The following is a 55,192-nucleotide window of genomic DNA, read 5'->3' on the forward strand; positions in this document are numbered from 1 at the left end:
CAAGTATAATACTTGGTCTTATTTTTTATCTTTATTTATTTTAAGCAAATCAAAATATTCACAAACGAATTATATGAAATATCTGATAAGCCACAATCTTAAGTAAGAAATAAATTAGGAACTTTTTTGATTTTAGATAAGGAAAGCTTTCTAATGAAGAAAGGATATTACTTTAAACTCTCTATTGCTTTTGTTGTGCTTTCAGTTGTGAATTTTTTATTGACTCCCAAGCACGAAGGCATTCCTTTTATCAGCATTTTCTTCATTATTGCTGCAATAATTGCTGCAATAGTGGCTTATGTGATTCACCGAAAGCAAATTTCAAAATAACTTCAAGCTATATGGCTTTGGTTTTGGCGATTGAATTAAGGCTGCTCGGATTTATAGTTAATAAATGGAAAATGACGTTTTAGAAGATTGCTGGAAAGTCTGTTTTTAAAAATAAAAAACAGATTAATGATTGGTGGAGGCGGGGGGAATTGAACCCCCGTCCGAAAGTCCTCTACAAAGCGTTCTACATACTTAGTCTTGCCTACTTGGAATCTTGCTCCCATTCCGCCGACAGACAGGCTGTTTGGGAGCCAGTTACCTTAAATCTTATTTTCTGCCAAGTAACCCGACAGAAAACCAGTCAATGTAAAATGACGTTGCGGTAGCTTGCGCTACACAGCCCATTGACCAACTGTTGCAACGGCAGGCCTATTAAGCGGCCAATGCGTAAGTTTCGTCGTTTGCGACTATTTTCGTTCAGTGTTTTACGGGAATCTGAGACCCCGGTATGCCCGCATCTGCTTCGCAACCCCCGTCGAAACCAAGATCGCCCCCAGATAGGAACGGATTATTATACGCGAAGAGCTTATGAATTACCAGCTTGGCGTTTGAAGGTATAATGCCTGTCTGAAAACTCGGTAAGGGCGATGATATGTATGATGTGAATACGCATGATGTGCGCCGTTTCTTTGCGCATGTTTGGCAGAATAGGTTGGTGCCGCTGCAATTGGATGCTTTGCAGCAAAAAGCTTTGCGCATTATTGAGGCGCACCCCGAATACGGCCGGTATTTGGAAAATATTGAAAACTATTTGGACAAAAGTTGGACTCCGGAAGAAGGGGAAACCAATCCTTTTCTGCATATGTCGCTACACTTGTCGATACAGGAGCAGGCGGCGATTGATCAGCCGCCGGGCATATGCGCGATTCACGAACAATTGTGTGCCAAATACAGCGGTGATTGGGTTAAGGCTGAGCACGATATGATGGATGCGCTGGCGGAAACCATTTGGGAAGCACAACGCTTCGGACGGGGTTTGGATGTGAATGCTTATATGACCCGTTTGCGCAAGCTGGTCGGATTGGGGCAGGAAGATAATGCCCGCATCAATCCGCATGAAGTAGGTTTGTCGAATAAAATCAGTGGCAGATAAACGGGTTGAATCTGTATTGATCATGCCTGTCTGAAAGCAAAACTTTTGGTAAAGTTAAAACTTTCAGACAGGCATTAATTTATTCGGCCTCATCAATCCATGCCTGTTGCACAGCTTCAAGAATGCGCTCGCCGCAGTGGGCGGGATCGTCATCGAAATCAGGCAGTGCAAGGATTAGTTCGCGCAGATGGGTAAAGCGGATGGTTTTCGGATCTATATCGCTATGGGCGTCGTACAACTCTTCGGCGATGCGTTGGGTGTCGGTCCATTTCATAAGTGTGTTCCTTTGTGATGTTCAGACAGCCTTGTCCAATATAATTAATGATGTTCGCGCGCGTGGTTGATGGTGTATTTCGGAATTTCCACCACTAAATCTTCATCAGCCACTTTGGCTTGGCAGCTCAGGCGTGAATCGGCTTCCAAACCCCATGCCTGATCGAGCAGGTCTTCTTCGATTTCAGACGGCTCTTCCAAGCTGTCGAAACCCTGACGCACGATCACGTGGCAGGTTGTACAGGCGCAGGATTTTTCGCAGGCGTGGTCGATTTCGATGTCGTTGTCGAGCAGCAAATCGCAGATGGTTTGACCTTCGGGCGCATTTTCAATGACTTTGCCTTCGGGGCAAAGTTCGGCGTGTGGGAGTATGGTTACTTTTGGCATGTTGTGTCTATGTTTAAAAGCAAATTAAAAATTATTAGAAAAATTTAAATAAAGAAAATTAAAAGATTATTTAACTTTGATCACGAAATCTCTTCCACCTTCTGCCCCGTCAAAGCACGCTTGATATTCCTATCCATACGTTTGGCGGCAAAGTCGTCGGTGGCGTGTCCTAACGCAGATACGGCATTGCGGATTTCGTCGGCATTGCCTGTTTGAACGAGATTCTGCAAAACGGCGATGTTGCTGCGGATGGCGGCAAGTTCGGTTTCGTTGAGCAGATCGCCGTCCATTTCCAAGGCGGTTTCTACTGCGGCGGTTAGACCTTCGGCTTCTACAACGGCTTCGGCACGGGCACGGGCGGCCATGTCGTCGGAGGCGTTCGACATGCTCTCTTTCAGCATGTTGGTGATGGTTTCGTCGTCGAGGCCGTAGGAAGGTTTCACTTCGATTTGCGCCTGCACGCCGGTGGATTGTTCGCGGGCGGACACGGAAAGCAGGCCGTCTGCATCCACTTGGAAGGTAACGCGGATGCGGGCGGCGCCGGCCACCATCGGCGGAATACCGCGCAAGGTAAATTTGGCTAGGCTGCGGCAGTCGGACACAAGTTCGCGCTCGCCTTGCACCACATGAATAGTCATCGCGGTTTGGCCGTCTTTAAAGGTGGTGAACTCTTGGGCGCGGGCGGTGGGCAAAGTGCTGTTGCGCGGAATGATTTTTTCCGCCAGCCCGCCGTAGGTTTCGAGACCGAGCGATAGGGGTGTTACGTCGAGCAGCAGCCATTCGTCGTCGTTTTTATTGCCCGCCAGCACATTGGCCTGCATTGCCGCGCCGAGTGCAACCACTTGGTCGGGGTTGAGGTTGTTGAGCGGCGTTTGGCCGAAAAAGGTAGCTACGGCTTGCTGAACGTGCAGCATGCGGGTGGAACCGCCCACCATAATCACGCCTTTCACGTCAGCCTTGCCCACGCCTGCGTCTTTCAAGGCCTGCTTTACCGGTTCGATGGTTTTGGCCACCAGATGTTGGGTGAGGTTGTGGAATTCTTGGCGGGTGATGGTGGTATCGACCGTGCGGCCGTCTGAGAGCACGGTTTGCACGGTGGCGCTGATGTCGGTGGTGAGTGTTTCTTTGGCGGCGCGGGCAAGGCTGAGCAGCAGTTGGCTGTCTTGCTCGTTGAGTTGCGAGAGTTTGTTTTGCTCCAACAGCCAGCAGAACAGGCGGTGGTCGAAGTCGTCGCCGCCGAGCGCGCTGTTGCCGTTGGTGGCTTTCACTTCAAACAGCCCTTTGGTGAGCTGCAACACGGATACGTCGAGCGTGCCGCCGCCGAGGTCGTACACCACAAACGTGCCTTCCGAGCGGTTGTCCAAACCGTAGGCAATCGCGGCGGCGGTCGGTTCGTTGAGCAGGCGCAAAACGTTTAATCCGGCCAAACGCGCGGCATCTTTGGTGGCTTGGCGTTGGGCATCGTCGAAATAGGCGGGCACGGTTATCACGGCGCCGACAAGCTCTCTGCCGAGGTTTTCTTCGGCGCGCTGTTTCAAAGTGCGGAGGATTTCGGCGGACACGTCAATCGGCGTTTTGTCGCCCGCGCGGGTGTGCAGTTCGATAATGCGGTCGTTGTTGCCGAAGCGGTAAGGCAGATAGCGGGCTTCTTGCTGAACATCTTCCAAAGTGCGCCCGATCAAACGTTTGGCGGAGCTGATGGTGTTCACGGGGTCGATTTTCTGAGCCTTGAGCGCGTCGTAGCCGACTTCGATATCGTCTCGGCCACAATAACGCACAACCGAAGGCAGGGTAACGCGGCCTTTTTCGTCGGGCAGGCAAACGGCGCTGCCGCTTTTAACGGAAGCGACGAGGCTGTTGGTGGTGCCCAAGTCGATACCGACGGCCAAGCGGTGTTGGTGTGGTGCGGCAGACATGCCGGGTTCGGCGATTTGCAGAAGTACCATGTTGTGTGTGCCTTTGAGGGTTATTTTTAGCTGGCGCGTATTCTAACAGATTTGGGATAGTTGAGTAAATCAGTCGGAAATAAAATATGCCTGTCTGAAAGCGGGTTTGCGGCTTTCAGACAGGCATGCTTCGGGCGGTTTATTTGGCGCCGTATTGATTGAGCTGGGCAAGCTCGGCAAGGGCTTTTTGGTAGTCTTCTTCGCCAAGTTTGGTCAGGCGGATTTGGTAAACGGTTTTGCCTTCCTGCTCAACCGGGAAAATCTGCCACAGGCCTTCTTGGTGGTAGCGGTCGAGAATGGCGCGGACGAGTGTTTTCATTTCGGCGCCTTTATGCGCTTCGCCTATGCTGCGGCCGATGGCGTTGTTGCGCAAATCAACGCTTTCGTCGGCATCGTAAAGTTTGTTGAACTCGGTTTTGTTCGGGTCGGGCGGCGTGTTGTCTTTTTCGTAAGCATCGCCGGCTTCTTTTGCCAATTCTGCGCTGAATTGTGATGCAATGGTGGCTTGCCATAAAGTGTGACGCACGGCGTTGACTTGTGTACCACGCCCGTTGGGGTTAAACGTGTCGTCCAGACCGAGGCGGATGGAGAAACGTACCGAATTGGTGGTGATATTGCGCGCACGGTCTGCTTTCATACCAATTTTATAGGCGGCAATCGGATGGTTAACGATAAAACGCAAAGCTTTTTCTTTGCGTCCTGCGTCGGGCGCGGGAGGTTTGCAGGCGCTGAGTGCGAGTGCGGAAATTAGGGTGAGGAACAGAATTTTTTTCATTTTGAATCTGTTGAATGTGTGTTGGATTGGCTATAGTTAAACCACTTACATAGTAACATTTCCGTCATACTCGGGCTTGACCCGAGTATCCCAAAATTTACTGAAACTCAGGATACTCGGGTCAAGCCCGAGTATGACGTATGTAGTTTTTCTTAAGTTGATTGACTATGGTGATCGTTGGATTGATTGCTCAACATTTGCGCATTGTGAACCTGCTAATGCCTGCCTGAAAGCGGTTTTACGGTTTTCAGACAGGCATTTACATTTATGGTAAAGCGCTTTGGATTTCTTTGCGCAGCTTATCGAGAAAGCGGCACTGGCGCACAAGCATGGCGGCGGTTTCGGTTTGGCTTTCGGCAAAGGCGGCGCTCAATCGCCGGAGCAATTCATCTTGCTCATTGGTGATTTCTTGATCAAGTGCGTTGAGCGCGGATTCATTGCGTTCTGCGCGCGCGTCTTCCAAAGTTTCGCGCCATTCCATTTGCTGCATCAAAAATTCGGGTGGGAAAGCGGTGTGTTCGGGTGCGTCGGCGTTAATGCCTTGTGCTTGCAGCAGGTAGGCGGCGCGGTCGGTGGGGGATTTGAGCATGCGGTAGGCTTCGTTAACGGTGGATGCCATCATCATGGCTTGTCGCTGCTCAAACGAGGATGCAGCGGCGTATTTGTCGGGATGGAACTGGGCGGCGAGGCGGCGGTAGATTTGTTCGATTGCCGTTTTGTCGATATCGAATGTGGGCGGTAGGTTGAAAAGTTCGAAATATTGCATATCGGGTAAGAGCGGTTTTCAGACAGGCATTAGTGTAGGACGGTTGTTTTTCGGAAGCAAGAGGCTTGTGCCATAGTGGTTATGCCTGTCTGAAAACGTTTTGCAGCGGGCGGATTTGCTCCAGGCGGGCGCGGTCGATGGCTTCGGCGGTTTTGTGCGGTTCGCCGGCGTGTTCGGCGGCGATGGCGGCGGTGTTGACGCTTTGTGCGGCGGCCAACAGCGCAAGCCAGCGTTCGCGCTGGAGGTAGGGCGTGTTTTCCTGCCCCAGCCTGCCCTGATGGTCGGCTTGGCAAACGTTCAGCGCCTGCTTGAAGCGTTCGCTGCGGCGGAAGGCATCGGTTTGCTTGAGGGTTTTCAACACGGTTTGCGGTTTGAGCTGGGCGACGCTGTGGAGCTGGATATGCCAGCGGCAAACCAGTTCGGCCAGTTCGCTGCATGCTTTGGGTACGCGCCAGCGGGTGTTGACGGCGCGCACGGGCGCCACACCGGCCAAATCGTGGCCGTGGTGCTTGGGCAATATGTCGGCAGGCGTGAGCGCTTTGCCCAAGTCGTGCAGCAGAGCGGCATAGCGCTCGGGCAGGCTTAGGTTGAGGTCTGCTGCGCATTGCAACACCATCAGGGTGTGGATGCCGCTGTCGATTTCGGGATGATAGTCGGCGCGTTGGGGCACGCCGAACAGTGCGTCCACTTCGGGCAAGATCACTTTTAATGCGCCGCATTCGCGCAAGATTTCAATCATGCGGGCTGGGTGTTGCCCCATCAGGCCGCGGGCAAGCTCCTGCCAAACGCGTTCGGCCACCAAAGCGTCGGCTTCGCCGTTTTCAACCATTTGCCGCATCAACTGCATGGTTTCGGGCGCAACGCTGAAGCCGTAGCGCGCGGCAAAACGGGCGGTGCGCAGGATGCGGACGGGGTCTTCGGCAAATGCGGGGGAAACGTGGCGCAAGATTCGGTTTTGCAGGTCGGCTTGGCCGCCGTAAGGGTCGATGATGTTGCCTTCGCAATCTTGCGCGATGGCGTTGATGGTGAGGTCGCGCCGCATCAGGTCTTGCTCTAGGGTAACGCTTTTGTCGGTGTGAAAGGCAAAGCCGGTGTAGCCTTTGGCGGTTTTGCGTTCTGTGCGCGCCAGCGCGTATTCTTCATGGCTTTCGGGGTGGAGGAACACGGGAAAATCTTTGCCGACTGCGCGGTAGCCCAAGTCGAGCATGGTTTGCGCGTCGGCGCCGACCACGACCCAGTCGCGGTCTTGGGTGTCGATTCCGAGCAGGGCGTCGCGCACGGCGCCGCCGACAAGATAGGTTTGCATATTGAGTGATGCCTGTCTGAAAGGTGCGGGTTATTTGAATAATTCGTCGTGGCGGCTGAAAAAGTCGATGGCTTGGGCGAGTTTTTCTTCGTCGAGGCTGGCTTTCAGGTCGCGCGCGATTTCTCGCAGGGCTTCTTCGCGCAATGCTTGCTGCATACGCATTTCCGCGTTTTCCGGGCTGAGCTTCATCTGCACGTTGAGCTTGATATTGTGGCTGTCGAGCATGTAGAGGACTTCGTGGCTGAAGATAAACGGCTCACTTTGTGGCGGTGCGTCCCAGCGGTCTTCGTTTATCGGATACCATTGGCTGCGCCCCTGAGGCTTGATGAATTGATTGCCGATACCGTAAATGTGGCGGTATTTTTGTGGAATGTATTTTTTCATATGCAGATGCCTGTCTGAAAAAGCCGGGCGTTCAGACAGGCATTATATAGGGTTAAATCGTTTTGCAAAGGCTTCACTTTGTTTGATACCAGTTTAACCAGCCGATGCTTTGCATAAATTCGATGTTGTCCGGCCCGTAGGGTTGGCTGTAAAAACGAGCGAATTTTTCGCGGTAGGGAAATTTTTCGCGCGCTTCGCCGAATTCAGTCATGGTTTGCTCGTAGGCGGCAAGGTTTTCAGACAGGCATTGGTCCGACGGATATTGGTTTTCCGCATAAGCGGCAGCTTGAGGCAAACGCGGTTTAACGCGCATTTCTACATTAGGCGTGCCGATGCAGAGACCGACCACGGGGAAAGTATGCGGGGGCAGCTTGAGCATTTCGGCTAATTGCGGCGCAATCAGGCGGATGCCGCCGGTGTAGCAAATGGCATAACCCAAGCTTTCGGCTGCGGTTGCCGCGTTTTGTGCGGCAAGCACGGCATCGGTCACGGCAGTCATAAAGGCATCGGGGGTGCCTGCGGCGGCAAACGTGCCTTCATAAGCTTGGCGGCACAGATCGGCTTTGTGCAGGTCGGCCAGGAAAATAAAATAAGTGGCGCATTGTCCGATTTGCGGATTGGCCGGGAGCTGCTCGGTGATGCGTTGGCGCAACTCGGGCGAGGTGATGTTGATGATGGTGTAGTGCTGGCCGTTCATCCACGATGGTGCTTGGCGGGCACAGTCGATAATGGCTTGCAAATGCTCTTGCGGCAGGGTTTCGCTGGTTTTGAAGCTGCGGTAGGTGCGGTGGTTTTTTAGCAATGAGATGGTGGGATTCATATTTTCTTCCTCTACTGTTCAATATGTTCGATTTTATGCTGCTTTGGCTGTTTGCGGTAGGTCAACCATGATGAAAAATCTCGTGCGGTTAAAGGTTGCGTTTGTTATAATTAAGCCGAAACAGGTAGAAAGCCAAATAAGGTTTTCTGCTTTAATTGTTCAACCAAGAGGATAAATAATCATGTTTCCTGAATATCGCGATTTGATTTCAAAATTAAAACAAGAAGATGCACACTTTTCACGTTTGTTTGACGAGCACAATGAGTTGGACGATAAAATTACCGGCCTGGAAAACAATGAAGTAACCGCGGTTTCTGCCGCCGAAGAAATCGAAGGCCTGAAATTGAAAAAGCTGGCTTTGAAAGATGAATTGTACGAAATTCTGAAAAAAGCTTCTGCTTAATATTTTAGATAATAAAATGCCTGTCTGAAAATATTCAGATAGGCATTTTGTTTGGCCGTTATTTTTGAGCTCGGGATTGTACATCAATAATCCACACTTCAGATTGCGAACCCAAGCGGAAAGGTACGCCCCAAAAGCCGTAGCCTGAGGTAACGAAATAATGCCCCATTCCTAATGGTTCATAGCCGTATGACACGCGATTGAGAAATTTCACCACGAAATTGGCCGGAAACACCTGACCGTTATGTACATGGCCGGAAACCTGCACATCAATCGGCAGTTTTTCGTGCTTATGGATTTCGGTAGGGCGGTGATCGAGTAGGAAAACGGGCTGTTTCGGGTCGGTTTTCAGCAACAAATCTTCGGTTTGCATGCGGTTTTTGGCGTTGTCGTCAGGGCGGCCGATCAGCCAGAAGCGGTTGTCGATATGCACCACATCGTCGTGCAACACTATTACGCCGGCTTCCGTGAGCGCTTTGTGGATTTCACGTTCGTGCCCGAACAAATCGTGATTACCCATGGTGGCATACACGCCAAGCGGTGCACGCAGTTTCATCAGACTGGGCTTCATGTTCAATTCCCGGTAGGCTTCGGTGTCGTCATCCATAATATCGCCGGGCAGCAAAACAATGTCTACTTTTTCCTTATCCATTATCGCTGCCAGATCATCCAGCTGTTTGCCGCGGAATAGGTGGCCCAAATGCAGGTCGCTCGCCATGCCGATGCGGACGGGTTTGTCGAGCGGTTTATCTATGGTGACGGTCATACGCTTTACCACCGGCACATAAGCGCTGTACACCGCATAAGCCGTGATGCCGCAGAAAAACAGCACGCTAAACGTGCGCAAACCCATAGCCAAAGTGTGTTGCACCACACGTTTTCTCAAAGCAAGCCACACCAAAAACACCGCTGCCGAAGTAAACACGGTAAACAGCATCAGCACCATCCAGCCGGCACTCACACGGAACATAAAGCGCCAATAGCGCAAGAAGGTCAACACGAGTAGGCTGTTGCTGAATACAAATGCGCCAATCAGAATCATGCGGTGGCGGAGCGTGCCTTTTTCCGTTTTCAGAAACCATTGCCAGAATTTGGCGAAGCAAAATGTGAAAACCTGCAACACGCAAAAGATAAATGCAAAAAACATAAATCCATTCCGAAAATATAAAGAGGCAAATTTTAGCATGGAGTGTCATGTATAATGCCTGTCTGAAAAAGTAAATACAAGCGAGCAGAAAGGGCGGTTGCATACTGCACAGAAAACAAATTCAGCTATAATACGGAGTAAATTCCGCTATAATGCCAAGCTGAATCTGAATTAAGGGAAGAAACATGACCACTCCACAAACTGCAATTATTCCGGATCATTGCAAAGCCGGTGTCTTTATTCAGGCAGACGTTATTCCTGGGCAAACCGGTGCTGTAAAACAGGCATGTAAAGCCGCTTTGGAAACCGTAAAGTTGTTGCAAAGCCAATACCCCGATGCAAATTTGGGTTTGACTATTGCATTTGGCGCCGATTTCTGGAAAAGCCTCGAGCATCAACAGGAAGGGCAGGAAATCAAACCGTTCCGCGCTTTGGGCAACGGGCTGGCGCCGGTTACGCAACACGATGTTTTGTTTCATATCCAATCCATGCGGCAAGATATCAATTTCCTGCTTATGCAGAAAATTGTTGCTCTATTCAATAAAATGATTGATATTAAGGATGAAACTCACGGTTTCCGTTTAATAGAAGAACGTGGGGTGGATGGCTTTGTAGACGGAACAGAAAATCCACAAGGTGATGAAGAAGTGGCCGAAGTAGCCATCATCGGTAAAGATAGGCCGGATGCCGGCGGCAGCTATGTTATGTATCAAAAATACCGCCATGATTTAAACAAATGGGATAAATTCAGCATTGCCGAGCAAGAAGAAACGATTGGGCGCAGTAAAGAAGACAACGAGGAATTCGAAGGCGAACGCCTGCACCCCCGTGCCCATATCGCCCGCACCAATTTAAAAGAAAACGGTGTGGGGCTGAAAATCGTGCGCCGCAGTCTGCCCTATGGCACGGTTACGGGCGAACACGGCTTGGCGTTTATCTGTTATTGCAACAGGCTGCATAATATTGAAGTCCAGCTGCTGAGCATGTTTGGCGAAGCTGCAGACGGTCAAACCGATTTGATGCTGGATCGTCTCACGCAGGCGATTTCGGGCGGATATTATTTCGCACCAAGCGCCGAGCGATTGGCCAATCTTTGATTTGCTTGTGAGATTAAGAATGCCTGTCTGAAAATTTTTTCAGACAGGCATCGTATTGTTTGGTCAAAGACAAGCTTTATTTTCCAAACACCAATTTATCGGTTTTAAACGTGTAGTAATCCACCCAATCCTGTAAATATTCATACGGATACGACAAATCGTATTGCTTCATAAAATCGAAGATATCCTGATATTCGTTGCTTGGCAGCGGATCGTATACGATCAAATCACGCGGGGCGATTTCGTGGTCGATGCCCAAGTCGAAACCGTGCATGGAAGCGATTTTGGCATACATCACGATTTGCGGCTGCAGAAAAAAGTCGAAATAAGTTAAGGTTTCTTTGGCCGCAGCACACGCATTCTTTTTGATAAACAATGGCTCCAAGGCTTTTTTCATGGCTTCGGCATCCTGCTCGGCGAAAGCGAGAAAGAAACGGTAGTCGTCGAGCCGCTTTTGCAGCCATTTGCCGGGCGTGGGGTAGGCCAGCACCTGCAAACTGCGTTCCTTCAGTCTGTCCAGCTGCTTACCTTCCACCATCAACAAGGTGTTGTACATCATATGGCGGTTGAGGTCGTAGCGGTCGACAAATTCCTCGGTATCGTTGGCGATGTTGTCGATATTGCGCACTAAAAATTCACGCAATTGGGGACTGTCGCTCATGATCATGAGAAATGATAATCTGCTGATATTTAACATATCGCATGGAAAGAAAAAAGGAACAGGCTCAAGATTATCCATGCTTCTAAGCACAATAAGTTTGCCGTGTACATGGGCATATTGTTTGAATTTTTTTAAATCGTGTTCAAATAAATAGGCATGAGCAGCAATGGCATCAACATCACTGGTTATATATCCCATTGCCGCAAACGGCACACCTTTCCTTTCATCAATATAAGACAGTCCGTCTCTACACTCTTCGGAAAAAGTTTCTACATAGCTTTTAATAACATGAGTGATATGCTCGTACCATTTTGGAGTTGTCATCATATTGGCTGACATATTTATCTCCTGATATTGTATTTAGACGGAATGTTAACGGGTAGAATCACTTCTTTACCGGTTTGGCGGCCAACACCTGCCACTGTCTTTACTTTATTCGTTTTTTTACTTCTCGGATTTATAGTCAATCAAGTTAAACATAGCACACTTGTTATACTTTAAACTCAATCTAATTATCACGGTAAGTAACTGAAATAATTAAGGATGCCTGTCTGAAAACTTTTTCAGACAGGCATTTTTAGTTTCCAAACAAAAGTTTAACCTCTACGCTCGATATCCGGTGTGTCCACTTTTACATCGGCGTTTTGCGCGCGGTGGCGCAAAGCGTGGTCAATCAGTACAAGTGCGGTCATGGCTTCGGCGATTGGAGCGGCGCGCAGGCCGACGCAAGGGTCGTGGCGGCCGTGGGTGGCGATTTCCACCGGATTGCCGTAGATATCAATAGATTCGCGCGGCGTGGCGATGCTGCTGGTGGGTTTGATAGCGATGTTGGCGGTGATGGTTTGGCCGGTGCTGATGCCGCCGAGAATGCCGCCGGCATGATTGGATTTAAAGCCTTGCGGGGTAAGCTCGTCGCCGTGGAAGCTGCCGCGTTGCGCTACCACTTCAAAGCCGTCGCCGATTTCCACACCTTTCACGGCATTGATGCCCATTAAAGCATGAGCGAGGTCGGCGTCCAAACGGTCGAACACGGGTTCGCCCAAACCTACCGGCACGTTTTTCGCCTCGATGCGCAGTTTGGCGCCTACTGAATCAAGCGATTTGCGGATGCTGTCCATATACGCTTCCAATTCGGCGATTTGAGATCGGTTGGCGGCAAAAAACGGATTGGCGGCAATATGTTCGTAGCCTTCAAACGCAATGGCATGTTCGCCGACTTGGGTAACGTAAGACACGATTTCTAAGCTGAATTTTTCTTTCAGCCATTTTTTCGCTACTGCGCCGGCAGCTACGCGGGCGGCGGTTTCGCGGGCGGAGCTTCTGCCGCCGCCGCGGTAATCGCGGATGCCGTATTTGTGGCGGTAGGTGTAATCCGCGTGGCCGGGGCGGAATTGTTCGGCGATTTTGCCGTAGTCTTTGCTGCGTTGGTCGGTGTTGCGGATAAGCAGAGCGATGGGGGTGCCGGTGGTTTTGCCTTCAAACACGCCGGAAAGGATTTCCACTTCGTCCGCTTCGCGGCGTTGGGTTACATGGCGGCTGGTGCCGGGTTTGCGGCGGTCGAGGTCGGTTTGGATGTCGGTCTCGGTTAATTCCAAGCCGGGTGGGCAGCCGTCGATAATGCAGCCGAGGCCCGCGCCGTGGCTTTCTCCGAATGTGGTAACGGTGAAGATTTGTCCGAAAGTGTTGCCTGCCATGTTGGTCTCTGCGAAATGTGAAATGGAAAGGATTTTAGCATAGGCGTGGGGATTGGTTGCGAAACGGCGGTATTCTTCATATAACTTTTGGTTCTATCATTCATAAAAACTGATTCTTTCCTTTTTCAGACAGGCATCTATATGATTTGCCCAATTTTGCAAACCATTCTGTTGATGAGGATATGAATTATGGCACGCTTAACCGTACATACTGTTGAAACCGCTCCTGAAGCCGCCAAACCACGCGTGGAAGCCGCTTTGAAAAACAACGGCTTTTTGCCGAACTTAATCGGTGTTTTGGCCAATTCGCCCGAAGCCTTGGCGTTTTATCAGGAAGTGGGCAAGCTCAACGGCAACACCACGCTCACTCCGGGCGAGCGTGAGGTGGTGCAGATTTTGGCTGCGCGGATTAATGAATGTGGGTTTTGCGTGGCCGGCCACACCAAGCTGGCAACCTTGAAAAAGCTGCTGAAAGAAGACGAAATTCAAGCCGTGCGCGCCGTAGCGCCGATTGCCGATGCCAAGCTCAACGCTTTATCCGATTTCACCCAAGCAGTGATTGCCCACAAAGGCAATGTGTCCGACGAAGCTTTGAAAGCGTTTTTTGACGCGGGCTATAACGAGCAGCAGGCGGTGGAAGTTGTGCTCGGCGTGGCTTTGGCAACTTTGTGCAACTACACCAACAATCTTGCCCGCACGGAAATTAACCCTGAGCTGCAACAGTTTGCTTAATCAATACAAACACTTGATGCCTGTCTGAAAACCACATTTCCAAGCCAATAATATTTCATGCCGCACCAACGGCCAAACTTTCGGAGAAACCATGTCACGCGAAACTTTGCTCAATCAGGTTACAGAACTTGTACGACACACATTAAAACCTTTGGCGGAAGACATTGACCGCAAAGGCCTGTATCCCGAAGCGTTTATGCGCAAGCTCGGTGAAATCGGCGGGTTTGCCTGCGTGGGCAGCGCGGAAGAGGGTGGCAGCGGTTTGGGCTTGTCGGATCAGATTTCCGTGTTGCGCGAAATCGGCAAAGAATGCGGCGCCACGGCGTTTTCCGCATGGTGTCAGGCGGCATGTGCGTGGTACCTGCACCAAACGCCCAATCAGGCGGTAAAGCGCTATCTGCCTGATGTGTTAAGCGCGAAAGTGCTGGCGGGTACGGGCATGTCGAACACAGTGAAACATCTGGCAGGTATTGAAGACCATTTGTTGCAAGCGGTGGCAACGGAAGGCGGCTACACGGTAAACGGCATTTTGCCGTGGGTATCCAATCTGGGCGAAAACCATATCTGGGCGAACACGGCCCAAATCGGCGGCAGTTATGTGATGTTTATCACCGGTGCGCAACGCGAAGGCGTATCGCTGATTGCCTGCCCGGAGTTTTGCGCATTGGAAGGCACGCGCACGTTTGCGGTGAAGTTTGACAATGTATTCGTGCCGCATGAAGACGTTTTGGCCGAGCCGGATCAGTTTGCCGATTTCATCAAAAGCATCAAAACCGGCTTTATTCTGCTGCAAATCGGCATCGGCGCGGGCATTATTGATGCCTGTCTGAAAGAAATCGAGCTGGCGAATGTGGGCAGTGAAACCAATTATTTTCTCGACCACGGTTTCGACGAACTAACCAAACGCCACAACATGCTTTTGGTAAAAACCGAAAAACTGGCGCACGAATCCTATCAAAATCAGGCCAACCTGCTGGAAACCCTGCAAACGCGCGCCGACGCTTCCCAGCTCTGCCTTGATGCCGCGCAATCCGCCGCGCTGCACGCCGGTGCCAAAGGGTATCTGATGAGCAGCCCCGTTCAACGCCGCTCGCGCGAAGCCCTGTTTGTAGCCATCGTTACCCCTGCGCTGAAGCATTTGCGTAAAGAAATCAGCGACTTGGAATTTATGGGCGGAGAAGAATTTTCAATTTGACGCGCTTCACAACAAGCGGGCGCAAGCCTGCTTTTTTTCAGACAGGCATTGTTTACCGGACACACCATCATGACCGCACTTTCCGTTCAAAACCTTTCCCTCGGCTATCAGGAACAAGGCCGCTTGAAAACCATTTTGCAGGATTTTTCTTTAACGGCCGGGCAGGGCGAGCTGGTAAGCCTGCTGGGGCCGAGCGGCGTAGGCAAATCTTCGCTCTTGCGCATTCTGGCCGGGCTGAACCGCCCGCTTAAAGGCGAAGTATCGCTGTTGGGAGAAACGGTGGAAAAGCCGCACCCGCGTGTGGGCTTTGTGTTCCAAACCGCCTCTTTGCTGCCCTGGCTGAACGTGCGCGACAACGTGGCGTTTGGCTTGGACTTTAAAAAACAGCCGCATATCGACAAAGCCGAGTTGAATAACCGCGTCGAAGCCGCGTTGGCAGAAGTGGGCTTAAGCCATGCGGCCGACAAATTCCCGTCGGAGCTTTCCGGCGGCATGGCGCAGCGTGTGGCGCTTGCGCGCGCATTGGCGCGCAAGCCGCAAGTGCTGCTGCTTGACGAACCTTTTTCCGCGCTGGACGAAGTGATACGCGCGCAAATGCAGGATTTGTTGCGCGAAATCGTGCAAAAACACCAAACCGCCGCCGTGATGGTTACCCACGATATCGACGAAGCTCTGCTGATTTCCGACCGCATCGTGCTAATCGGCCAAATGCCCGGCCGAATCATCGGCACCTGGCAACCGCAGCAGCATTTTCCGCGCCACGATAAGCTTTTGGAGATGAACGACTTAAGAGTGGAAATCCTGAAAAACTTGCATCAGGCGCAACAGCATACGGCGCAAACCAAAACCGTGGATTTTGTGATTTGAATCATTCAGACAGGCATGATGCCTGTCTGAAAACCATCTGAAAACAATAGATATAAAGACCGACACCATGCATTCACGCCGCGACTTTCTCAAACTTTCCGCTTTGTTTGCCGCCGCTACGGCCTTGCCGCTGCTGCAAGCCTGTTCCAACCGCGCCGCCGCCAACCCCGATGCGCCTTTAACCATAGGCTATCTGCCGATTCTTGATGCCACGCCGCTGTTGGTGGCGCACGGCAAAGGCATGTTTGAGCAAAACGGCGTGGCGGCGGTTAAGCCGGTGTTGTTCCGCTCGTGGGCCAGCTTGGTAGAAGCGTTTTTAAGCGGGCAGGTCAACCTGATTCATGTGCTCTCGCCCATGAGCGTGTGGATGCGCTACGGCAGCAAAGCACCCGTGCGCGCGCTGATGTGGAACCACACCTGCGGCTCTGCGCTGACTGTGCGGCCCGATATCCAGAGCGTGCAGGATTTGCAGGGGCAAACGGTGGCGATTCCGTTTTGGTATTCGATACACAATGTGATCGTGCAGCAGATGATACGCAAAGCGGGTTTGCAGGTGGTGGAGAAAAATCCGCGGGCAGGGCAGGTGAGGCTGACTGTGATGCCGCCTTCCGATATGGTACCCGGCTTGGCTTCCAAACAGATTGCGGGCTTTATCGTGGCCGAACCGTTTAACGCTTTGGCCGAAGCCAAAGGCGTGGGCAAAGTTTTGCGCTTTTCCGGCGACATTTGGAAAGACCACGCCTGCTGCCTGAGCATGATACACGACCACGATATCGAAAACCGCCCCGAATGGGTGCAAAAAGTGGTGAACGCGCTGGTGCAGGCAGCTGCGTGGGCGAAAACGCACCGTACCGAAACTGCTGAATTGTTGGCCAAGCAAGGCATTCAAAAATACACGCCGCATGATGTGAAAGTGTTGCACAATGTGTTGCAGCCCGAGCCGGTGGTTTGGGGCAAATACGAGCGCGAAGGCGCCATACGCCATGCAGGCTGGCAGCAGCAACGCATCGATTTCCAGCCGTATCCGTTCCAATCATATAGTGAAATGCTGGTGAAGCTTTTGCAGGAAACCCATTTGGCGGGCGTAAACCGGTTTCTGCAAGAATTGAATCCGGCCGAAGCGGCGAAAGAATTGTTTGACACACGTTTCGTGGAGCAGGCTTTAAAGCAGTCTCAAATGATGCAGGCTTTCGGTTTGCAGGATTTAAACAGGAAAGAAATATTTGAGATTTGAATGCCTGTCTGAAAAATACGGATATGCAGGGTAACGCACATTAAAGGAAGATCATGAAACTAAACAACTATCTGCTCGGCGGGCTGGGTTTGCTGATTCTGGTTGCGGTATGGCAGGCCGGAGCAATGCTGCTGGCTCAGAATATGTCACTCGCCAATCTGCTCGCCCCCGCGCCTGCTTTGGGCAATTTGGGCACATTGCTGTCGGAAGACCAGCTGTGGCCGCATATCTGGGCGAGTTTGCAGCGGGTGTTTGTGGGTTTGTTTTTTGCTTTGCTGATTGGTGTGCCGGTTGGGTTTATGCTCGGTTTGTCGCCTAAAGCGGAGCAGACCAGCAGCCCGGCTTTCCAGTTTCTGCGTATGATTTCACCGCTTTCGTGGATGCCCGTGGTGGTGATGCTGTTCGGCATCGGCGATGCGCCGATTTATTTTCTGCTTGCGTTTGCCGCAGTGTGGCCGATTATTCTGAACACGGCTGCCGGTGTGAAAAATATCAACAAGCAATGGCTGGAGCTGGGGCGTTCGCTCTCGGCCACCAAAGGCGAAATGCTGTTTAAAATCATGCTGCCCGCGGTAACGGGCGATATCCTCAACGGCTTGCGCTTGGCAATCGGCATCGTGTGGGTGGTGCTGGTGCCTTGCGAAATGTTGGGTGTTAACGAAGGTTTGGGCTATTTTATTTTGGACACCCGCGATAGATTGGCTTATTCGGAACTGATGGCAGCCATTGTATTGATCGGCCTAATCGGCTGGGCGCTCGACGGCGGCGCACGCAAACTCGGGAGCTGGTGGAAACGCGGCTGATCGGAAGTTTGACTAATGCCTGTCTGAAAAGCTTGAGCTTTAAAGAAGCTTTTCAGACAGGCATTTTATTTTGCAGGATTCTTTATGCTAAGGTTTACTGCATTCTTCATCATCCGCCGGATCATGGTGCACAACCACATCCGCCGCACCATCAAATAAAGCTTTCACTTTGTCCGCTGCCTGCAGGCCGATATCGTGCGCTTCTTTTAGCGTAATGTTGCCGTCCAAATCCAAATGCATATCCACAAATTTCCTGCCGCCTGCTTCTCGGGTACGCAAATCGTGCACGCCTTCCACGCCTTCCACAGATAACGCTGCAGCGCGGATTTGTTCAACGGTTTCGGTCGGCAAAGCTTTATCCATCAATACATTAAAAGCATCTGCCGCAATGCTCCACGCACTTTTCATCACCCAGGCGGCAATGATTAAACCCACCGCCACGTCCACCCAAAACCAGCCGAATGTTGCCAAAATCAAAGCCAGAATTGCCGCGCCGTTGGTCAGCAAATCGGTAACATAGTGCAGATGGTCTGCCTCAACCGCACCGGATTGCACCTGCTTCAACACTTTCTTCTGAAAATTCACCAAAGTCAAGGTACAAATAATGGAAACAACCATCACGGCAATGCCCCAGCCGGTATGCTCCAAAGGCTGGGGCGTAACCATACGGTCGATTGCATTCAAAATTAAAAACACGGAAGAACCGCCGATAAAAGCTGCCTGCACCATAGCAGACAAGCCTTCCGCTTTGCCATGGCCGAATTGATGGTCTTCATCGGCAGGCTTGAGCGAAAAACGCACGGCAATCAGATTGATAATGCTGGCTGCCGAATCGGTTAACGAATCGACCATGCTGGCCAACACGCTTACCGAACCATCGGCAATCCACGCAGCCGCCTTGATTATCACCAGGAAAAGGGCGGTGCATACAGAGGCTGTGGTAGCGCGTTTGAGCAATAATTCGCGCTTGGCAGAAGTTGTGTTCATGATGCCTGTCTGAAAATTATGATTATGCCGCTAGTATAGCAGCCAATTAAATAAGTGGCTTAAAAAGAACAAAGCCCTTGAACAATCAAGGGCTTTGTTTGAATAACTGGCGGAGGCGGTGAGATTCGAACTCACGGAGGGCTATCAACCCTCGACGGTTTTCAAGACCGTTGCATTAAACCGCTCTGCCACACCTCCGGTTTGTAAAACTTTAATCAAGATTGGCGGAAGCGGTGAGATTCGAACTCACGGAGGGCTATCAACCCTCGACGGTTTTCAAGACCGTTGCATTAAACCGCTCTGCCACGCTTCCGTTTCTTGAAAGCGTGGATATTAGCGGAAAACCGACGCTTTGCCAAGCTTTTTTAATGGATGTAAAGTAGCTTTTTGTTTTTATTTGGATTGTTCGTTGCGCAAAAATACCCATTCGTTTTCGTTTGAAGCGGCCGGGTTGAATACATAGCCTTCGTAATCGAAATTTTTCAAACCCTCCGGTTCGGTAATGCCGTGTTCTGCGGCATAACGCACCATCAGCCCGCGCGCGCGTTTTGCATAAAAACTGATAACTTTGTACTGCCCGTTTTTTTCATCTTTAAACACAGGTGTAATCACGCGTGCATTGAGTTTGCGGGTATTTACGGCTTTGAAATATTCTTGCGAAGCCAGATTGATCAAAATATCGGTATCGGCTTGTTGCAGGGTTTGATTCAGTAAATCGGTAATGCGCTCGCCCCAGAATTCATAAAGGTTTTTACCGCGCGAATTGGCAAACGGCGTGCCCATTTCCAAGCGGTAAGGCTGCATCAAATCAAGCGGGCGGAGCAGGCCGTAGAGGCCGGAAAGCAGGCGTACATGGTTTTGCAGGTAGTCTATTTCTTTGGGCGCAAGACTTGGCGCGTCAATGCCTTCATACACGTCACCGTTAAACATAAAAACCACCTGTTTTGCATTTTCCGGAGTGAAAGGCGTGTGCCATGCGGCATTGCGTTCGGCATTGAGCAGGGCGATTTTATCGGAAACATGCATCAGTGCGGCAATCTCCTGCGGCGCAAGTGTTTTCACTTCTTTCATTAACTCCTCGGCTTGATTCAGCAATTCGGGTTGTGTGAAATGCTTTATGGGCGAAGGGTCTTTTTCATTCAGGTTTTTAGCGGGAGACAATACGAAAAACATAATGTTACTTTCTTTCAAAGGTAAGATGATTGAACTTTAGAGGGTGTTGTGTGGTTTGACAAGGTTGGGAAATATTGTTTTATTTTATCGGGCGGATAAACGGAGCAGATTTAAGGTAAAATATTGCCGTTTATCTGCCTGTGGCTGTGAAACTTAAATATTGAGTATCAAGTTTCCGGCGATATTTATTTTATTGTTTATGCTGTAACCCGCAATGGCACATCTGATTATCTTTAATAAACCCTTTGGCGTTATCTGCCAATTCAGCCCTCATGAAGAACATCAATCGCTGAAAGATTATATTGATGCAAAAGGATTTTATCCGGCGGGAAGGCTGGATACCGATAGCGAAGGCTTACTTTTGCTGACCGACGACGGGCGTTTGCAGGCCCGGATTGCCGAGCCTAAATTCAAGTTGGAAAAAACATATTGGGCGCAAGTGGAAGGCGAGCCGAATCAAGCAAAGCTTGATGTTTTACGTAAAGGCATGGATTTGGGGGATTTTACGGCCAAACCCGCCAAAGTGCGCGTGATGGAAGCGGAAGAAACGGCACTGCTTTGGCCGCGCAATCCCCCGATAAGGGTGCGTAAAACAGTGCCTGATTTTTGGCTGGAAGTGAAAATTAGCGAAGGAAAAAACAGGCAAGTGCGCAGGATGACGGCGAAAGCTGGTTATCCTTGCCTGCGCTTGGTGCGCGTGGCGGTGGGCAGGATCAACTTGTTTGATGAAAATCTTGATTTAGGTGCTTGGAAGTTTTCAGACAGGCTGCCATAATTCGGGCGGCTTTGTTTCATTTTTAATCATTTAAGGAATATTCAAATGCGGCCATTGCGGGCAGAAATTTATTTAAACCGTTTGCGTGACAATTACCGCACTTTAAAGCAAATCCACGGCGGTAAGCTTTTGGCGGTTTTGAAAGCGGATGCCTATGGGCATGGCGCGGTGCGGTGCGCTCTGGCGTTGGAAGACTTGGCCGACGGTTTTGCCGTCGCATGTATCGAAGAAGCTTTGGAATTGCGTGAAGCCGGTGTGGGTAAGCCGATTGTGCTTTTAGAAGGCGTATTTGATACGGCTGAGTATGATTTGGTTGACAAACACGGTTTATGGCCGGTTGTGGGCAGCCAATGGCAGCTCGAAGCTTTGTTGAATCATGATTGGAAAGAGCCGGTTAAAGTTTGGCTGAAAATGGATTCGGGCATGCACCGTGCAGGATTTTTCCCGCATAATTATGCATCTGCTTATCATACTTTGAAGCAAAGCCCGAAAGTGTCGGATATTGTGAAATTCAGCCATTTTGCCTGCGCCGACGATGCAGACAGCGGTATGACGGATATACAAATCGAAACGTTTGACACTGCCTGCCATGGTTTGGAAGGCGAAGAAAGTTTGACCAATTCCGCCGCGATGCTGGCTTATCCGGCGGCGCGGCGGGATTGGGGGCGTGCGGGGCTTGCTTTATATGGCGTGGATCCGTTTTTGGAACATGATACGCGCATCAAGCCGGTAATGCGTTTATCGACCAAAGTATTTGACGAACGGGTTTTACAGCCGCATGAGCCGGTGGGTTATGGTGCCGTTTTCTACACCAAACGCTCAACCCGCGTTGGCCTGATTGCCTGCGGCTACGCCGACGGCTATCCGAGACGTGCATCAACCGGCAGTCCTGTTGCGATAAACGGCGTGCGCAGCCGGATTATCGGCTGCGTGTCTATGGACATGATTACCGTTGACTTGAACGGCACGGATGGCACCATCGGCAGCGAAGTGGAGCTGTGGGGCGATAAGATAGATGTCAACGAAGTGGCGCAGAGCGCGGGCACGATTGCTTACGAGCTTTTGTGTAACGTGAAGCGCGCTAAGTTTGTTTATATTGATTGATTATTTTATGGAGAATGCCTGTCTGAAAGCTTTTCAGACAGGCATTGTTTATTGTTCGATACCGTTTTGTTTGTTTTCCAAAATTTCCCAGCGCTCCAGCTTTTCCAGCAGCAGCATTTCGATTTCTTCCGAACGCGTTTGCAGCTTGGCGGCTTGTTCGTAATCTTTGAAGATTTCGGGATCGGAAAGCTGCGCGGTTAATTCAGCCTGCTCGGCTTCGAGCGCGGTGATTTCGTCGGGCAGGGCGTCGAGTTCGCGTTGCTCTTTATAAGAAAGTTTGACCGTGCGGTTTTGTTTGGAGCGGGTATTTTTTTCGGGCTCGGCAGCGGCCGCCGTTTTGGCCGGCGCGGCTTGAATAACTTCTTCGCGCGCTTTGGCATCGAGATAATCCTGATAGCCTCCAATGTATTCTTTCAGGCGGCCTTCTCCTTCGAAAACAATGCTTTGTGTAATCACATTATCAAGAAACATCCGGTCGTGGCTCACCAGAAACACCGTGCCTTGATAGTCGCGCAGTAATTCTTCCAACAACTCCTGCGTGTCGATGTCTAAATCGTTAGTCGGCTCGTCAAGCACCAGAATATTGGCGGGTTTAGTAAACAGCTTGGCGAGCAGCAGGCGGTTGCGCTCGCCGCCGGAAAGCGAAGAAACCGGGCTTTGGGCGCGTGCAGGGTGGAAAAGAAAATCTTCAAGATAGCTCATCACATGCCGTTTTTTACCGCCGATTTCCACATAATCATTGCCTTGTCCGAGCGTGTAAAACACGGTGTCGTTTTCGTTGAGCGCGCTTCTGAATTGGTCGAAATAAGCCACTTCCTGTTTGCTGCCCAAGCGGATTTTGCCGTAGGTCGGCTGCAATTCGCCTAAAATCAGCTTGAGGAAGGTGGTTTTGCCGATGCCGTTCGGGCCGATTAAGCCGATTTTGTCGCCGCGCTGAATCACGGTGGAAAACGGGTTCATAATTACTTTATCGCCGTAACTGAAGCCTGCGTGTTCCAATTCGGCAATGATTTTGCCGCTTTTCTCGCCGCTGCTGAGTTTGAAATTGACTTGGCCTTGCCGCTCGCGGCGCTCGGCACGCTGGCGGCGCAGTTCTTCCAAACGGCGCACGCGGCCTTCGTTGCGGGTGCGGCGCGCTTCGATGCCTTTGCGTATCCACGCTTCTTCTTGGGCATGAAACTTATCAAACAAGCGGTTGTGCTCGGCTTCTACCGCCAATTCTTGCGCTTTTTTCTCGCTGTATTTGGAGAAAGAGCCGGGATATGAGCGCAATATGCCGCGATCCAGCTCGACGATGCGGTTGGCGATATTGTCGAGAAAGCGTCGGTCGTGTGTAATCACGATGATGCTGCCGCTAAATTGCCGGAGCAGGTTTTCCAGCCAGATAATCGCATCTATATCAAGGTGGTTGGTGGGTTCGTCTAAAAGCAGTATGTCCGGTTTTTGCACCCATGCCTGCGCCAACGCGACGCGTTTTTTCTGGCCGCCGGAAAGGTTGGCTATGGTTTCGTTTTCAGGCAGGCCTAATTCGCTGACGGTTTGCTTGATGGCGGCGTCAAACTGCCAGCCGTCAAGCGTTTCCAATTCGGTTTGCAGGGTATTCAGCTCTTTGAGCAAGGCTTCCGATTGTTCGTTTTCCAAGCGCAGGCTGACTTGGTGGTAGCGGCGCAATAAGTCGCGCAGATCGCCCAAACCTTCGGCAACCACATCAAACACCGTGGCCGACGCATCGAAAAAACTTTCCTGCGGCACATACACGGTTTTCAGGCCGTTTTGCACGATCAGCTGCCCGTCATCGGGTTTTTGCACGCCTGCCAAAATTTTCAGCAAAGAAGACTTGCCCGCGCCGTTGCGCCCGATAAGGCCGACTTTTTCTCCGGCATCGAGCTGGAACGAAGTGTTGGCCAGCAGCGCAACATGGCCGACGGCGAAAAAGCAGTTTTCTAATTGCAGAATATTCATGATGTTGGGCAGCGAAATAAAACAAAGCGGCTATTTTAAGTGAAAGTATCCGCTTGGAACAGTATGACGGATAAACGATTTTTCAGACAGGCATAAAAAATCAGGTTTTTTGCTTATCAAAAAACCTGATTGCTTATTGCCTTTTCGGCTGTAAGACCCTTTGCCTTTTTTCGGCTTGTGGATTTTGGGCTGGAATAAATTGGATTTAACCAGCGCTTTTAAGGCATTGTCTTTGATTTTGCCTTTGTTGATTTCTGTTTTTCTAGGCATGGATATTCCTTCTTGAAGTTTTACGGTAGATGCCTGTCTGAATCCTCTTTTTCAGACAGGCATTTGAGTATTATAGCCTAAGTTTTTCAGACAGGCATTGCGAGGTTATCCGCGTTCCACCGCTAAAGCCAGCCCCATGCCGCCGCCCACGCATAAAGTGGCAATGCCTTTGCGTTTACCGCTGCGCTGCATTTCGTGCAGCAGGGTTACGAGAATGCGGCAGCCGGATGCGCCGATGGGATGGCCCAGCGCAATGGCACCGCCGTTAATATTGGTTTTTTCCGGCGGCAGACCCAATTGCTGCATTACCCCCAAAGACTGCACGGCAAAGGCTTCGTTGGCTTCAAATAAATCCACGTCTTCGATACGCCAGCCGGCTTTGTTCAGCGTGTGCTTAACCGCATCAACCGGGCCTAATCCCATTATTTCCGGCTCGATACCGGTGGCGGCGTAACCACGGATGGTTGCAAGCGGCTTCAGGCCGAGTTCGGCGGCTTTTTCGGCACTCATCACCATCACGGCGGCGGCACCGTCGTTGATGCCGGAAGCATTGCCTGCGGTTACTGTGCCGTCTTTTTTGAACGCGGGGCGCAAAGCGGCGAGTTTTTCGGCACTGCTGCCGGCTTTGATGTATTCGTCGCGCTCAAAGCTGATCGGGTCGCCTTTGCGCTGGGCAATGGACACGGGCACGACTTCTTCATCGAATTTGCCGGCTGCTTGTGCGGCTGCGGCCTTTTGCTGAGATTGCAGGGCAAATGTGTCTTGCTCTTGGCGGCCGATATTGAGACGTTCGGCGATGTTTTCCGCGGTAATGCCCATGTGGTAGCGGTTGTAAATATCGGTGAGGCCGTCGAACACCATGCTGTCGGTCAATTCACCGTTACCCATTTTTATGCCGCCGCGCATGTGAATGAAATGTGGGCTTTGCGACATAGATTCCTGCCCGCCGGCAATCACGATTTCGGCGTCGCCGCAGGCAACCGCTTGCGCAGCCATTTGCACGGCTTTCAGCCCCGAACCGCACACCACGTTTACCGTGGTAGCAGGTGTTTTTGCAGGCACCCCGGCCGATATAGCGGCTTGGCGGGCGGGATTTTGACCGATGCCGGTAGTCAGCACATTGCCCATAATCACTTCGCTCACGGTTTCCGGGGCAACAGCGGTTTGATCCAGCAAGGCTTTGATGACCGCCGCGCCCAAATCGGGGGCTCGTACACCGGCAAGGCTGCCCGAAAAGCTGCCGATAGGAGTGCGCTTGGCGGCAACGATGACGATTTCTTTGTTCATAAGATACAACCTTTCAAACTATGCCTATCTGAAAAAGTTAAGCGGTTTTCAGACAGGCATATCGTTATTGCACAATGGTTACGCCGGTGGCAGCCTGCAACTCTTCAAAGCTCACGCCAACAGCCAGCTCGACCAGTTTTAATTTGCCTTCAACCACATCCAATACGCCCAAGTCTGTGATGATGCGGTGCACCACTTGTTTGCCGGTTAGCGGCAGATCGCACTGCGGTTTGATTTTAAATGCGCCGCCTTTGGCGGTGTGCTCCATCAATACAATCACGCGCTGCACGCCGGCCACCAAATCCATTGCGCCGCCCATGCCTTTAACCATTTTGCCGGGAATCATCCAATTGGCCAGGTCGCCTTGCTCGGATACTTCCATCGCGCCGAGAATCGCCAGATTGATTTTTCCGCCGCGTATCATGGCGAAAGATTGGGAGCTGGGGAAAAAGCTGGCGCCGGGTTGGGCGGTAACGGTTTGCTTGCCTGCGTTGATCAGGTCGGGGTCGATTTCTTCTTCGGTGGGGAAAGCGCCTATGCCCAAGAGGCCGTTTTCAGATTGCAGCATCACGTCCATGCCTTTGGGGATGTAGTTGGCAACCAATGTGGGCAGGCCGATGCCGAGGTTGACGTAGAATCCGTCTTGCAGCTCTTTGGCGGCGCGTTGCGCCATTTGTTCTCGTGTCCAAGCCATGCTTATGCCTCCCTTGTGGTGCGTTGTTCGATGCGTTTTTCTGGATTTTTGTTAATGATAATTCTATGTACATAAATGCCGGGTAAGTGGATGCAGTCGGGATCCAGCTCGCCGACTTCCACGATTTCTTCTACTTCCGCTATGGTGATTTTTCCGGCAGAGGCAACATCAGGGTTGAAATTGCGCGCAGTTTTGCGGAAAACAAGATTGCCGGTTTTATCGGCTTTCCAGGCTTTAACCAGGGAAACATCGGCTGTGAGCGAACGCTCCATCACATATTCCAGCCCGTCGAATTCGCGTGTTTCTTTACCTTCCGCTACTTGTGTGCCTACACCGGTGCGAGTGTAAAAAGCAGGAATGCCCGCACCGCCTGCACGCAGTTTTTCTGCCAAGGTGCCTTGCGGGGTGAGCTCTACTTCTAGTTCACCCGATAAAAATTGCCGCTCGAATTCTTTGTTTTCGCCAACATAAGAAGCAATCATTTTTTTGATTTGGTGGCTTTCCAATAAAAGGCCTAGGCCGAAGCCGTCGACGCCTGCGTTGTTGCTGATGCAGGTGAGACCGCTCACGCCGCTGTCGCGCAGGGCGGTAATCAGCGCTTCCGGGATGCCGCACAAGCCGAAACCGCCCACGGCGATGGTTTGGCCGTTTGCTACGATATCGTTTAGCGCTGTGGCCGCATCAGGGTAAAGTTTGTTCATTTTTTCTCCTTATGGTTATTTCATAGACCAGCCGTGGCTGGCAATAAAAGACTGCCCGGTAAATACATTGCTGGGAAAGGCCGCCAAAAATAAGGCAAGCTGAGTGATATCTTCCGTGGTTGTAAACTCACTATCAACCGTATTGCCCAGCATAATGTTTTTAACCACTTCTTCTTCACTGATGTTTTTTTCCCGTGCTTGCAGAGGAATTTGCTGCTCGACCAGCGGTGTTTTGACAAATCCCGGGCAGATAACGTGCGAGCGCACATTATGCGCCGCGCCTTCTTTCGCCAATACACGGTTCAATCCCAGCAGGCCGTGTTTGGCGGTGACATAGGGCGCTTTCAGCGGCGAAGCTTCGTGGGAGTGAACGGAGCCCATATAAATGACTGTTCCGCCTTGCTTATCTGCATACATATATTTCAGAGCCGCCCGCGTGGTGAGGAATGCGCCGTCGAGATGGATGGCCAGCATTTTTTTCCATTCGGCAAAAGATAATTTATCAATCGGGTTGATAATCTGTATGCCGGCGTTTGACACCAATATGTCTATTCTGCCGAATGCTTGCACCACTTTGGCCGTGCCGGCGTTAACTTGGTTTTCATCGCACACATCCATACCCACGGCGATTGCCCGCCCTCCTTTGATGGAAATGTGTTCCGCCACCGCTTCGGCTTGCTCAAGGTTTAAATCAGCCACGCCGACATTGGCTCCTGCACGGCCGAACTCTATGGCCATATCGCGTCCGATACCGCTGGCCGCGCCGGTAATCAGCACGGTTTTGCCTTTTAAATCATATTGGGGAAGGGTAGACATCTATTACTCCGATTGTTGTTGTGTAATGAGGCTTAATCTTACCACCCGGAATCATTTGTCATGCTCAACTTATGAGGTTTATCGAAACACATTCTTGTTCGCAGATTCAGACAGGCATACGCTTATTCTGCGTCCGGCTGGTTTTCCGGCGCTGCGGCTTGGAATTCGGGTAACTTCAGGCATTCGGCATTAATGCGTTGGATAGTAGGGAAAGCATTCAAATCGCATCTAAAACGGTAGGCATTGTAAACTTGCGGAATCAGGCAACAGTCGGCCAACGTGGGCGCATCGCCATGGCAGAAGCGGCCGGTTTGCACCGATTGCAGCATGGTTTCCAAAGCGGTAAAGCTTTCGTGAATCCAATGGCGGTACCATTCTGTTTTAGCGGCTTCGCTTGCACCCAATTGGTTTTGCAAGTATTGCAGCACTCTCAAATTGTTTAAAGGATGGGTGTCGCAGGCAATCAACTGGGCTAGAGCGCGCACGCGGGCGCGTTCGGCGGGTGCGGCGGGGAGCAGGGGATGCTCGGGATGGGTTTCGTCCAAATACTCGATGATAGCCAGTGATTGGGTAAATATTTGCCCTTTATCTTCCAAAGAAGGAACGAGTTTTTGCGGATTTAGCGCTGCATATTCAGGCAATCTTTGCTCGCCGCCTTGCTTGACCAAGTGAATGAATGCAGTATCGTAAGCCAGTTTTTTCAGGTTCAGGGCGATGCGCACGCGATAGGCGGCAGAGCTTCGATAATAAGAATAGAGTTTCATAAACGGATCCTTCGGCACGGTTTTCAGACAGGCCTGTCTGAAAACCGTGTGTACAAATTATGTGGGTTCTTCTTCTGCTTTGCTCAACGTTAATCCCGTGAATCCGAACACAAGCGTCAACGTCAAACTCAGATAGCAAAAGAAAGCATAAGGTAAATAATCAATTACTTGCACGCCCAATACGTTGCTGATAAACACGCCGCACACGCTCCAGGGTACCAGAGGGTTGATAACGGTGCCGGCGTCTTCTACGGTGCGCGAGATATTGCGCGGATGCAGCCCCAGCCTTTCATAAACCGGCTTGAAAGTGTTACCGGCCAAGAGCAGGCTCAAGTATTGTTCGCCGATTAACACGTTGATGCCTAACGATGTAGCGGCTACGGTAAAGGTGGCGCGCCCGGCGTTCGTCAGTACATGGCCCACTCCGGCCAAAAGTGCCGGTAAAACGCCTAAAGTGTTTAATAGCCCACCCAAGCTTAAAGCCAGAATCACGATGGTTTGGGTAAAAAACATACTATTGATGCCGCCGCGCGAAATCAGCTTGCCCACTTCGCCTAAATCTACACCTTCATTAGGCTTGTAGCCTGTGAAAAAGTAGCTGCCCAGCTGAGAAATTGAGGGGCTGCTGTGGATAAACGTGATGAGTAGGGCGGTTAGAATCGTGGCGATAATGGTGTAAATAGCGTTTACTTTTTTAATAGCCAAAACCAGTAACACAAAGAAAGGAAGCAGAGTATAGCCGTGCACCAAACCGCTGGCCTCCAATTGCGTTTTGAAAGCCTGCACACCGGCCAAATCAGCGGAGTTGAGGTTACCGGACAAAATCCAAAATATAATCGCGGTAATCACAAAGGCGGGCAGGGTGGTATACATCATGTTTCGGATATGCTCAAACAAATCAATGCCCACTATTGATGCAGCAATACTGGTGGTGTCGGAAAGCGGCGACATTTTGTCTCCGAAAAAAGCACCGGATACCACCGCTCCGGCCACAATTGCCGGATTTGCAGCAAACGCGCTGCCCATGCCGATAAAGGCCACGCCCAAAGTGGCGCAAGTGGTAAGGCTGCTGCCTATAGCCATACCGATAATACCGGTAAGCAAAAAAGCGGAAAGATAAAATATTTTTGGCGAAATCAGCTCGAAGCCGTAATAAATCAAGGTGGGAATCGAGCCGGCCATCATCAGTGCGGAAACCAACAGGCCGATGAAGAAAAAGAGATAGATCGCGCCGATTCCCGATACCACACCCGAAGCCATGCCGCTTTGCATGTTTTTAAACGATATCTTTTTGTATTTGCCGAATACCAGTAAACCGCACAATACGAAAATCACCGATAAATGCGGCACCCATTCAAAACCGATCATGGTTATGCCCATCACGACAACCACCATCACGGCAATCAATAAAGCCTCCCGCGGCCTCATTCTCAATAATGCTTTATCCATGTGCTCCTCCTCTTTTTTCATTTTGTGGTTTTAATGCGCAAAGTATTAATTCGGTACGCATCGTTTTTTATTGCAGCACTTGTTAATAAATCTATATTGGATGCAATGCCTGTCTGAAAATGATGCCGTGTACTTTCAGACAGGCATGGGTTTAAGGTTAGTATTTCGTGTTTACCTTATTAATGATGGTGCCGAAAATATTGTTGCCATTCTTATCCAGCATTTCGATTTCCACCACATCGCCATGCTGCATAAACGGTGTTTTCGGCTCGCCGGTTTCAATGGTTTCATACATGCGCAGCTCCGCCAAGCAGCAATAACCTACGCCGCCGTTTTCTACTGAAGAGCCGTAAAGATCGTTTTGCTTATTGGAAACCGTGCCCGAACCGATAATCGAACCGGCGGCTGCATTGCGTGTTTTGGTCACATGTGACAAAAGGCGTCCGAAGTCGAAAGTCATATCATCGCCGGCATTCGGAAAGCCGAACGGCTTGCCGTTGAGGGTTACGCGCAAAGGCAGGTGAACTTTATTGTCTTTCCATGCATCGCCCAATTCATCGGGCGTAACGGCCACGGGGCTGAACGCGCTGGCGGGTTTGCTTTGGAAGAAACCGAAACCTTTGGCTAGCTCTGCAGGAATCAAATTGCGCAGCGACACATCGTTTACCAGCATAACCAAACGGATGGCTTTTGCAGCTTCCTCAGGCCTAGCGCCTTGTTTCACATCGCCGCTGATAACCACCACTTCCGCTTCAAAATCAATGCCCCATTCCGGCTGGGCGAGAATCTCATCGCGGGGGCCGATAAAGCTGTCCGAACCGCCTTGATACATCAAAGGATCATCGTAAAATGATTCGGGCACTTCCGAATTGCGGGCTTTGCGCACCAATTCCACATGGTTGAGATAAGCCGAGCCGTCTGCCCATTGGTAAGCGCGCGGCAAGGGCGAATGGCATTTTTCAGGGTCGAATGCTTCGCCTTTTTCGGGGTTGGCATTCAAGTCGTCATAAACGGCTTTCAAACTTTCTTCCGCTTGCTCCCAATCATCCAAAGCAGCCTGCAGGGTTTGGATTTCCGGCAATACATAACGGCTCAAATCACGGCTAACGACCACCAAACGGCCATCACGACCGCCTTGTTTCAATGTTGCTAATTTCATGTTTTTTCCTTCTTAGTCTTTTCAGGCTCTATCTCGAAATACGGTTTTCATTTTCATCATTAAGCACGGCTGAATAACGTGAACATTGATTAGACTTCCGGCGGTTCCGTACCGTCGTGGATCCAGCGGGCGTGCTGCGGAGCGCGTTTGGTTTCCGCCCATTCGTTAAGCATATCCCATTTCACTTTATCCAAAGCCCGGTTCATTTTTTCGGTGGCAATGTCGCAAGCCAGTTCAATGCGGTGGCCGCTCGGGTCAAAGAAATAAATAGATTTAAACAAAGTATGGTTTACAGGCCCGAGCACATCGACGCCTTCGGCAATCAGCTTATCTTTGGTTGCCAACAGTTTTTCCATGCTTTCCACTTTGAAAGCAATATGCTGAGTCCACACCGGAGTGTTCGGATCACGCCCCATTTCGGGTTTGGTAGGCAATTCGAAAAATGCCAGAATATTGCCGCCGCCTGCATCCAAAAAAATATGCATATACGGATCAGGTTCGCCGGTAGAAGGCACTTTGTCTTCCGCAATCGCCAATACAAAGTCCATATCCAAATGTTTTTGATACCATTCAACGGTTTCTTTCGCGTCTTTGCAGCGGTAAGCAGCGTGGTGTACGCCTTGAGTAATAGCCATGATATTTCTCCTTCATGGTGTAATGGAAAATTATGCTTTGGCAATGCCGAGCATTTTCTGTAAAAAGAGGAAAGCAATAATCACAACAGACGGTACGGCAACGAAATAAAACAGTTGCTGCGGGCTCAAATTACCTGCCTGTACCAGCCAGCCTCCCAAAACCGGCCCGATAACCGAACCGATACGGCCGACACCTAAACTCCAACCCACCCCAGTAGTACGGTACTCGGTAGGATAGTAATTGGCTGCCATTGCATTGATTGCGGGCTGGCCGCCGATTACGGTGAATCCGATTACAAACACGACTGCAAAAAACACTCCGATAGATCCAACTGTGCTGCCCAGAACCGCTATCGATAAGGCCGATACAGCAAAACACGGTATCAGCACTTTGTAGAAACCCTGTCTGTCGATAATGCGCCCCATCAGCACCGTACCAATCGTGCCTCCCAATTGAAGCGTTGCACCAACCAACACCGCAGTTTCCAGCGACATACCGGTTTGCTTGGCTAAGGTGGGCATCCAGCTTGATAAAAAGTAGAGTGCAATCATGTTCATCAGACTGATAACCCAAATTGTCAGTGTGAAGGTATGGCGGCCGTGTTCAAATAAAGCCTTAACCGGCATGCTGCCTTGAGCTTTGGCAGTCTGAACGCTATCAGGCAGCGGCTGGCCCGGATAAAATTCTCCCAATACACGACGTACCCTCGGATCTTGAGGATTGCGAAGCGCCAAATATTGCAGCGATTCAGGCATGTATTTGATCATCACGCCGAGTAATAAAAAAGGCAACACACCACCAACTAAAAATACCGATTCCCAGCCAAAGCGCGGAATCAGAAACGCCGCCAAAAAACCGCCCAGCATCGCGCCTATGGTAAATCCGCAAGAAATCATCATCATGACTGAGATTCGCTGGTGTTTGGGTGTAATCTCTCCGCACAAAGCCATTGCATTCGGCATAATCGCACCCAAGCCCAAGCCTGTAATAAACCGCAGCACCACAAGTTGGGTAACGTTCTCAACAAAAGCTGTGGCGGTCATACATAAAGCAAAAAACAATGTGCTCCACAGTAAAATCGGACGACGGCCGAATTTGTCGGAAAAATAGCTGAATACCAAAGAACCGATTAACAAACCGAATAATCCTGAACCGAATACTGCTCCCAATTCAGATTTCTCAATCTGCCAATCCTGTAAAATAGCCGGTGCGGCATAGCTTACCGATTGAACGTCAAATCCGTCTAATACCATCAAAATTCCGCAAATTACCAAAATCCAATATTGGCGTTTGCCTAAAGGGCGATTATCAATAATCTCTGAAAGGTAAGGCTGTTGACTCAATGTATTTCTCCAATTTTTATTTTAAAAAGCAAAGGCCGTTTGATAATTAAAATTATCTATAATGGTTTTATTCAAACGACACTAAAGCCATAATCTGGCGCTAATTATTCCTCTAACATTAACGCACCACGGCGGATCTGATCCCGCTCCAGCGACTCAAACAAAGCTTTGAAATTACCTTCGCCGAAACCTTCCCGATAATCACCTTTGCGTTGGATGAATTCGAAGAACACAGGGCCCAGTAAGGTTTCGGAAAAGATTTGCAGTAATAAACGCGGATGGCCGCCTTCGGTTGTGCCGTCCAGCAGAATGCCGCGCGCGCGCAATTCATCTGCCGGCTCGCCGTGTCCCGGCAGCCTTTCATCCAGCATTTCGTAATAAGTGGCCGGAGGCGCAGTCATTAAGGGAATGCCGGCAGCGCACAATTGATCTATGGTTTCCAGAAGGTTGTCGCTCAACAGGGCAATGTGCTGGATGCCTTCGCCGCCGAACTGCATCAGATACTCCTCAATCTGGCCGCCGCCCTGTTTGGCTTCTTCGTTTAAAGGGATGCGGATCAAACCGTCCGGTGCAGTCATCGCACGGCTGGTGAGGCCTGTGTATTCGCCTTTGATATCGAAATAACGGATTTCTTTGAAGTTAAAAAGCTTTTCATAAAAGCCTGCCCAATAATCCATGCGGCCGCGGTAAACATTGTGGGTGAGATGATCGACGATTTTCAGGCCGTAGCCGAACGGGTTGCGGTCGACATCAGGTAAAAATTCAAAGTCGATATCGTAAATGGATTTGCCTTCTTCAAAGCGATCGATCAGATAAAGAGGCGCACCGCCTATACCTTTGATGGCAGGCAGGCGCAGCTCCATCACGGAAGTGGGAATCTCAATCGGCTGCGCGCCCAATTCCAAAGCGCGGTTGTATGCCTGATGCGCATCACGCACCCTGAATGCCATACCGCAGGCGCTCGGCCCGTGTTCGGCGGCAAAATAAGCGGCCTCGCTTCTAGGCTCCCGGTTGACAATGAAATTAATGCCGCCCTGACGGTAGAGCAAAACATCTTTGGATCGGTGCTTTGCAACCAATATAAAGCCCATTTTTTCAAATAAAGGCTCCAAAATATTAGATTCGGGTGAGGCAAATTCAACAAACTCAAAACCACACAAACCCATGGGGTTGTCAAACAAATCAGCCATAATGTTTCTCCTCTTGAATACAGGTTTAAATATTTAAATAAAATTTTATTGGTTAAACGGTTTGTATATCTAGCTGATTAAAATTTAGAAAAGTGAGCAATTTGTATGCAATAAATCATAAAACGGCTATTATTTATCAGACAATTAGTTTTTTATTATTTAATTATAAGGTTTTCTTATGAATATTACCCTGCGTCAACTCAAAGCCTTTATTACCGTAGCCGATTGCGGCAGTTTTACCCGTGCAGCCGAGGCGCTGCATCTTACCCAGTCTGCATTAAGCGGCTTGATTAAAGAGTTGGAAAATAATTTGGATGTTAAGCTGTTTGACCGAACCACGCGGCAGTTGCATTTATCAGACTATGGCAGCTATTTGCTGCCTCAGGTAAGAAGAATTATCAATGAAGTATCGGTTTTAGATATTGAATTAAAAAATCTGAAGAATTTTCATCAGGGGCAAGTGCATATCGCTGTTTCCCAGCAACTCGCCGCTTCTGCTCTACCGGCTGTAATGGCAGCGTTTCAACGCCAATATCCTGATATTCAAACCAATTTGATTGATTGCAGCGTAGAGCAGGTGTTACAGCGTGTGGAAGACAGCGAGGCAGATTTTGGCTTGGGGCCGGAGCGCACATACGGCAGCGATATTGAATCGGAGCTGCTGTTTAAATTGCCGTTTTATTTGGTAGTGAGGCCCGAACACCGTTTGGCGGAGCAAAAAACTGTGAATTGGACTGATTTGGCATCGGAGCAGCTCATTACGCTCAGCAGCCCCTTTACAGACAGGCTTGCGGCAACTTTGCCGCCCGAAACCGCCGAATACATCAAGCATCCGCGATATCGTGTGAATTTCCTCTCGACTGCGCTGGGCATGACCAAGGCAGGGTTGGGCATAACGATATGCCTGCCATACGCTGCCGACTGGGTAAAGCAGCATGGCCTAGTGATGCGTTTACTCTCTGAGCCGCAAGTAGAACGCAGTTTTTTTCTATACCGCCGCCGCAGCCGTGCGCTTTCCCCGGCCGCAGAAGCGTTAAGGGATTTTTTGCATACTTATTCAGAGCAAGCATTTGCGGGTTTGTAACAATGCCTGTCTGAAAAATAATTCAGACAGGCATTGTAGGTTGTGTCAACTTATTGGGAATTTTGCCGTACCTTTTCCGCTTGATATAGCAGTTGCGCCAGCGCGGATAATCTGCGGGTGTCGCTTCCCATCCAACCGGCGGTCAGCTTTCTCAGCCACAACACGCGCAGATAGTTTTTGCGCAGAGCAGTTTGCAAATTTTCAGGCAGGCTTTGAAAGTGTCGGCACCAAATGGCAACAGCTTCGGATAGATTGCCGGTTCGTTCAAGCCAGGTGGCGGAAGATTGCAGATAGCATAAATAGTCGCGGCATTGGCATTGTAGCAACTGCATATGCAGTAGCGGGTCGTCTTCAAAATCAATAAAGCCGATGCCTCCATCGCTTTGCCGGATAATGTTGCGGATAAATACCTGGCTAAGGTATTGGCCGGCTTTATGCACACGGGCAATTGCAGCCAAACATTCAGCAAATGAAGCGAGCTGGGTGGCAGGATTTTCTATTTCGTGCATAAACCCATTTGCCCCCAAGCAGCTGAACATAATTGCTTTCCGGCTTTGCGCAAGCAGTTTGGGCGCGGGCACACCGGCTTGCTCCAACTCTTGCAGGCGGCGTGCTTCTATGGCGAGCGCCGCTTCGCCACCCAAATTGGGCACCGGCTGCAAAGCACCGAGTTTGAATACCTTACTGAGCAAACCCAATGCAGCATATCGCCATTGCGGCACATGTTTGCCTACTTTCCGCACCCAAACGGTTTCCCCGCTTGCTAACGTGTGGCTGGCAATGGTAGCAGTTTGTTCAGACAGGCATTGCGATAGGGCGGTTTGATAGTCGGTCATGTGAAAAGCGTTTGTTAATGTGTTGCCGGAAAATGGGGCATTTTATCATGAGGCTTTAAATGCCGAAGAAAAGATGCAGCAGAAAAACCAATGCGGTTACAATCAATACCATCCAAGCAGCCAAGCGGACAATATCATTTAGCGCCCGTTTTTGTTTTCTGCTAAACAAACGGTTTATGATAATCGCCGCAATCGAAATCAATAAAATAATGCGTAAGATCCGCCCGATCATGCTCGATGCCTGTCTGAAAAACGCCGGTTTGAAAATGCCTGTCTGAATGCACAAAGCAGGCGAAGCCGCTATAATAAATGCTTTTCCGAAAACATGTCTGCCTTATGAACCGTGCCAACAGTGTCGGGCTGGTCAGCCCGCAGAAAATTCCGTTTAAATCACCTTTGCTCCTGCAAAGCGGCCAAACGCTGCCCCGTTTCGATTTGATGATTGAAACTTACGGAACGCTCAACGAGGCCAAAAGCAATGCCGTTTTGATTTGCCATGCTTTGTCGGGCAACCACCATGTGGCCGGATATCATAGCGAACAGGATAAAGCGCCCGGCTGGTGGGACAATATGGTCGGCCCCGGCAAGCCGATTGATACCAACCGTTTTTTCGTGGTCGGCTTGAACAATCTCGGCGGCTGCCACGGCAGCACCGGGCCTTTGAGCGAAAACCCTGAAACCGGCGAGGAATACGGCGCCGACTTTCCTGTGGTAACGGTAAAAGACTGGGTTAAAAGCCAAGCGATGCTGGCCGATTATTTGGGTATCGTGCAATGGGCAGCGATTGTCGGCGGCAGCTTGGGCGGTATGCAGGCTTTGCAATGGACGATTGATTTCCCCGACCGCGTGCGCCACGCTTTGGTGATTGCTTCGGCCACGCGTTTGTCTGCACAAAATATTGCGTTTAACGATGTGGCGCGCCAAGCCATTATCACCGATTCCAATTTCCACAACGGCCATTACCGCCGCCACAACACCATTCCCCGCCGAGGTTTACGCATCGCACGTATGATGGGGCATATCACTTACTTAGCCGAAAAAGGCATGGGTAAAAAATTCGGCCGCAGTATGCGTAGTGACGGTTACCAATACGGCTACGGCGTTGAATTTGAAATCGAATCCTATCTGCGTTATCAAGGGGATAAATTTGCCGAGTGTTTTGACGGCAACTCTTACCTGCGCATGACCAAAGCCTTGGATTATTTCGCCCCGGCCGACGAATACGGCAACGATTTATCAGCCGCGCTCAGCCATGTAAAAGCCAAATTTTTTGTTGCCAGCTTCAGCACAGACTGGCGCTTTGCACCGGAACGCTCACGTTCATTAGTCAAACATTTGGTCAGAGCAGGAAAAAGCGTGCAATATATAGAAGTGGAATCGTATCACGGCCACGATGCTTTTTTGATGACCGACGAGCCGTATGTCCGCGCCATGCGCGCTTATATGAATAATGTTTACAAGGAGTTGCAAGCATGAATCTGCGCGATGACTTGCAACTGATTTACGATTGGATTCCTGAAAACAGCCGGGTTTTGGATTTGGGCTGCGGCAAAGGCGAACTGCTTTCAGCATTAGTGCGAAACAAACATTGCAGCGGCTACGGCGTGGAAATCGACACCGAAGGCGTGCTTGCTTCCATGGAGCGCGGCATCAACGTGATACAGGCCGATTTGGAGCAGGGCCTGCAGGATTTCGATTCCAACAGCTTCGATATTCTGGTGTTGAGCCAAACCATCCAAGCCATGCAGAATACGGAAAACATTTTGCGCGACCTCACGCGCGTGGCCAAACAGGCGATTGTTTCTTTTCCGAATTTCGGCTATTGGCGCAACCGTGTGCAGCTCGGCTTAACCGGCCATATGCCCGTATCCGAACGCATGCCGTACCAATGGTATAACACGCCGAATATCCATTTTTGTACCATTGTCGATTTCGAACTGCTGTGCGTCAAAAACGGCATCCATATTCTGGAGCGCGCCGTGATGACCAAAGGCAAACGGGTCAACACATTGCCTAATCTCCTTGGCAGTTTGGCTTTTTACCGGGTGGGTTAAATATGGAAAAAGTCATTATCACCGGCCACAGCAGGGGATTGGGAAAAGCCTTAACTAAATACTATCTGGACAAAAATTGCCCCGCTTTCGGCTTGTCACGCAATCTTTTAAAAGAATGCCTGTCTGAAAACTTGCAGCAGCAAGCAATTGATTTATCAGATAGTCAGGCATTGAATATATGGCTGGCACAGGGCGTTTTGGCCCGTTTTATAAGCGCCACCAAACATATCGTGTTAATTAACAATGCCGGTACAACCTGGCCGAACGCTATATTAGGTAAACAAAACGCAGCAGACATGATGCAGGCTGTTACGCTCAATATCACCGCTCCCTTATTGCTCGCGAACCACCTTGCTGCATGCAAACCAACCGATGCCTGTCTGAAAATTATCCATATCTCAAGCGGAGCGGGCAGAAATGCCTATCCGGGCTGGAGCGTGTACGGCGCCACCAAAGCCGCGCTTGATCATCATGCACAATGTGTCAATATTGAAGCCAATCCGAATATACGCGCCTTATCCATTGCCCCTGGCGTGGTCGATACCGATATGCAGGCAGCCATCCGCGCTTCCGATGCCGATCATTTTCCGATGCTGCAACGATTTCTGGATTTAAAAAAACAGGGAAGCTTGAGTTCTCCGGCAGAAACCGCCGCTAAAATAGCCGGCATCATTGATGATCAACGCTTTGAATTGGAAGCGATATGTGATGTAAGGCAATATTCTTAAAAAACATTTTCAGACAGGCATATGCCTGTCTGAAAACTTTTATGCTATATAGTTCTGAAATACAGAAGCATTTTAAGGCGTTGCGAAGCATAGTGATAAAACACATATTTCATGCCGCAAACAATGCAAGCAATACCGTATAGCTATAACGGAACCAATAAATAACGCAGAGTAAATTATGAAACAAGATTTCCAAGCCACCTTGAAAGCGCTGGGCAAACAAGCCAAGCAAGAAGCCGAAGCCAAAGCCGAGCAAGAAAAAGCCGCCCGCAAACAAGCAGCCGAAGAAGTGGATTTCGCCAAAATGATGAGCGACGTTAAACCTTTAAAAGGTCAAAACCGCTATATCCCTCCGCGGGATAATTCACCTATTAAACCGCGCAAACACAATGAAACCGAGCTTGAAGAAGAAAACTATTTTTATGTAGGTGAGGGGCAATGGTTGGAAGTGCCCGATAAATTCAGTAAAAACGGGCAGGGCAGCAACGACATCAAACGCCTACAAAACGGCCATTATCCGGTTGTTGCCGACGTGGATTTACACGGTTACACACAGGAAGAAGCGCAGCAAGTGCTGAATGAATTTATCGAATTCACCAAAAAGCGCGGGGTGTGCGGCGAAATCGTTCATGGCAGCGGCTTAGGTTCTTCAGGTTATCAGCCTGTTCTAAAAAACTTAGTGCGGCGTTGGCTGATGCAACACCCCGACGTGCTGGCTTATGTAGAACCGCGTAAAGGAAATGACGGCGCGGTAAGGTTTTTATTGAAACGGCAATGGCGCGGCCAAGATGAAAAAAGCGGCCGGTAAATCATTTGGCCTTTAACTTTTTTAACATTGGCAGGCAGGATTACAAGCAGCACGCACAAGCTTTTTATTCAATTCGTTTTCGAAGATTTTAAGACTTCGTATGATTTTAATCTTTCAAATTTTCATTTTGAAATGTTCTAATACGAACATCAAGAAAAATATATAGAAGAAAAATGCCAAAAATTTGCTTTAAGGCAAATTAAGCTGTTTGCCATACAAGATAATTGCTGTTAGCATTCAAAAATACCCTCATATCTAAAAATATTACAAAGGAATATATCAGTTCTCCGCTCTGCAATAGGCCTGTCTGAAGCCATTGTTTTATTTAGATAGAATACAAGTAACGGTTGCTTTTATATTTTGAAATTCTTCTTATTTTTTCGAAAACGAAAATATTAAGATTCGATAATTTAACAAGCTTCTTTAATTAACTCAACTGAAAGGGATTGTCATTATGTCCACCCAAATTCAAGACGTTGATCCTATTGAAACCCAGGAATGGTTAGACGCATTAAGCTCGGTTCTGGAACATGAAGGTACCGAACGCGCGCATTTCCTCTTGCAAAATCTGGTGAAATACACCCGCCGCCGCGGTGTGCATATGCCGTTTGACGCAACTACCGCATATTTGAACACGATTCCGGTAGGCAAAGAGCAGAAATCTCCGGGTAATCATGAATTGGAGCACCGTATCCGTTCTATCATCCGTTGGAATGCCGCCGCAATGGTATTGCGCGCAGGCAAAAAAGATTTAGAGCTGGGTGGCCATATTGCTTCTTTCCAATCTGCTGCCACTCTGTATGACGTCGGCTTCAACCACTTCTGGCATGCCAAAGGCAAAGACGGCGTAGAAGGCGATTTGGTGTTTATCCAAGGCCACTCCGCTCCCGGTATCTATGCACGCGCATTTGTGGAAGGCCGTTTAACCGAAGAGCAATTAAACAATTTCCGCCAAGAAGCAGATGCAGACGGCCTGTCTTCTTATCCGCACCCTTATCTGATGCCCGATTTCTGGCAATTCCCTACTGTATCTATGGGTTTAGGCCCGTTGATGGCGATTTATCAGGCACGTTTCCTGAAATACCTCGAATCACGCGGTTTAACCAAAACCAAAGGCCGTAAAGTATGGGTATTCTGCGGCGACGGCGAGATGGACGAGCCGGAAAGCCAAGGCGCTATTTCTTTGGCAGCACGCGAAGGCTTGGACAACCTGATCTTCGTTATCAACTGTAACCTGCAACGCCTCGACGGCCCTGTGCGCGGTAACGGCAAAATCATCCAAGAACTGGAAGGCAACTTCCGCGGCGCCGGCTGGAACGTATTGAAAGTGATTTGGGGCGGCCGCTGGGACGGCTTGTTGGCCAACGACACCAACAACGCCCTGAAACAGCGTATGAACGAATGTTTGGACGGCGACTACCAAACCTACAAATCCAAAGACGGCGCTTATGTACGCGAGCATTTCTTCAATACGCCCGAATTAAAAGCCATGGTGGCCAATATGTCGGACGAAGAAATTTGGGCCTTGAACCGCGGCGGTCACGATCCGCATAAAGTTTATGCCGCCTACTACGAAGCCGTAAACAACCCGGACGGCCGCCCGACAGTGATTTTGGCTAAAACCATTAAAGGCTACGGCATGGGTGCTTCAGGCGAAGGCCAAAACATCGCCCACCAAGCGAAAAAAATGGACGTAGCTTCCCTGAAGCAATTCCGCACACGCTTCGGCATCCCGGTAACCGACGAGCAAATCGAAAGCGGCGACCTGCCTTACTACCGCTTCCCGGAAGATAGCCCCGAAATGCAATACCTGCGCGAACGCCGCAATGCTTTGGGCGGTTATCTGCCTCAGCGTAATCCGAATAAAGAAGCTTTGCCGATTCCTGCTTTGGAAACATTCGACGCGCAACTTGAAGCAAGCGGCGATCGCGAGTTTTCTACCACCATGGCATTCGTGCGTATTCTGTCAACTTTGCTGAAAGACAAGCAAATCGGCAAACGTATCGTGCCGATCGTTCCGGACGAAAGCCGCACTTTCGGTATGGAAGGCATGTTCCGCCAATACGGTATTTGGAATCCGAAAGGCCAACAATATACCCCACAAGATAAAGACCAACTGATGTTCTATAAAGAATCGGTTGACGGTCAGATTTTGCAGGAAGGTATTAACGAACCCGGCGCGATGGCCGACTGGATTGCAGCCGCAACCAGCTATGCAAACAGCCGCTACGCCATGATTCCGTTCTATATCTATTACTCAATGTTCGGCTTCCAACGCATCGGCGATTTAGCTTGGGCTGCAGGCGATATGCGTGCACGCGGCTTCTTGGTGGGCGGTACTTCCGGCCGTACAACTTTGAACGGCGAAGGTCTGCAACACGAAGACGGCCACAGCCAAGTTCAGGCCGATCTGATTCCGAACTGCATGAGCTACGATCCGACCTTCCAGTACGAATTGGCCGTGATCATTCAAGACGGTTTGCGCCGCATGTATGTTAATCAGGAAGACGTGTTCTATTACCTGACCGTGATGAACGAAAACTATGCGCATCCGGCCATGCCGCAACGCGAAGGTATTGAAGAAGAAATCCTGAAAGGTATGTATCTGTTCAAAGCCGGTGGTGCAAGCGATAAGAAAGTTCAATTGATGGGTTCCGGTACCATTCTGACCGAAGTGATTAAAGCAGCCGAGCTGCTGAAAAACGACTTCGGCGTAGAAGCCGACATTTGGTCTTGCCCGTCGTTCAACCTGCTGCACCGCGACGCTATGAAAGTTGAGCGTCATAACCGTCTGCATCCGTTGCAAGAACAAAAACTGCCATTTGTTACCCAACAGCTGCAAGGTCATGAAGGCCCTGTTGTTGCGGCTACCGACTACATCCGCAGCTTCGCCGAGCGTATCCGTGCCTACATTCCAAACGATTTCCACGTTTTGGGCACCGACGGTTTCGGCCGCAGCGACTCGCGCGCCAACCTGCGCCGCTTCTTTGAAGTAGATAGCTACAACATTGCTGTTACCGCTTTGAGTGCTTTGGCCGACCAAGGCAAGATTGAAAAAGTGGTTGTTCAGCAAGCTATTGAGAAATACGGCATCAAAACCGACACTGTACCCAGCTGGGAACGTTAAGCAGTGGTTTTCAGACAGGCATATCGCAGTGCCTGTCTGAAAAAAGGATTTTGAATGGTTCTAACAAGATAATTAAGTTGCGAACCTTGCTTCACAACTAAATTAAAGGATAAGCACGATGAGTCAAATCGTAGAAATCAAAGTACCCGACATTGGCGGCCACGAGAATGTGGATGTCATTGCGGTAGAAGTAAAAGCCGGCGATACCGTTGCCGTAGATGATGCCCTGATTACTTTGGAAACCGACAAAGCCACTATGGATGTGCCTGCCGATACCGCTGGCGTGGTGAAAGAAGTGAAAGTAAAAGTGGGCGACAAAGTATCTGAAGGCAGCGTGATTGTGTTGGTTGAAGCTACCGGTGCCGCTGAAGCAGCGCCAGCAAAAGAAGCGGCTCCAGCTCCCGCAGCACAAGCCGCACCTGCGCCTTCAACCGGCAGCAGCTTGGCTAAAGTGGAAGTGCCCGATATTGGCGGCCATGAGAACGTGGATGTGATTGCGGTAGAAGTAAAAGCCGGCGATACCGTTGCCGTGGACGACACGCTGATTACCCTGGAAACCGACAAAGCCACTATGGATGTGCCGTCAACTGCGGCCGGTGTGGTTAAAGCCGTTCATATCAAAGTGGGCGACAAAGTTTCTCAAGGCACCGTTATTGTAGAGGTTGAAGCTGCCGGCGGTTCTACAGCTGTCGCAACACCTGCGGAACAAAAAGCCGAAGAGAAAAAAGAGAAAAAAGCCGAACCGGCTCCTGCAGCTGCACCGGCCGCCGCCGCTCCTGCCCCGCAAACAGCTTCTGCTGCACCGGTTGCTGCATTCGGCAACACGCCGGTTAACGAAGCCGCATTTGCCAAAGCACACGCAGGCCCGTCTGCCCGTAAACTGGCACGCGAATTAGGCGTGGATTTAGGTCTGGTTACCGGTACTGGCTTGAAAGGCCGTATTGTCGGCGAAGACATCAAAGCCTTCGTTAAAGCTGCCATGCAAGGCGGCGCGGGCAAAGCCGCTCCAGCCGCACCTTCTTTAGGCGGCGGTTTGGACTTGTTGCCGTGGCCGAAAGTTGATTTCAGCAAATTCGGTGAAATCGAAGTAAAAGAGCTTTCTCGCATCAAGAAAATTTCCGGTCAAAACCTGTCGCGAAACTGGGTGATGATTCCGCATGTTACCGTGAACGATGAAGCCGATATGACCGAACTGGAAGAGTTCCGCAAACAGCTGAATAAAGAATGGGAGCGCGAGGGTGTGAAATTGTCGCCGTTGGCGTTTATCATCAAAGCTTCCGTAACGGCTTTGAAAGCTTTCCCGGAATTCAACTCATCTTTGGATGGCGACAACTTGGTATTGAAAAAATACTACAACATCGGCTTCGCAGCCGACACGCCTAACGGCTTGGTTGTACCAGTAATTAAAGATGCCGATAAGAAGGGTTTGAAAGAAATTTCTCAAGACTTAACCGAGCTGAGCAAAAAGGCTCGCGAAGGCAAGCTCAAACCCAACGAAATGCAAGGTGCAACCTTTACCATTTCCAGCTTGGGCGGTATCGGCGGTACCGGTTTCACTCCGATTGTGAATGCGCCTGAAGTGGCTATTTTGGGTGTATGCAAATCGCAAATGAAACCGGTGTGGAACGGCTCTGCCTTTGAACCGCGCCTGATGTGTCCGTTGAGCCTGTCATTCGACCACCGCGTGATTGATGGTGCGGCCGGTATGCGCTTTACCGTGTTCTTGGCAAGTCTGTTAAAAGATTTCCGCCGCATTACACTGTAACGCCGTTCAGACAGGCATCCAAACAATGCCTGTCTGAAAAGACTACCGAAGCAGCCGGTAAAATACCGGTTGCTTTCCAGAAAGGTTTAAAGAATGAGCTTAATCGAACTCAAAGTGCCCGATATCGGCGGGCATGAAAATGTAGACATCATTGCCGTAGGAATCAAAGCAGGCGACACAATTGCCTTGGAAGACACACTGATTACTTTGGAAACCGACAAAGCCACCATGGATGTTCCCGCTGAAGCAGCCGGCGTGGTGAAAGAAGTCAAAGTTAAAGTGGGCGACAAAATTTCTGAAGGCGGTGTGATTGCCGTTATCGAAGCGGCAGCCTCTGCCGAAGCCCCAAAAACCGAAAGTAAGCCGGAAGCGGCACAAGAAGCGCCCAAAGCAGCCGCACCGGCTCCGCAAGCAGCGCAATTTAGCGGTGCTTCTGATGCGGAATATGATGTTGTAGTGTTGGGTGGCGGCCCGGGCGGCTATTCGGCAGCGTTTGCCGCAGCCGACGAAGGCTTGAAAGTAGCCATCATCGAACAATACAGCACCTTAGGCGGCGTATGTTTGAATGTGGGTTGTATTCCGTCTAAAGCCTTGTTGCACAATGCAGCGGTAATGGATGAAGTGCGCCACCTGAAGGCCAACGGTATTTCTTATCCTGAGCCGGAAGTAGATATCGACATGCTGCGCGCTTACAAAGACAAAGTGATCGGCAAACTTACCGGCGGCTTGGCAGGCATGGCGAAAGCCCGAAAAGTGGACATCATTCAGGGTTTCGGCAAATTCTTAGATGCAAACCATATTGAAGTTGCATTAACCGAAAGCCAAGAATACGAACAAGCCACACAAACCGGCAGCAAAAAAGTGGTGGCATTTAAAAACTGCATCATCGCAGTCGGCAGCCGTGTCGTGAACCTGCCGTTTATTCCGCAAGACCCACGTATTATCAATTCTACCGGTGCTCTGGCGCTGAAAGAAATCCCGCAAAAAATGCTGATTATCGGCGGCGGCATCATCGGCTTGGAAATGGGTACGGTGTACAGCACTTTGGGCGCCCGCCTGGATGTGGTGGAAATGATGGACGGTTTGATGCAGGGCGCAGACCGTGATTTGGTAAAAGTTTGGCAGAAGCAGAACGAATACCGCTTCGACAACATCATGATCAACACCAAAACCGTAGCTGTTGATGCAAAAGAAGACGGTATTTATGTGAGCTTTGAGGGCGAAAATGCACCGAAGGAGCCGCAGCGCTATGATTTGGTGCTGGTTGCCGCAGGCCGCGCGCCAAACGGCAAATTGATTGATGCCGAAAAAGCCGGAGTAGCTGTAACCGACCGTGGCTTTATTGAAGTCGACAAACAAATGCGCACCAACGTGCCCAATATCTATGCCATCGGCGATGTGGTAGGCCAACCTATGTTGGCGCACAAAGCCGTGCACGAAGGCCATGTGGCCGCAGAAAACTGCGCAGGGCACAAAGCCTATTTCGATGCCCGTGTGATTCCGGGCGTAGCCTACACGTCACCCGAGGTGGCTTGGGTAGGTGTAACCGAAACTTCTGCCAAAGAAGACGGCCTGAAAATCACCAAAGCTGTGTTCCCGTGGGCGGCATCCGGCCGTGCCATTGCTAACGGTTGCGATCAAGGCTTCACCAAGCTGATTTTTGATGCAGACAGTGGCAAGATTATCGGCGGCAGCATCGTCGGCCCGAATGGCGGCGATATGATCGGCGAAATTTGCTTGGCGATTGAGATGGGTTGTGATGCGGCAGACATCGGCAAAACCATCCATCCACACCCGACTTTAGGTGAAAGCATCGGTATGGCTGCTGAAGTGGCATTGGGTGTGTGCACCGATTTACCACCTCAGAAAAAGAAAAAATAAACCTAGCTTGTGTGAAAGGCTGTCTGAAATTGTTCAGACAGCCTTTTTGTTAGTTTGGCAATGCCTGTCTGAAACCACTTTTTCAGACAGGCATCATTAACTTTCCAAATTAACCTGAATATTATTTTTTACGCAAATCTACTAAACGGGTTCCGGCAAGAAAGTCGTATAAAAACTGGCGGTCGGCATTAAACCATGCAAAACCCCAAGGCAGAATCCACCAAAAAAAGGCGGCGCCGAATGCGGGTTTGGGCGGAATGCCCCAACCGTGCAACGCGGAATAGGCGAGCAGCGGGATAAATACGATAAATACGCAAGCCCACATAAAGCGCAGGCGCAGGCGTGAGTGATGGGGCCGGCTGCCGGTTTGGTCGGTAAGGCCGATATGCCAGGTGCGCATGGGCAGGGTTTGGCCTTGTTTCACCCAATTGAGTTTGAAATAAAACCACCAGCCGGCCAGCATAATCAGGCTGACGGCAATTTGAGAAAGCAGCGGCGAAACAGGGTTGAGCAGCATAGAAGCCAGCCCGGCAGGCAGCCCGAGCGCCACGGTAATGGCTGCAGCCAACAGACCTTCATAGAGCAGAGAGGCCAGGCGGCGTTTAGGGGAAACGGTGGGTAAATGGGGCATGATATTGCTCATTTGATGGAATATGAAAAATATGATTGCGCGTTTTGCAGCACAACGGCTAAGGCATCATCAGATTGATAGGGGTCGATTAATGTGTCGGCCGGCAATTTGCGCAGCCAAGTCATTTGGCGTTTGGCAAGCTGGCGGGTGGCGGCTATGCCTTTTTCAACAAATGTTTCGTAATCGCTTTCTCCGGCCAGATAATCCCATGCCTGTCTGTAACCCACGCAACGCATGGAAGGCATATCGGCCGTGAGGCCGGGGTAGGTGGCTTGCAACGCTTTCACTTCATCTGTGAAGCCTTGTTCCAGCATCGTGTGAAAGCGCAAAGAGATATTTTCATGCAGCCGCTTTCGGTTTTCGGGGAACAGCGCAACCGCATGTATATCGAGGGGAACGGTATAGGCGGCTTGTTCTGCAAAGTGTTCGCTTAATGGCTTGCCGGTCAGCATCCACACTTCCAAAGCGCGTTCAATGCGTTGGCTGTCGCCGGGTTCCAAACGTTGCGCAGTAGCCGGGTCAACTTCCTGCAAGCGCCGATAAAGGTGTGCTAGCCCGTGGATTTGTTTGTCTTGCTGCAATTGCGCGCGCACCGCATCATCGGCTTCCGGCAAATCATTCAGGCCGTTTACCAGCGCGTGGTAATACATCATGGTGCCGCCCACAATCAGCGGCAAATTGCCCCGCTCATGAATTTCGCCACATAGGCGCAGGCAGTCGGACACAAACTCTGCCGCGCTGTAACTTTCGAGCGGCGAAATAATATCGATTAAATGATGCGGCACTCGGGCCAATTCTTCCGCGGAAGGCTTGGCCGTGCCGATATTCATATCCCGATAAATCAGCGCTGAATCCAGGCTGATGATTTCCATCGGCAAATGCTCCGCCAGCCTTAAAGCAAGGTTGGTTTTGCCGCTGGCTGTGGGGCCTAAGATAGCAAGTGCTTTGGGAAAATTCATAGGTTCGGATCTTTTAGCGGAAAGGACATAAATCTACAAAGCTTTCTGCAAAGCTGTCGTTTTTGTTAAAGCAGGTCAGCGGAGAGGAAATCACGAAAACCGGCATCAGAGCCGCTGCGCCCAAGCTTTTACCAATGTGCACTTTCTCACGCGAGTGACTACTTTAAACCGTTGCTTTGATAGGCGTTTTTAAAGCATGCTGCGCCAAAAGCTCGTTTCTGTTATTCAGTTCAATTAATTGCCCGCGGCTTCGGAAACGGACTTCAATGACTTCGTTTCCTTCACGCCAATCGGGATGGTTCTGTTTTATTTGCGTTAATAAAACCGGCTTGGACATTTTGGGTTGGTACACATTAACGTCGCTATCCAGATTTTCAAATCGTTTTAAATTCGGAATAATCACTTTTTTGCGTATCTAAAATAAACATTGTAGTCAATGAGCGCGCTGTTAGACGCGCTATAACTGATTTCCGCATTGGTAAACACAGTATGGTTGAGGTGGTTTGATTTTAAAAATGCGGAAAATACTTTGTTTTCATAAAACAGGTATTCATTGCGCTCCCCGATAACGTAAATATGATTCACCCCGTTTTTACTGTTTATATAAAAGCCGATTAAGTTTTCATCCGGCTCTTTTTGGGTACGGTTTCCATCGAGGTGATGCAGCCCGACAGCAAAATCGACGCAATAATAGCCGAAAATAAAGCTTTCATTTTCAATCCCCTGCATCAATCAAAGCTCAACCAGCGGCTCATTGAGCGCCTTTTCCACCGATTTGATCAAATCTTTAACCGGTATGGTAAACACGCCTGCGTCGCCCGCTTCCCAATCCTGTTTCCACAATTCATAGCCCTCGGAAATATCCGGCAACTCGGTTTTCTCCTGCTCTTCCAACTTGGTTACGCTTGATTTAAGCGCACCCTCGGAAACAGGCGCATGGGGCAGGGTGGTTTGGATGCCGTTAGCGGTATGGGGATTTTTCAACGCCAGATTGTCGATGTAGATATGGAAGATTTTTTTTTGCTTTTCGCCACGGTTATCGGCATCCACTTTAACGATATAAATGCGGGAATTTTCCTCGTTTGGGCGGTGGCGGTATTGCCAAACTTGGCCGACGGCAAATTCGTGCGCAACGGCGCTGAGCGGCAGCAGGCAGCAGAGTAATGCGGAAATTTTTTTAATCATATGTATATTCCTAATAAATGAGTAAGCAAATAGGCGGCAATGCCTGTCTGAACGGATTGGTTTTATTTTCAGACAGGCATTACTGCCCCCTTAAAAACAAAGCATCTAATTCCTTCAATGTGAGCTTAACCCAAGTAGGGCGGCCGTGGTTGCATTGGTTGCTGCGCGGCGTGTTTTCCATATCGCGCAGCAGGGCGTTCATTTCGGGTAAAGTAAGCCGGCGGCCGGCGCGGATAGAGCCGTGGCAGGCCATCGTGGAAAGAATTTGGTTTTCCCTCGCTTCAACCGCTTGGGAAGCGCCTATTTGGGCAAACTCGCGCAGCATGTCGCGCGCAAGCTCCGCCACGTCGGATTTACCCAGCATTTGCGGCACGGCGCGCACGGCTATGGTGTTGCTGCCCATTGCGGATAAATCCAAGCCGAATTCGCGCAATGTTTCGCCGTGATCGGAGAGCGCTGCCATTTCTTCATGGCTAGCGGAAAAGGTTACCGGTATCAGCAAAGATTGGCTGGGCAGACTGCCGTTTTGCTCGCGTGCGGCTTTCATTTTTTCATAATTCACGCGCTCGGCGGCAGCGTGCATATCGATCAGCAGCAAACTGTCTTCCGCTTGCGCAAGAATATAAATGCCTAATAATTGCGCAATGGCAAAACCCAAAGGCGGCAATTCACTGTGCATGCCTGCTGCCTGATGCCTGTCTGAAACGTTTTCAGACAGGCATTCTGCTGCCGGCGCAGCAAAACGGCTTTGCTCGAATGCTGCCAGTTCGATATCGTGCCCGGGCGTTTTGCGGTAAAGCTCGGCATAAGTATCCATAGCCGCGCGGCTTTCCTGCAGGCTGAGGCTGCGCTGTTGCGGCGCACGGGATGCAGGCGTGTAAGATACGGGAGTTGATTTAGCGGAAGATTCGCTTGTTTCAGAATGTTTTTCGGGAGCAACGCCGAGCATGTCGTACAGAATCGCGCCTGCGTTACCCACGCTTTCGGTTTGGTCGGCCCGGGTGGCCGCCAAGGTTTTGTTCAGAGTATGAAACACAAGCTGGTGAACGGCTTGGCTGTCGCGGAAACGGATTTCGGTTTTGGTAGGGTGCACGTTTACGTCCACCATCTCCGGCGGCAGCTCGAGAAACAACACAAAAGCAGGCGTGAGCGCATTGTGCAACACATCGCGGTAAGCTTGCTTCACCGCATGCAACATCACTTTATCGCGCACAAAGCGGCGGTTGACAAAACAATATTGCCGGTCGGTTTTGCCTTTGGCAAAAGTGGGCTTGGAAATCAACCCATGCAGCCGTACCAAGCCGTTTCCGCTGTCGACAGGCAAAGAAGCTGCTTGAAATTCTTCGCCCAAAATCGCGCCGACACGCTCTTCAAGGCTTTGCGGCGGCAGCTTGAAAATGCTTTTGCCGTTGTGCTTCAACGAAAAACCGATTTCGGGATGCGCCAAAGCCAAACGCTCAACAGTGTTGGCACAATGCGCGTATTCCGTGTTTTCTGATTTGAGAAACTTACGCCGGGCAGGCGTGTTGAAAAACAAATCCGCCACTTCCACAGTGGTACCGGTAGGGTGGGCAGCCGCGCGGCCGCTTTCCAATTTGCCATCAATAGCGCGAATTTCCGAAGCATGCGCAGCATCTCCCCGACGGCTGGTCAGCGTAAGCCGCGACACGGAAGCGATACTGGCCAAACCTTCTCCGCGAAAGCCCATGCTGGCCACATGTTCCAAATCGTTTAAAGAGGCGATTTTGCTGGTGGCATGGCGGTGAAGCGCAAGCGTGATGTCGTCAGAATGAATCCCCGAGCCATTGTCGGTTACGCGGATCAGCTTGATGCCGCCCGCAGCCAGCTCGATTTGAATCTCGCCTGCTCCTGCGTCAATGCTGTTTTCTATGATTTCTTTCAAAGCATTTGCAGGACGCTCCACCACTTCGCCGGCGGCGATTTGATTAATCAGATGGTCGGGCAGGGCGGCAATGCGTTTCATGGGCGTATCCATCAGTTTTCAGACAGGCATCATTATATAGCAATCATAGCAGAGCCGGTTTCGCTATATAATTCGTTTATTTTCAAAAACGGAGCCAACCCATGAACCAGCAGTTGCTCGGATTCTATTTCCTGCCCCTCGGCGTGTTGCTGATAGGCGCCGCCGCCTTGTGGCAAATGTATGTAGTTATGTCGGAAAGTTATAGTTTAAACCGCTTTAAGGAAGATAAACAGCGCTTGGGCGCCGCCATAGCCATGTTTTTCAGCTTTTCATTAGCAATCTATATCTTATGCCCCAATGCCCGAAAAAAAGGCTTGGTTTTCCTGATATTGGGATTTACAGGCGCAACATTGTATATCTTAGGCAAAATGTGGTTGCCGTGGAAAAACGCTTAGATGTGATAATAAACGCGACAGGAAACATGCTAACCGATACTGCCAATACCGATTTAGATAAACATCAAGACCACGGCTGGTTTATCGTAGTTATTATTTCCCATAATCATAATTATGTTAAATTTTATATCTGGGGTTAATTTAATACATTCGAAATTAAGTGCCCTATTTTAATCACTAATAACCTTTACCTAGTATCACTGATAAATAATGCCCTGATGCTTCAGCCAACCGTCTGTGTGCCGTTTGGCTGGATCATGATGTGTCCAATGGATAACGCCGCCTTGTTCGCTCCATTCATATTCGCCGTAAAAACCAACGGTATCGCCTTTTTGCAAACCTTTGATTTTGGGCGCTAAGTCGATATTGTGCGCAACGAGTAACGTTTGTCCGCTGTTTAGTTCGAGAATGAAGCGTTGATGGCGTGAGCCTTTATTATCATCGGGCAATGTTTTTTTCACTGTACCACTGCCTTCGATTTGCAGATTGCTTTGGCGGTTTTGATAGGCTTGCTGCAGAAGCTGTTCGAAATTTTGGTTATTTTGAACAGTAGTTTGTTGGCCGCGAGATTGGCTCAAACTTGTATTTGGTTCAGATTGCTTATTGGTTTTGTTGAAATGCTGCCAGCCGAAAGCGGCAATGACAGCAACAACTAAGCTAAGAATACTGTTTTTATTCATTTTTCAGACAGGCATTAGCGTTTGTATTTTAAATCATAGCGGATATCTTTCATCACGCTGGCTAAGTTGTGGTCCAGCACTTCTTTTACTAATCCGGGTGTTTCTTTGGCAAGAGTTTCTTGGATTTGATATGTGAGCACCGCGGTTTGTTTCTGTACTGCTGTGCGTATCATGCCGGAAACGGCGTCGGTTAGGTGCGGTAGTAATTTTGCTGTAAGGCGCTCCAGCAATTCTTTTTCAGATAGACATGTAACCGGCTGCTTGGGCGCGACTTGTGGGTTGATCACATTGATGCTTACCGGAATATTTTCAGTGGAAATCGGAGGCGTGTCTTTATCGAAAAATTCTTTTTGTTCAATAGCTTGCTCGCTTTTAATCTGACGCTTGGGATTAAGCCAAACGGTGTGTGTGCTTTCGATGGCGCTTTCTTCCGCATCACCTTGTAAAGCTGCTTGTGCAGCTATCCAGTCTTCTTGTAATAAAACGGCAGTATCTTCTACGGGCTGCTCGGCGGAAAACTCCGCGTTGATTTCTTCTTGCCATTCCCGCAGATATTCCTGCAATGCCCGTTCACGCGCTTCGGTTTGCGCGAGATTTTTCATGGCAGGCTGTGGGCGAATCGCAGCGCTTACTTGGCGTGCACCGCCTGAAAGTGGCTGACCGCTGTTTTGACGACGGAGCTGTTCGAGTTTACGTTCCCATTCTTCCTGTTGGCCTTGCGGAAGATTTTGATGTGTCGGATTGAATCTTTGATTGTTCATTCTTTGCTTTCTTTGCTGGCATTTGAAGGCTTATAATCAGTGCCCTATTTTATCAGATTATTTTCTAAGGAAACATGATGAACAGCTTGGAACAAAGGATTGAATTTTTGGAAGAAGCCAATGAGGTGGTGCGTATGCAAAACCGTGTGTTATCTACGGCTTTAAAGGGGCTTATCCGCGCCCTGCCGGCCGATATGGCGCAAGATACGGTAGAATCTATCCAACTGGCTTTTGAAGATGCGCTGGCTGAGTTGAGCTATGAAGACAGCCCGCATATTGATTTGTTTCATGATGTAACTTATTCTTTCTTTAGAGAAAAAGAGCACTAACCTTCTAAGGGGCAATATGCCTGTCTGAAAAAATGTCACTTTATGTAAAGTCATGATAAAATGCCCAATTCGACAGAATCATTTATCTGGCTCTTTCTATATTATTTATTTTCTGAAACAGGATCACGATCATGAATATGAAAAAATGGCTTGCCGCTACACTGATGTGTTCGGCTTTGGTAATGGGCGGCTGCGGCGGACAAGGCCAAAGCGGCGAACAAAAAGTGGATAAGGTTTACCGTGTGGCCATGAATGCGGAATTTGCGCCGTTTGAATCGTTGGATGCCCAAAATAATGTGGAAGGTTTTGACGTTGATCTGATGAACGCAATGGCTGCGGCGGGTAATTTCAAAGTGGAATACAAACATCAGCCGTGGGATAGCCTGTTTGCTGCTTTGGGCAACGGTGATGTGGATATTTTGGCTTCCGCTATCACTATTACCGATGAACGCAAGCAAAGCATGTCGTTTACCGATCCTTATTACAAAATTACCCAAGTGATTCTGGTACCGCAAGGTAAAAATATTAAAAACGTTGACGATTTGAAAAAAGCCAATAAGGTAGGCGTAATTACCGGCCAAACCGGAGATTTTGTCATTTCCAAAATGTTGGGCAAAGACAGCGCGAAGATTGCGCGTTTCGATACATTACCTCTGGTAATCAAAGAGATGGAAAGCGGAGGCTTAGATGCTGTGGTGACCGATAGTGCGGTAGTCGGCAATTATCTGAAACACAATGCCAACAAAGGCTTTACAGTGGTAGAGGCACCTGATTTCACTGAAGAAAACTATGGTTTTGCGGTGCGGAAAAACGATGAAGAAACACTCAAAATGCTGAATGATTCTTTGAAAAAAGTGCGTGAAAGCGGTGAATACGAAAAAATCGAAAGCAAATATTTTGCTAAATAAGCTTTTGCATCATTTTTTAATTTGAAGCAGAATGCCTGTCTGAACCATTCAGACAGGCATTATTTATCAACTCATTCATTTTTCTCAAACTATGCTCAGTTACCGCCACGCCTTCCATGCAGGAAACCATGCCGACATATTCAAACATTTTACACTTTGGCTGGTATTGGACTATTTCAATAAAAAAGATAAGCCTTATTGGTATATCGACACGCACAGTGGTGCCGGCGTATATAACCTTGCCGGAGAACAGGCTCAGAAAGTGGCAGAATACCGGCAAGGAATTGCCCTTTTACGCGCAGCTGCTTCCGACTTGCCCGAAACTTTGCAGCAATTTAATGCCTGTCTGAAAAACCTATTGCCTAATGAAAATCTTTATTGCGGTTCCCCGTTTTTGGCGGCAGCGACTTTGCGTGAAAGCGATAAAATGCGCTTGTTTGAGCTACATCCGGCAGATTTTGAGCTTTTACAAAATAATATTCGGGAATGGAAACTGGGCAGGCGCTGCATTACCAAGAAGGAAAACGGTTATCAAGGTTTAATCACCCTTTTGCCGCCCCCTACCCGCCGCGCTGTAGTATTGATTGACCCGCCTTATGAAGAAAAACAGGATTACGAGCGCGTAGTAAAAACGCTGAAAGAAGCGCAGAAACGCTTTGCGGAAGGCTGCTATATAGTTTGGTATCCTTGTCTTTCCCGCGAGGAAAGTCGGAAATTGCCGCAGACCCTGATAAAGCTTTCTCCGGAAAACTATTTAAATGCACAGCTCCATGTACATGCGCCGCGTGCTGATGGTTTCGGTATGCACGGCAGCGGCATGTTTGTGATTAACCCGCCCTACCTTTTGGCCAAAC

At 49.8% G+C, this 55,192-nt stretch carries 58 protein-coding genes, 2 tRNA genes and 1 other RNA gene (1 of these 61 only partly in view); 23 read left to right on the top strand and 38 right to left on the bottom strand.

Annotated elements, in window-relative coordinates; translation table 11 throughout:
- Positions 1–153 precede the first annotated feature (153 nt).
- Positions 154–330, top strand: a complete 177-nt coding sequence (locus HMPREF9370_RS12035; RefSeq protein WP_009116705.1) for a hypothetical protein — start codon at positions 154–156, stop codon at positions 328–330.
- A gap of 131 nt (positions 331–461) precedes the next feature.
- Here HMPREF9370_RS12035 and ssrA read toward each other — a convergent pair.
- Positions 462–825, bottom strand: a transfer-messenger RNA (tmRNA) gene (ssrA, locus tag HMPREF9370_RS11800).
- A 97-nt stretch (positions 826–922) separates the two neighbouring features.
- Between ssrA and HMPREF9370_RS06945 the strand changes: the two genes are divergently transcribed.
- Positions 923–1,423, top strand: a complete 501-nt coding sequence (locus tag HMPREF9370_RS06945) for a DUF1841 family protein (protein WP_009116706.1) — start codon at positions 923–925, stop codon at positions 1,421–1,423.
- A 79-nt stretch (positions 1,424–1,502) separates the two neighbouring features.
- Here HMPREF9370_RS06945 and iscX read toward each other — a convergent pair whose 3' ends face one another.
- The 8 genes from iscX to HMPREF9370_RS06985 form a co-directional block, all read right to left on the bottom strand.
- On the bottom strand, positions 1,503–1,697 hold the full coding sequence (gene iscX / locus HMPREF9370_RS06950) for a Fe-S cluster assembly protein IscX (RefSeq protein ID WP_009116707.1): 195 nt from the start codon (positions 1,695–1,697) through the stop codon (positions 1,503–1,505).
- A gap of 44 nt (positions 1,698–1,741) precedes the next feature.
- The gene (fdx, locus tag HMPREF9370_RS06955) at positions 1,742–2,083 is read right to left on the bottom strand and encodes an ISC system 2Fe-2S type ferredoxin (RefSeq protein WP_009116708.1); all 342 of its coding nucleotides are present in this window, start codon (positions 2,081–2,083) and stop codon (positions 1,742–1,744) included.
- Between the two features lie 80 nt (positions 2,084–2,163).
- The gene (gene hscA / locus HMPREF9370_RS06960; RefSeq protein WP_009116709.1) at positions 2,164–4,029 is read right to left on the bottom strand and encodes a Fe-S protein assembly chaperone HscA; all 1,866 of its coding nucleotides are present in this window, start codon (positions 4,027–4,029) and stop codon (positions 2,164–2,166) included.
- Between the two features lie 139 nt (positions 4,030–4,168).
- Positions 4,169–4,804: a DUF6973 domain-containing protein gene (locus HMPREF9370_RS06965; RefSeq protein ID WP_009116710.1), complete on the bottom strand. Its 636-nt coding sequence runs from the start codon at positions 4,802–4,804 to the stop codon at positions 4,169–4,171.
- A 265-nt stretch (positions 4,805–5,069) separates the two neighbouring features.
- On the bottom strand, positions 5,070–5,570 hold the full coding sequence (gene hscB / locus HMPREF9370_RS06970; protein ID WP_009116711.1) for a Fe-S protein assembly co-chaperone HscB: 501 nt from the start codon (positions 5,568–5,570) through the stop codon (positions 5,070–5,072).
- Positions 5,571–5,649: 79 nt separating this feature from the next.
- Complete coding sequence (locus tag HMPREF9370_RS06975) at positions 5,650–6,876, bottom strand: multifunctional CCA addition/repair protein (RefSeq protein WP_009116712.1); 1,227 nt, start codon at positions 6,874–6,876, stop codon at positions 5,650–5,652.
- A 30-nt stretch (positions 6,877–6,906) separates the two neighbouring features.
- On the bottom strand, positions 6,907–7,260 hold the full coding sequence (locus HMPREF9370_RS06980) for a hypothetical protein (RefSeq protein WP_009116713.1): 354 nt from the start codon (positions 7,258–7,260) through the stop codon (positions 6,907–6,909).
- A gap of 73 nt (positions 7,261–7,333) precedes the next feature.
- Positions 7,334–8,080 carry a nitroreductase family protein gene (locus tag HMPREF9370_RS06985; RefSeq protein ID WP_009116714.1) on the bottom strand — a complete coding sequence of 249 codons (747 nt, stop codon included), beginning with the start codon at positions 8,078–8,080 and terminating at the stop codon, positions 7,334–7,336.
- Between the two features lie 181 nt (positions 8,081–8,261).
- On the opposite strand from HMPREF9370_RS06985, the gene HMPREF9370_RS06990 reads away from it, so the two are divergent.
- Complete coding sequence (locus HMPREF9370_RS06990) at positions 8,262–8,483, top strand: HP1242/YdcH family protein (protein WP_009116715.1); 222 nt, start codon at positions 8,262–8,264, stop codon at positions 8,481–8,483.
- A gap of 58 nt (positions 8,484–8,541) precedes the next feature.
- Here the strand turns inward: HMPREF9370_RS06990 and HMPREF9370_RS06995 are convergent, their stop codons facing one another.
- On the bottom strand, positions 8,542–9,630 hold the full coding sequence (locus HMPREF9370_RS06995; protein ID WP_040667021.1) for a metallophosphoesterase: 1,089 nt from the start codon (positions 9,628–9,630) through the stop codon (positions 8,542–8,544).
- Positions 9,631–9,815: 185 nt separating this feature from the next.
- Between HMPREF9370_RS06995 and HMPREF9370_RS07000 the strand changes: the two genes are divergently transcribed.
- Entirely contained in the window at positions 9,816–10,727 is a 912-nt protein-coding gene (locus HMPREF9370_RS07000) for a Dyp-type peroxidase (protein ID WP_009116717.1), read from the top strand.
- A 76-nt stretch (positions 10,728–10,803) separates the two neighbouring features.
- On the opposite strand, the gene HMPREF9370_RS07005 is transcribed toward HMPREF9370_RS07000, so the two are convergent.
- Together HMPREF9370_RS07005 and aroC are read right to left on the bottom strand one after the other, a co-directional pair.
- Complete coding sequence (locus HMPREF9370_RS07005) at positions 10,804–11,727, bottom strand: immunity 49 family protein (RefSeq protein ID WP_009116718.1); 924 nt, start codon at positions 11,725–11,727, stop codon at positions 10,804–10,806.
- A gap of 257 nt (positions 11,728–11,984) precedes the next feature.
- Positions 11,985–13,082, bottom strand: coding sequence for a chorismate synthase (aroC, locus tag HMPREF9370_RS07010; RefSeq protein WP_009116719.1), 1,098 nt, complete (start codon positions 13,080–13,082; stop codon positions 11,985–11,987).
- Between the two features lie 189 nt (positions 13,083–13,271).
- On the opposite strand from aroC, the gene HMPREF9370_RS07015 reads away from it, so the two are divergent.
- From HMPREF9370_RS07015 to HMPREF9370_RS07035, 5 genes are all read left to right on the top strand, one after another.
- Complete coding sequence (locus HMPREF9370_RS07015) at positions 13,272–13,814, top strand: carboxymuconolactone decarboxylase family protein (RefSeq protein WP_009116720.1); 543 nt, start codon at positions 13,272–13,274, stop codon at positions 13,812–13,814.
- Between the two features lie 91 nt (positions 13,815–13,905).
- Positions 13,906–15,009 carry an acyl-CoA dehydrogenase family protein gene (locus tag HMPREF9370_RS07020; RefSeq protein ID WP_009116721.1) on the top strand — a complete coding sequence of 368 codons (1,104 nt, stop codon included), beginning with the start codon at positions 13,906–13,908 and terminating at the stop codon, positions 15,007–15,009.
- A gap of 69 nt (positions 15,010–15,078) precedes the next feature.
- Positions 15,079–15,876, top strand: a complete 798-nt coding sequence (locus HMPREF9370_RS07025; protein WP_040667023.1) for an ABC transporter ATP-binding protein — start codon at positions 15,079–15,081, stop codon at positions 15,874–15,876.
- Between the two features lie 67 nt (positions 15,877–15,943).
- On the top strand, positions 15,944–17,110 hold the full coding sequence (locus tag HMPREF9370_RS07030) for an ABC transporter substrate-binding protein (protein ID WP_009116723.1): 1,167 nt from the start codon (positions 15,944–15,946) through the stop codon (positions 17,108–17,110).
- Between the two features lie 53 nt (positions 17,111–17,163).
- Entirely contained in the window at positions 17,164–17,913 is a 750-nt protein-coding gene (locus HMPREF9370_RS07035) for an ABC transporter permease (RefSeq protein ID WP_009116724.1), read from the top strand.
- Positions 17,914–18,000: 87 nt separating this feature from the next.
- On the opposite strand, the gene HMPREF9370_RS07040 is transcribed toward HMPREF9370_RS07035, so the two are convergent.
- The 4 genes from HMPREF9370_RS07040 to yaaA all read right to left on the bottom strand — a co-directional run bounded on the left by HMPREF9370_RS07040 (position 18,001) and on the right by yaaA (position 20,073).
- Positions 18,001–18,900 (bottom strand): cation diffusion facilitator family transporter, encoded by a 900-nt coding sequence (locus tag HMPREF9370_RS07040; RefSeq protein WP_009116725.1) that lies wholly within the window; start codon positions 18,898–18,900, stop codon positions 18,001–18,003.
- Positions 18,901–19,007: 107 nt separating this feature from the next.
- Positions 19,008–19,098 (bottom strand) — tRNA-Ser (locus HMPREF9370_RS07045).
- A 24-nt stretch (positions 19,099–19,122) separates the two neighbouring features.
- A tRNA-Ser gene (locus HMPREF9370_RS07050) sits at positions 19,123–19,213 on the bottom strand.
- A gap of 80 nt (positions 19,214–19,293) precedes the next feature.
- Complete coding sequence (gene yaaA / locus HMPREF9370_RS07055; protein ID WP_009116726.1) at positions 19,294–20,073, bottom strand: peroxide stress protein YaaA; 780 nt, start codon at positions 20,071–20,073, stop codon at positions 19,294–19,296.
- 214 nt (positions 20,074–20,287) lie between these two features.
- Between yaaA and HMPREF9370_RS07060 the strand changes: the two genes are divergently transcribed.
- Positions 20,288–20,848 carry a pseudouridine synthase gene (locus tag HMPREF9370_RS07060; protein ID WP_009116727.1) on the top strand — a complete coding sequence of 187 codons (561 nt, stop codon included), beginning with the start codon at positions 20,288–20,290 and terminating at the stop codon, positions 20,846–20,848.
- Between the two features lie 45 nt (positions 20,849–20,893).
- The gene (gene alr, locus HMPREF9370_RS07065; RefSeq protein WP_009116728.1) at positions 20,894–21,952 is read left to right on the top strand and encodes an alanine racemase; all 1,059 of its coding nucleotides are present in this window, start codon (positions 20,894–20,896) and stop codon (positions 21,950–21,952) included.
- Between the two features lie 48 nt (positions 21,953–22,000).
- Here alr and HMPREF9370_RS07070 read toward each other — a convergent pair whose 3' ends face one another.
- From HMPREF9370_RS07070 to hppD, 12 genes are all read right to left on the bottom strand, one after another.
- Positions 22,001–23,914 carry an ATP-binding cassette domain-containing protein gene (locus HMPREF9370_RS07070; RefSeq protein WP_009116729.1) on the bottom strand — a complete coding sequence of 638 codons (1,914 nt, stop codon included), beginning with the start codon at positions 23,912–23,914 and terminating at the stop codon, positions 22,001–22,003.
- Positions 23,915–23,944: 30 nt separating this feature from the next.
- Positions 23,945–24,184 carry a ribosome alternative rescue factor ArfA gene (locus HMPREF9370_RS07075; RefSeq protein WP_009116730.1) on the bottom strand — a complete coding sequence of 80 codons (240 nt, stop codon included), beginning with the start codon at positions 24,182–24,184 and terminating at the stop codon, positions 23,945–23,947.
- 105 nt (positions 24,185–24,289) lie between these two features.
- Positions 24,290–25,471 (bottom strand): acetyl-CoA C-acetyltransferase, encoded by a 1,182-nt coding sequence (locus HMPREF9370_RS07080; RefSeq protein ID WP_009116731.1) that lies wholly within the window; start codon positions 25,469–25,471, stop codon positions 24,290–24,292.
- A gap of 64 nt (positions 25,472–25,535) precedes the next feature.
- Positions 25,536–26,165: a CoA transferase subunit B gene (locus HMPREF9370_RS07085; protein WP_009116732.1), complete on the bottom strand. Its 630-nt coding sequence runs from the start codon at positions 26,163–26,165 to the stop codon at positions 25,536–25,538.
- A gap of 2 nt (positions 26,166–26,167) precedes the next feature.
- Positions 26,168–26,866, bottom strand: a complete 699-nt coding sequence (locus HMPREF9370_RS07090) for a CoA transferase subunit A (protein WP_009116733.1) — start codon at positions 26,864–26,866, stop codon at positions 26,168–26,170.
- Positions 26,867–26,881: 15 nt separating this feature from the next.
- The gene (locus tag HMPREF9370_RS07095; protein WP_009116734.1) at positions 26,882–27,682 is read right to left on the bottom strand and encodes a 3-hydroxybutyrate dehydrogenase; all 801 of its coding nucleotides are present in this window, start codon (positions 27,680–27,682) and stop codon (positions 26,882–26,884) included.
- A 122-nt stretch (positions 27,683–27,804) separates the two neighbouring features.
- Positions 27,805–28,446: a maleylacetoacetate isomerase gene (maiA, locus tag HMPREF9370_RS07100; protein WP_009116735.1), complete on the bottom strand. Its 642-nt coding sequence runs from the start codon at positions 28,444–28,446 to the stop codon at positions 27,805–27,807.
- 57 nt (positions 28,447–28,503) lie between these two features.
- The gene (gene nhaC, locus HMPREF9370_RS07105) at positions 28,504–29,895 is read right to left on the bottom strand and encodes a Na+/H+ antiporter NhaC (protein WP_040667024.1); all 1,392 of its coding nucleotides are present in this window, start codon (positions 29,893–29,895) and stop codon (positions 28,504–28,506) included.
- Between the two features lie 157 nt (positions 29,896–30,052).
- Positions 30,053–31,054 carry a fumarylacetoacetate hydrolase family protein gene (locus tag HMPREF9370_RS07110; RefSeq protein ID WP_009116737.1) on the bottom strand — a complete coding sequence of 334 codons (1,002 nt, stop codon included), beginning with the start codon at positions 31,052–31,054 and terminating at the stop codon, positions 30,053–30,055.
- A gap of 89 nt (positions 31,055–31,143) precedes the next feature.
- On the bottom strand, positions 31,144–31,689 hold the full coding sequence (locus HMPREF9370_RS07115) for a VOC family protein (protein ID WP_009116738.1): 546 nt from the start codon (positions 31,687–31,689) through the stop codon (positions 31,144–31,146).
- A gap of 30 nt (positions 31,690–31,719) precedes the next feature.
- Positions 31,720–33,033, bottom strand: coding sequence for an MFS transporter (locus HMPREF9370_RS07120; RefSeq protein WP_009116739.1), 1,314 nt, complete (start codon positions 33,031–33,033; stop codon positions 31,720–31,722).
- A gap of 104 nt (positions 33,034–33,137) precedes the next feature.
- Complete coding sequence (gene hppD / locus HMPREF9370_RS07125; protein WP_009116740.1) at positions 33,138–34,223, bottom strand: 4-hydroxyphenylpyruvate dioxygenase; 1,086 nt, start codon at positions 34,221–34,223, stop codon at positions 33,138–33,140.
- Between the two features lie 178 nt (positions 34,224–34,401).
- Between hppD and HMPREF9370_RS07130 the strand changes: the two genes are divergently transcribed.
- Positions 34,402–35,307: a LysR family transcriptional regulator gene (locus HMPREF9370_RS07130; protein WP_009116741.1), complete on the top strand. Its 906-nt coding sequence runs from the start codon at positions 34,402–34,404 to the stop codon at positions 35,305–35,307.
- Positions 35,308–35,357: 50 nt separating this feature from the next.
- Here HMPREF9370_RS07130 and HMPREF9370_RS07135 read toward each other — a convergent pair whose 3' ends face one another.
- Together HMPREF9370_RS07135 and HMPREF9370_RS12040 are read right to left on the bottom strand one after the other, a co-directional pair.
- The gene (locus HMPREF9370_RS07135; protein ID WP_009116742.1) at positions 35,358–36,143 is read right to left on the bottom strand and encodes a BUD32 family EKC/KEOPS complex subunit; all 786 of its coding nucleotides are present in this window, start codon (positions 36,141–36,143) and stop codon (positions 35,358–35,360) included.
- A 55-nt stretch (positions 36,144–36,198) separates the two neighbouring features.
- Positions 36,199–36,375, bottom strand: coding sequence for a protein MIGRI (locus tag HMPREF9370_RS12040; RefSeq protein ID WP_156792983.1), 177 nt, complete (start codon positions 36,373–36,375; stop codon positions 36,199–36,201).
- Positions 36,376–36,479: 104 nt separating this feature from the next.
- On the opposite strand from HMPREF9370_RS12040, the gene metX reads away from it, so the two are divergent.
- The 7 genes from metX (at position 36,480) to lpdA (ending at position 46,506) form a co-directional block, all read left to right on the top strand.
- Positions 36,480–37,619, top strand: coding sequence for a homoserine O-succinyltransferase MetX (metX, locus tag HMPREF9370_RS07140; RefSeq protein WP_040667026.1), 1,140 nt, complete (start codon positions 36,480–36,482; stop codon positions 37,617–37,619).
- Complete coding sequence (gene metW, locus HMPREF9370_RS07145) at positions 37,616–38,197, top strand: methionine biosynthesis protein MetW (protein ID WP_009116745.1); 582 nt, start codon at positions 37,616–37,618, stop codon at positions 38,195–38,197. The genes metX and metW overlap by 4 nt, the downstream gene beginning before the upstream one ends.
- A gap of 2 nt (positions 38,198–38,199) precedes the next feature.
- The gene (locus HMPREF9370_RS07150; RefSeq protein ID WP_009116746.1) at positions 38,200–38,925 is read left to right on the top strand and encodes an SDR family NAD(P)-dependent oxidoreductase; all 726 of its coding nucleotides are present in this window, start codon (positions 38,200–38,202) and stop codon (positions 38,923–38,925) included.
- A 178-nt stretch (positions 38,926–39,103) separates the two neighbouring features.
- Positions 39,104–39,733, top strand: a complete 630-nt coding sequence (locus HMPREF9370_RS07155; RefSeq protein WP_009116747.1) for a Smr/MutS family protein — start codon at positions 39,104–39,106, stop codon at positions 39,731–39,733.
- Positions 39,734–40,187: 454 nt separating this feature from the next.
- Positions 40,188–42,860: a pyruvate dehydrogenase (acetyl-transferring), homodimeric type gene (gene aceE, locus HMPREF9370_RS07160; protein ID WP_009116748.1), complete on the top strand. Its 2,673-nt coding sequence runs from the start codon at positions 40,188–40,190 to the stop codon at positions 42,858–42,860.
- Between the two features lie 118 nt (positions 42,861–42,978).
- A complete protein-coding gene (gene aceF, locus HMPREF9370_RS07165; RefSeq protein WP_009116749.1) occupies positions 42,979–44,625 on the top strand; it encodes a dihydrolipoyllysine-residue acetyltransferase in 1,647 nt (548 codons plus the stop codon).
- A gap of 93 nt (positions 44,626–44,718) precedes the next feature.
- A complete protein-coding gene (gene lpdA / locus HMPREF9370_RS07170) occupies positions 44,719–46,506 on the top strand; it encodes a dihydrolipoyl dehydrogenase (protein WP_009116750.1) in 1,788 nt (595 codons plus the stop codon).
- Between the two features lie 121 nt (positions 46,507–46,627).
- Here the strand turns inward: lpdA and HMPREF9370_RS07175 are convergent, their stop codons facing one another.
- The 6 genes from HMPREF9370_RS07175 to mutL form a co-directional block, all read right to left on the bottom strand.
- A complete protein-coding gene (locus HMPREF9370_RS07175; protein WP_040667027.1) occupies positions 46,628–47,137 on the bottom strand; it encodes an RDD family protein in 510 nt (169 codons plus the stop codon).
- 8 nt (positions 47,138–47,145) lie between these two features.
- A complete protein-coding gene (gene miaA, locus HMPREF9370_RS07180) occupies positions 47,146–48,096 on the bottom strand; it encodes a tRNA (adenosine(37)-N6)-dimethylallyltransferase MiaA (RefSeq protein WP_009116752.1) in 951 nt (316 codons plus the stop codon).
- A gap of 163 nt (positions 48,097–48,259) precedes the next feature.
- Positions 48,260–48,499: a hypothetical protein gene (locus HMPREF9370_RS07185; protein ID WP_009116754.1), complete on the bottom strand. Its 240-nt coding sequence runs from the start codon at positions 48,497–48,499 to the stop codon at positions 48,260–48,262.
- Positions 48,496–48,825 (bottom strand): hypothetical protein, encoded by a 330-nt coding sequence (locus HMPREF9370_RS07190; protein ID WP_009116755.1) that lies wholly within the window; start codon positions 48,823–48,825, stop codon positions 48,496–48,498. Before HMPREF9370_RS07190 ends, HMPREF9370_RS07185 begins: the two co-directional genes overlap by 4 nt.
- A 3-nt stretch (positions 48,826–48,828) precedes the next feature.
- Entirely contained in the window at positions 48,829–49,281 is a 453-nt protein-coding gene (locus tag HMPREF9370_RS07195) for a hypothetical protein (RefSeq protein ID WP_009116756.1), read from the bottom strand.
- A gap of 79 nt (positions 49,282–49,360) precedes the next feature.
- Entirely contained in the window at positions 49,361–51,265 is a 1,905-nt protein-coding gene (mutL, locus tag HMPREF9370_RS07200) for a DNA mismatch repair endonuclease MutL (RefSeq protein WP_040667029.1), read from the bottom strand.
- Between the two features lie 101 nt (positions 51,266–51,366).
- Between mutL and HMPREF9370_RS07205 the strand changes: the two genes are divergently transcribed.
- Complete coding sequence (locus HMPREF9370_RS07205; RefSeq protein ID WP_009116758.1) at positions 51,367–51,660, top strand: hypothetical protein; 294 nt, start codon at positions 51,367–51,369, stop codon at positions 51,658–51,660.
- Between the two features lie 197 nt (positions 51,661–51,857).
- Here the strand turns inward: HMPREF9370_RS07205 and HMPREF9370_RS07210 are convergent, their stop codons facing one another.
- Both HMPREF9370_RS07210 and HMPREF9370_RS07215 read right to left on the bottom strand, forming a co-directional pair.
- Entirely contained in the window at positions 51,858–52,340 is a 483-nt protein-coding gene (locus tag HMPREF9370_RS07210) for a DUF3465 domain-containing protein (protein WP_009116759.1), read from the bottom strand.
- Positions 52,341–52,354: 14 nt separating this feature from the next.
- Complete coding sequence (locus tag HMPREF9370_RS07215) at positions 52,355–53,101, bottom strand: hypothetical protein (protein WP_009116760.1); 747 nt, start codon at positions 53,099–53,101, stop codon at positions 52,355–52,357.
- A gap of 77 nt (positions 53,102–53,178) precedes the next feature.
- Between HMPREF9370_RS07215 and HMPREF9370_RS07220 the strand changes: the two genes are divergently transcribed.
- The 3 genes from HMPREF9370_RS07220 to HMPREF9370_RS07230 all read left to right on the top strand — a co-directional run.
- Entirely contained in the window at positions 53,179–53,430 is a 252-nt protein-coding gene (locus HMPREF9370_RS07220; protein ID WP_040667031.1) for an NGO1151 family protein, read from the top strand.
- A 131-nt stretch (positions 53,431–53,561) separates the two neighbouring features.
- Complete coding sequence (locus tag HMPREF9370_RS07225) at positions 53,562–54,338, top strand: basic amino acid ABC transporter substrate-binding protein (protein WP_009116762.1); 777 nt, start codon at positions 53,562–53,564, stop codon at positions 54,336–54,338.
- Between the two features lie 91 nt (positions 54,339–54,429).
- On the top strand, positions 54,430–55,192 hold the 5' portion of the coding sequence (locus HMPREF9370_RS07230) for a 23S rRNA (adenine(2030)-N(6))-methyltransferase RlmJ (RefSeq protein WP_009116763.1). 86 nt of this gene lie beyond the right edge of the window; 763 of the gene's 849 nt are visible here — the first part of the coding sequence; the start codon lies at positions 54,430–54,432; its stop codon lies off the right edge, out of view.

Source organism: Neisseria wadsworthii 9715 (genome assembly GCF_000227765.1).
Classification (GTDB): Bacteria; Pseudomonadota; Gammaproteobacteria; order Burkholderiales; family Neisseriaceae; genus Neisseria; species Neisseria wadsworthii.

Excerpts from the sequence above, each read along its gene's own strand:
- HMPREF9370_RS07070 (WP_009116729.1), bottom strand. The coding sequence starts at position 23,914 with ATGAATATTCTGCAATTAGAAAACTGCTTTTTCGCCGTCGGCCATGTT.
- HMPREF9370_RS06985 (WP_009116714.1), bottom strand. The coding sequence starts at position 8,080 with ATGAATCCCACCATCTCATTGCTAAAAAACCACCGCACCTACCGCAGC.
- hppD (WP_009116740.1), bottom strand. The coding sequence starts at position 34,223 with ATGGCTGATTTGTTTGACAACCCCATGGGTTTGTGTGGTTTTGAGTTT.
- HMPREF9370_RS07005 (WP_009116718.1), bottom strand. The coding sequence starts at position 11,727 with ATGTCAGCCAATATGATGACAACTCCAAAATGGTACGAGCATATCACT.
- HMPREF9370_RS07220 (WP_040667031.1), top strand. The coding sequence starts at position 53,179 with ATGAACAGCTTGGAACAAAGGATTGAATTTTTGGAAGAAGCCAATGAG.
- hscB (WP_009116711.1), bottom strand. The coding sequence starts at position 5,570 with ATGCAATATTTCGAACTTTTCAACCTACCGCCCACATTCGATATCGAC.
- iscX (WP_009116707.1), bottom strand. The coding sequence starts at position 1,697 with ATGAAATGGACCGACACCCAACGCATCGCCGAAGAGTTGTACGACGCC.
- HMPREF9370_RS07025 (WP_040667023.1), top strand. The coding sequence starts at position 15,079 with ATGACCGCACTTTCCGTTCAAAACCTTTCCCTCGGCTATCAGGAACAA.
- HMPREF9370_RS07195 (WP_009116756.1), bottom strand. The coding sequence starts at position 49,281 with ATGATTAAAAAAATTTCCGCATTACTCTGCTGCCTGCTGCCGCTCAGC.
- hscA (WP_009116709.1), bottom strand. The coding sequence starts at position 4,029 with ATGGTACTTCTGCAAATCGCCGAACCCGGCATGTCTGCCGCACCACAC.
- alr (WP_009116728.1), top strand. The coding sequence starts at position 20,894 with ATGCGGCCATTGCGGGCAGAAATTTATTTAAACCGTTTGCGTGACAAT.
- HMPREF9370_RS06975 (WP_009116712.1), bottom strand. The coding sequence starts at position 6,876 with ATGCAAACCTATCTTGTCGGCGGCGCCGTGCGCGACGCCCTGCTCGGA.
- HMPREF9370_RS07135 (WP_009116742.1), bottom strand. The coding sequence starts at position 36,143 with ATGACCGACTATCAAACCGCCCTATCGCAATGCCTGTCTGAACAAACT.
- HMPREF9370_RS07040 (WP_009116725.1), bottom strand. The coding sequence starts at position 18,900 with ATGAACACAACTTCTGCCAAGCGCGAATTATTGCTCAAACGCGCTACC.
- HMPREF9370_RS12035 (WP_009116705.1), top strand. The coding sequence starts at position 154 with ATGAAGAAAGGATATTACTTTAAACTCTCTATTGCTTTTGTTGTGCTT.
- HMPREF9370_RS06945 (WP_009116706.1), top strand. The coding sequence starts at position 923 with ATGTATGATGTGAATACGCATGATGTGCGCCGTTTCTTTGCGCATGTT.
- HMPREF9370_RS07060 (WP_009116727.1), top strand. The coding sequence starts at position 20,288 with ATGGCACATCTGATTATCTTTAATAAACCCTTTGGCGTTATCTGCCAA.
- HMPREF9370_RS07020 (WP_009116721.1), top strand. The coding sequence starts at position 13,906 with ATGTCACGCGAAACTTTGCTCAATCAGGTTACAGAACTTGTACGACAC.
- aceE (WP_009116748.1), top strand. The coding sequence starts at position 40,188 with ATGTCCACCCAAATTCAAGACGTTGATCCTATTGAAACCCAGGAATGG.
- HMPREF9370_RS07015 (WP_009116720.1), top strand. The coding sequence starts at position 13,272 with ATGGCACGCTTAACCGTACATACTGTTGAAACCGCTCCTGAAGCCGCC.
- HMPREF9370_RS07190 (WP_009116755.1), bottom strand. The coding sequence starts at position 48,825 with ATGCAGGGGATTGAAAATGAAAGCTTTATTTTCGGCTATTATTGCGTC.
- HMPREF9370_RS07215 (WP_009116760.1), bottom strand. The coding sequence starts at position 53,101 with ATGAACAATCAAAGATTCAATCCGACACATCAAAATCTTCCGCAAGGC.
- HMPREF9370_RS07210 (WP_009116759.1), bottom strand. The coding sequence starts at position 52,340 with ATGAATAAAAACAGTATTCTTAGCTTAGTTGTTGCTGTCATTGCCGCT.
- nhaC (WP_040667024.1), bottom strand. The coding sequence starts at position 29,895 with ATGGATAAAGCATTATTGAGAATGAGGCCGCGGGAGGCTTTATTGATT.
- metW (WP_009116745.1), top strand. The coding sequence starts at position 37,616 with ATGAATCTGCGCGATGACTTGCAACTGATTTACGATTGGATTCCTGAA.
- HMPREF9370_RS07205 (WP_009116758.1), top strand. The coding sequence starts at position 51,367 with ATGAACCAGCAGTTGCTCGGATTCTATTTCCTGCCCCTCGGCGTGTTG.
- HMPREF9370_RS07000 (WP_009116717.1), top strand. The coding sequence starts at position 9,816 with ATGACCACTCCACAAACTGCAATTATTCCGGATCATTGCAAAGCCGGT.
- HMPREF9370_RS07115 (WP_009116738.1), bottom strand. The coding sequence starts at position 31,689 with ATGGCTATTACTCAAGGCGTACACCACGCTGCTTACCGCTGCAAAGAC.
- HMPREF9370_RS07035 (WP_009116724.1), top strand. The coding sequence starts at position 17,164 with ATGAAACTAAACAACTATCTGCTCGGCGGGCTGGGTTTGCTGATTCTG.
- HMPREF9370_RS06995 (WP_040667021.1), bottom strand. The coding sequence starts at position 9,630 with ATGTTTTTTGCATTTATCTTTTGCGTGTTGCAGGTTTTCACATTTTGC.
- HMPREF9370_RS12040 (WP_156792983.1), bottom strand. The coding sequence starts at position 36,375 with ATGATCGGGCGGATCTTACGCATTATTTTATTGATTTCGATTGCGGCG.
- yaaA (WP_009116726.1), bottom strand. The coding sequence starts at position 20,073 with ATGTTTTTCGTATTGTCTCCCGCTAAAAACCTGAATGAAAAAGACCCT.
- HMPREF9370_RS07110 (WP_009116737.1), bottom strand. The coding sequence starts at position 31,054 with ATGAAATTAGCAACATTGAAACAAGGCGGTCGTGATGGCCGTTTGGTG.
- HMPREF9370_RS06980 (WP_009116713.1), bottom strand. The coding sequence starts at position 7,260 with ATGAAAAAATACATTCCACAAAAATACCGCCACATTTACGGTATCGGC.
- HMPREF9370_RS07130 (WP_009116741.1), top strand. The coding sequence starts at position 34,402 with ATGAATATTACCCTGCGTCAACTCAAAGCCTTTATTACCGTAGCCGAT.
- HMPREF9370_RS06965 (WP_009116710.1), bottom strand. The coding sequence starts at position 4,804 with ATGAAAAAAATTCTGTTCCTCACCCTAATTTCCGCACTCGCACTCAGC.
- fdx (WP_009116708.1), bottom strand. The coding sequence starts at position 2,083 with ATGCCAAAAGTAACCATACTCCCACACGCCGAACTTTGCCCCGAAGGC.
- HMPREF9370_RS07175 (WP_040667027.1), bottom strand. The coding sequence starts at position 47,137 with ATGCCCCATTTACCCACCGTTTCCCCTAAACGCCGCCTGGCCTCTCTG.
- HMPREF9370_RS07080 (WP_009116731.1), bottom strand. The coding sequence starts at position 25,471 with ATGAACAAAGAAATCGTCATCGTTGCCGCCAAGCGCACTCCTATCGGC.
- HMPREF9370_RS07095 (WP_009116734.1), bottom strand. The coding sequence starts at position 27,682 with ATGTCTACCCTTCCCCAATATGATTTAAAAGGCAAAACCGTGCTGATT.
- HMPREF9370_RS07075 (WP_009116730.1), bottom strand. The coding sequence starts at position 24,184 with ATGCCTAGAAAAACAGAAATCAACAAAGGCAAAATCAAAGACAATGCC.
- metX (WP_040667026.1), top strand. The coding sequence starts at position 36,480 with ATGAACCGTGCCAACAGTGTCGGGCTGGTCAGCCCGCAGAAAATTCCG.
- HMPREF9370_RS07085 (WP_009116732.1), bottom strand. The coding sequence starts at position 26,165 with ATGGCTTGGACACGAGAACAAATGGCGCAACGCGCCGCCAAAGAGCTG.
- HMPREF9370_RS07150 (WP_009116746.1), top strand. The coding sequence starts at position 38,200 with ATGGAAAAAGTCATTATCACCGGCCACAGCAGGGGATTGGGAAAAGCC.
- HMPREF9370_RS07030 (WP_009116723.1), top strand. The coding sequence starts at position 15,944 with ATGCATTCACGCCGCGACTTTCTCAAACTTTCCGCTTTGTTTGCCGCC.
- aceF (WP_009116749.1), top strand. The coding sequence starts at position 42,979 with ATGAGTCAAATCGTAGAAATCAAAGTACCCGACATTGGCGGCCACGAG.
- lpdA (WP_009116750.1), top strand. The coding sequence starts at position 44,719 with ATGAGCTTAATCGAACTCAAAGTGCCCGATATCGGCGGGCATGAAAAT.
- miaA (WP_009116752.1), bottom strand. The coding sequence starts at position 48,096 with ATGAATTTTCCCAAAGCACTTGCTATCTTAGGCCCCACAGCCAGCGGC.
- HMPREF9370_RS07225 (WP_009116762.1), top strand. The coding sequence starts at position 53,562 with ATGAATATGAAAAAATGGCTTGCCGCTACACTGATGTGTTCGGCTTTG.
- maiA (WP_009116735.1), bottom strand. The coding sequence starts at position 28,446 with ATGAAACTCTATTCTTATTATCGAAGCTCTGCCGCCTATCGCGTGCGC.
- HMPREF9370_RS06990 (WP_009116715.1), top strand. The coding sequence starts at position 8,262 with ATGTTTCCTGAATATCGCGATTTGATTTCAAAATTAAAACAAGAAGAT.
- mutL (WP_040667029.1), bottom strand. The coding sequence starts at position 51,265 with ATGAAACGCATTGCCGCCCTGCCCGACCATCTGATTAATCAAATCGCC.
- HMPREF9370_RS07155 (WP_009116747.1), top strand. The coding sequence starts at position 39,104 with ATGAAACAAGATTTCCAAGCCACCTTGAAAGCGCTGGGCAAACAAGCC.
- HMPREF9370_RS07090 (WP_009116733.1), bottom strand. The coding sequence starts at position 26,866 with ATGAACAAACTTTACCCTGATGCGGCCACAGCGCTAAACGATATCGTA.
- aroC (WP_009116719.1), bottom strand. The coding sequence starts at position 13,082 with ATGGCAGGCAACACTTTCGGACAAATCTTCACCGTTACCACATTCGGA.